Consider the following 45,614-nt stretch of genomic DNA (forward strand, 5'->3'; position numbering starts at 1 on the left):
GGTACTTTATAATTAATTTATAGCGCTCTTTTATGAGCGCTTATTACATATGAATACCACATTGTATTGTATAGAGATCCATCTAATATAATGTGGTATTGATTTTCTTGTGGATAAACTAAAAACGCCTGAACATTTGTCCAAGCGTCATGTATGTACCTCTTATACAATTTTGATTCTTATAATCTTAACGGGTTGCCCTACAATAGCGGCAGCTTCTTTCTTGGCTTGCTCTTCGATCTCAGTTTCGTCATTAAGCTCTGTCTGGAAACCAATAGACTTTCTTTTCTCGCGCGGCCCATCAAAATACATATATTCAGCAACAACACTGTTCATCCTCTCACCTCCAAATTAAGTATAACAAAAAAGAGCCCCGAAGGGCTCAAGCAGATTTTTTCGCATTCGCATTGTAATCTTGTACAGCCTTTTCGATTACGGCCCGTATCTCCTGTTCTGTCACATTGATACCCATCACTCTTAGTTTTCCGATCACATAGTCAATAGCCTCTCGCAATTTTTTGTCACCCTCAGAACCCTTGAAGACAGATTCAGCATAGGCAACAGCCTCAACACCAACCTTATGAAATAATTCCCGGTCCTTTACTGACGTGTTAGCCATATAGTATTGTTCAGCTTTCTTCTGTGCTTTCTTTATTGCACCTGTGGCGATGGAAGCTAAAAGCGAAAAAAACGCCATTACAATAATGGTCACATACGGTTGAGCCGCTTCTATTAATTGTTCCTTCATTATATGTCACTCCTCTTATTTTATAGTTTAGGGAAAATATCTACCCGTTTCGGATTAGTCTTGTCCCAGAAAATACGTGCTCCAAGCGCTGTAGTTAGCGCACGAGCTGGCACATGACCAATACCGTTGATGTTTACCGTCTCTACTGCGTCGCCGTTAATAGTTACTTTACCGCCTGCATAGCCGATCTTACCGCCAAGCATCTCGCCAATTGGTCTGGATGGCACAAAGGTTACATTTTTTATGCTGTAACCCACAAAGTCCTGACCACTTACAATGACCTCCATTGTCGGGTATGGCGCTGTCTCTGCTGGTTTAGGAGTTACTGGCGTAGGCGTAGGTGTTGGCTTTGTATCTGGTCCTGTAAATGGCACGCCTACGTGAGCACACAAGCCTTTTGCGATGGCCAGAGCAACATTGTTTTGAAAGTCGTTGTCAAAGAGCGTTGCTTCTTCCACTGCGTTGCTGATAAAGCCTACTTCAACCAGTACAGCATCCATTGTGGTAGAGCGTATTACCTGAAAGTTACCATAAGCTACGCCGCGGTCTCTAAGCCCTGTAGCTGCTGCCATATGCTTGTGTACAGTGTTAGCAAGGTTCTTGCTGGTAGGACGCATATAGTACGTCTCTGTGCCTGTTGCATCTGGATTGCTGCTGCTATTCGCATGGATGGATACGAAGGCATCCGCACCAGCTTTGTTAGCGATGGATACACGCTCTTTAAGCTCCAGAAATACGTCTGTACCACGTGTGAGAATCACCTTTAGCTCAGGATTATCTTTTAAAAATGCTTCCACCTTAATAGCCATAGTCAGGTTAAAATCCTTTTCCTTCTTACCTGTTGGCCCGAGTGCTCCCGGGTCCTTCGCTCCGTGTCCTGCGTCAATTACGATCGTCTTTTTCCCCATCTCGTTGTCCCTCCAGTTGTTGGATTTGTCGGCATCTTGGGCATAAGTAAACGTCACCCAGGATAATAAAAAGGGCCGTCTTGGCCCCTTCAGAAAGTTTGGCAAATCTTCGTTTGGCGTGTTCGCATCCCATTCAATCCCGGCCTCCTGCATGATTAAATCTATCTTGGATTCCATCCGCATCATTCGTATATCTTGTTCCTCGGTCAGCAGCCAAGGAAGCCACTTCCGAAGTAATCTTTTCACTTTCTTTTGCTTCAGGATCAAAAATATTATTCCGGCTGCCGTCGACAGCGAAAGCCCATTCTTGATGATCTGTTCTGCTGCTGAAATTATGAAGTCGTACATTGCTGTCCACCGCCGGGTATAGAAACTTGTCTCGTGCTGTCGGGCCGAGCAACCATAAAACCATATTCAAAAACTCTGGAGATACCGCACACTCGCGGCTATCATCATCCAGCTCTATATACTCCATAATGACCTCCATAAAGAAAAGGACCGCCAGATAACCCGGGGTCCTTAATAAGGTGTGTAGTTAGTAATCATTACCACCAGTTTCCATATTGTAAACGATTATTTAGGAAACCCTTGCATGGTTGTTCTAGCAATTTGATTTCTCTCTGACAATAGCGGTTCAATCTGTCTTCGTTTTTCAGCAGAACTCATTGTCTTGTCAGCTTCAATATCCCGGATACTTGCATTGATCTTGCTGATTTTTTTCGTTGCTTTCTCCAATACCTTGAGATCACGGTTTCGCGTAAAGGCTTCTTCGTTGAGATTGGCTGAAGCTTTTTGGCTAGAAAGCTTTTCTTTTGTATCGTACATTTTTTCTATTGATTTGGTACTTTGTAACGGATCGACTGTAAATGCTTTTACGAATGGCAATTGTTCCATTCTTTTTTCTGGTGGATTAGGACGATCTACTAACCCAGTCTTCTTGAGAATAGCATCTGTAGCAGTTGTCGCATAATTACCAAGACCAGCAGTAAGCCCCTGAATCGTGCTATCCATAATACGTGGGGATGAGAAGTTTTTGAAAGCTCCTTTTCCATCAGTCGCTTTATTTACTACCCCAGCGAGAAACCTTGCTGTTTCAGTAGTTCTTACTGGATCGTACTGATCTTTATATTCTAATCCTTGTTCACGTTGTGGAATAATTGGACCTTGTCGGAAGAAAGAGTAATTGGACATGCCCTCTATAAATGGCCACAAACCCGTAATTTGTGCAGGTAGTGCAGCATCACCAAGCATGCGATTAACAAAACCATCAAATGCATCAGGGTCATTTTCTTTCGTGAATTCCAATGCGCGCTCTGGCAGATTAGCGAATAATGGTGCTATATCAAATGGCTTGGGAATCCGGGCTACTGTATCAGTGCCAGGAATAGCAACAAGCCAAAAGGTGTCGCGCATCCAGTCAGGAGATTCACTTATAGTTTCTTTTTGCTTCTCGTTTGCGAATCGACTATTCAATGCATATATTCCTAAAGTTGGTAGCGTAGTAGACACAATCATACGGGTGGTTGTACCGATAGGATCTTCTTTAATTGCACGAACCAATTTTGATTTACCTTGAATGTTCGCATTAAGAAAAGCGACAATTCTATTAGCTTGACGAATACCTGAACCTGCACGCGCGAAGTCCATTAAATCACGTGAACGATATGCCGCTTCTTGAGGGCTTACACCCTTCCGCAATGCAGCCCGATACTCACCTACTTTTGTTGCAGATTCCGTTACATCTGTAATTGTTCTTAGCATGTTTATGAAGGCTTTACCAGTAAAAATGTTTACGATCTTCTTGCTCGGCTTCTCCTTCAACACCGATTCCAACGCTTTGCGGTGAATGTTTCTATCCATAGATAGCACGTTACCGTATGCTCCAAGATTATCAATCCACTCTTGATACAGTTTACCCTTTGAAATGGACTGGATTAAACCTGCGCCAAAGTCAGTAATCGGATTAAATCCACTTTTGCTCACTACATAAGCTTGCAGAATGTCACGCATTGGATTCCGCAAGCTAAATTCAGGAGTGAGTGTGGCACCAGCACGTAATAAAGAAGCAGGCTTAGATAAAATATTCATCAACATATTTCCTGATTCTTTATCCAAGTTCATCAAAGCTCGGTACACTTCCGGTTCTACCTCATACTTGACGCTCTCACCGTTTTCTTTTACATTAATCACGTTCTTCCGTCCAACTTGTTCGTCTGGACCTAAACGACGGATAAAGTTTTCATCCACGTCTTTTTTGGCGAGCTTCGAAATCTCCATAGCAACTTTGTTCCGTTCAGATGCGTTCACCGTTTGAAAGATATTACGGACCATATTTTCAAGTGGATCGACTACTTTCTTTTCAGATCCTTTTAATGCCTTGATTGGACTAGCAACGTTGGCAAGAGATTTTGATAACCCACCAGCAAACGCCTCGGGGGTATCTTCGAATGCACGGAATAAAGGTATATAATTCTTCCACCGATTATCCAGTACATCAGCTAGTTCTTTACTGATTACACCACTATCAACAAGCTCTTTCATCATATCCTTACCGACTTGTACCAACTCTTTACGTGCTGCTTCCATCTCTTCTGAACCATACTTTTGAATAACTGCTGCAATCTCTTTATCCGTAAAACCTGATTTGTAACCAGCGGCGTTAACGTCCTTAGCGTGTACAGCAAGTGCGTACTTTCCGATATCGTCAGCTGTATATCCCGCCTTTTCTGCCGCTGTTACAACTGGCGCAAGACGTTGTTTAACGATCTGGTTTGCTTTTTCTGGCGCACCTTTAAATAACCTAGCTTTCTTATACAAACTATTCTCTGCACTTGCTACGCGTCCTGTTACGCGCTTCTCCAAGCCAGCCAAAGACTGAACATCATCCTCAAATTGCGTTCTTATTCTTTCAATCTTCTGTGAAAACGATGTCCTGCGTTTGTTGACATCCTTACTAATTTTCGCGCTAAATGTGTCAGCGTCACCGATATCCTGACTATTGAACCTTACGGCATCATCGCCTTCTTTTGTCGCTAGACGCTCCTGTTTTCGAAGCTCCTCTTTTGAAGCACGGTAGGTACTTTCTGCATGAGGACGAAACTTTTCGCCAAACTCTTTTACCATTTCTTCTGTCCAGTCAGCAAACTTTATAGTCCCTTTACCCATCTTGGCAGCCCCAATAATGGTGCGATCACCCCATTCTGGAAGGGGGTTGGAGTTAAGATTGTTTTTTCGCTTATTAATACGTTCTCTAGCAGCTTTTTCTGCTTGGTCCAAGTAGTTGTATACCCGGTCCCTGACTCGCGGTTGTTGGATGGTTCTGACGATTTCCTCTGCTTCTATTTCTGGTGTTATTCGTTGTAATTCAGCATTACTAGCTTTGGCATTAGCCGCTTCTAGCCTCTGTTGCCGTACACGTAGATACTTGGGTACAGCAGGATCATTTATATCAAATGTTTGCTGACGATTAATGGACGATTCACTCACCCGTTGGACAGGTTCACGACTTGATCCAGGCCGAGAACCTACACGCTGGACAGGCAATGACGACTCACCGACAAATGTAGAATTGCGACCAGCCGGAAGGCCCAATGGTTCTGGTGCCCAGTCTGTAGGGTTTACAATAGCATCATCTCCACGCGCCAAGCTTGAGCGCTGTCCAGCTTGCGCCATGCGTTGGTCACCACGACCAAGAGGTAGAGCGAGTGTATCCTCTGTTGGAGTTGCCCCTCTGGTTCTTCCTCTGCCAATGCCAGCTCCAACACCTCTTATGAGCAAGTCGCCGCCTGCTCCAAAAGCCGCCCCTAAACCTGCGTTATGCAGCATTTCCTGTCCGGACGTTTGATCCTGATTAATACCCATGGCAGTATTTCCTACAGCACCAGCAGCTGCACCACTGAGAGCGCCACGGGTAAAGCGGTCCGCTGTCCCGGCACTTACTCCCGGGATTCTAGCGGCTTGTCTGCTAATTGTATTTGTAAGAGCGTTCCCGGCACGTGTGGCAAGTACGCCTTCAGCAGCTTCTAGCGGGGCAGTTATTAGATTCTGTCCTTGGATACCAGGAGCAGCAGGATTGATTGCTAATGCAGCGATACCACCAATACCCCCAGTGATATCGGCTACTTTATCCGCTGTCGCATTACCTGTTGTAACGTCATAGTAAGGTTTATCGCCTGTTACAGCGCTACCTATTTGTCCAAACGTACGTGTAGTAAATTGCCCTGGCTTATTGTCCAATACAAGACCAGCAATACCCTGTGCTAGTGGTTTCACTGGTGCGATTGCAGGGAATCTTTCTACATCTTTATCTATGCCTTCCATCCATTGTTCATATGCACTCAATGGCTTGATTGTCTTGCCAGTTGCCGCTCTATATGTGCCTATAGCGTCCCGATTTCCCTGAGTGGCTTGGGCAAAAGTAGAATTCTCAATAAATCCAGGTCCTACAATGAGTGAAGGTGGCAACTTAATACGGTTATTTTCACGATTAGCTGCTTTACGTTGCATCTCTTGCCCTGCATAGTTCAAACCTTTATTTACAAAGTCTTTTGTTACATCCGAAGTCGCAACATTTTTTATCACACTTGGTAGGGAAGCGCGTGTATCTTCTATCATGCCTAGTTCCATTTTACGTTTCTGTATAAAACTTAAGTTGGAATTGGAGTTTGAATTACTCGCAGGAGCGGAATCAGCAACCATTCCTAACTCGCGCTTTCTCTTCTGTATAAATGATTCAGCCATGTTTCACCCTCCTATCTCAACATACCCAATGCGTCATTCACTTCTGATTTAAACCGCTTCACAACTCCACTACGTACAGATGGGGAAGAACTAGGGAAATACTTCATACCGTTGTTCGCTGCCCTCTCTGTATAAATGCGTCTGATAATTTCAGCGTCTGACATATTAGGAGATATACCAGCGTTCTTGAAAACTTTATTAGCGCCCCCAACACCGTGTTGAGTAGCTGTAGACCAAAGTACACTCTGCAAGGCTTCAGATCGTTTGGAAACGTCTAAGCCCGTAGATTTAACAATTTTTGAAACAGCAGGAGCAAAAGTGCCTTGTCTCATATATTCATGTTGCATAGCATTGAACTGTTTCGGATTAGATGCCGCTATTTTCTTCCAAGCAGAATCGAAAGCAGCCGTTCCTGGTTTCTTACCAGCCAGTTGCTGATACATGCTTGGGGATACATTTTTCAGGTAATTCACAAACGAATTCACACTGCCTGTATTTGTGGCAAGCTGATATGTGCCGTAGGAAGCGCCCCCAATGTCCCCGGGTGTATGTGCTACAGTTCCGGGGTTGCCACTGGATTCATATTTACTTGAGAGCGTCCCAATCCCTCCTACGGCTGTTGTTTTGGGGGCTGCCCATTCCAAGCAAGTCCATACCGTTGATATAATTTAAATTGCTCATATTCAGTCAAAGGAGCTGCAAGTATGGACCTTTCCAGATCCGGTTTATTTGAAATGAATTCATTGCCATCAGCATCCTTAGATTTAATTACTTGACTATCCAAGTAATCTTTCGCATAGCTTTCAGCCGTCATACCTTTACTTGCAGCAGTCCGATCTTTTTCTACTCCATATTCGAATTGACGCGCATCTAGCGTTCTTATTCCCTGTGGAATGCCTGTTAAAGATGACAATTCGCTTGTTACATAACCAAGCTGGTCAGAAGCCGACCATGCATTTTGTAGAGCCTGCTGATCCACTGTATTACCAAACTGAGCTGTAGAGAAATCATTTTCCCAACTTTGCTGTCCTTCATTAAATTCTTGTTGTCTTGCAGCAAGACCGTTATTAAAATTCTGCTGTTGGGCTTGCAACGTAAGCGGCGTATTTGGATTATTGGCTTGTCGGTTAAGCCCTTGCCAGTCCTCTTGAGGCGTTACAGCGCGTCCGGTCATTTGGCTAATAGTATTGGCTGCATTAAGATTGGACTCTTTCCGCTGTTGGTCTACTTGCTGTCCTTGTAGTGTCCGTGTACCTACACCGACGTTCTTGGCAGCCTGACCAGCATTAACATTGGCACCATAAAGACTTGGATCAATTCCCATTGCTTGCAATTGCATCCGTAGTTGATCGGCTTGCGAACTATATCCGCTCCTTTGCTCCGCTGTCACACCTTTAGCCTCAGCTTGATTCTTCAGAGCAATTATATTGTTCATCGCTGTTCGTGCCTCTCCAGACAGATAATTACCTGTAGTCTGTGCCTCGGCCAAAGGCTTAGTAACATCCTGTTGATATTGGCTAGAATACAGATTAACTAGATTGTTGATTTGACTTTGTCGTGCGTCTCTATCGTAATTAGCCTTGTCGATGTGTCTGGTGTATGCCTGCTGCATGAGTTGCGGCAATGTTGTATTAGCGATACTCTCCATACTTCGGTTGGCTAGTTGATTGGCTACAGTATCAGACCAACTTGATCTACCTTGACCAGTAGCCCGTAACCTAGCATTAGTATTACGCTGCTCTGTTGCTAAGTTAGCCCGTGCTTCAGCAAGCGCAGATTGATACGCTGGATCTGATTGAGCGTCATATTTAAACTCTGCAAGTGGAGCAGCTTGCGTACTAGCTAAACCTGACAAAGCACTTAATGTCTGCTCTGTCCGCGGCGTAGGCGGCGTATACGCTGTTGTAGTGGTGTTATTACGTACATTGTTTGCAGCTTGCACCATAGGTGAAGCCTTAGCTACAGTTGGCACAGCTACAGGCTTAGTAGGTGTCATACCCTGCCAGGCGTTGTTAAAGTTTTGTTGCGTTGACATTGCGGAACCATTTGTAACAGAACCCGGCTTAAGAAAGTTTCTACCGTTCACCGTTACGAAACCATCTTTGTAGCCTATTTGATTGTTTTTAACACCCTTGTTGTTTAGTGCCTGTCGCACACCGTAATTATTGGTGGTTGCCATATTGAACCTCCATTCTAATGCAATAAAAAAGGACTCTCGTATGAGAATCCCAAAGTTTTCCTATTCATATTTTTCAATCTCTACTAAAATTATATATTTAGAGAGGAGGTGAAGATATTGAAAAAGATAAAATTAAAAATCGTACCAGAACCACAAGATGGAAAAGTCACCGTATTTGTTAAACCAAACAATGACGACAAACGCCCATTCGTCGTTGGATCAGGAAGCTACAAGTTTGCTTGCGGTTTCTGTGACCATATCTTAGCTCGAGGAGTTGAGTTCAAGCAAGTTCAAAATCTTGCATTTAAGTGTCCGCGTTGCTCTAAATATAACATTTCCAACAATCCTACTCCAAGAGAGCATTCTTAATTAAAATAGGTTTCTTTAATTCATAGAATTGCTTCCTTAAGGAAACATCAATGTTCATGATTACTGGCTGGTCTCCAACAAGTTTGAAGATCAGCCATTCTCTTACGGATTTCATTTTGATTCCTCCTAATAGAAAAGGACCCTCGTATGAGAATCCTTTTGCTCATTATTTTATTGTTGTGGTTCTTCAACTGTTTGAAGCTTTGCTAAGTTGGCTTCAATATCTTTAACGGTATTTTCATAATCAGCAAGTTGCTGCTCATATCTACTTATGATTTCCGAATAATCGGCCTTTTCCTTATCGGTTGTAGCTTTATCTGCTTTGTCTTTTTTATCAGCAATAAAATCCTTTAATTCTTGAACTTTCTTATTGTTTTCAGCTAATGCAGTTTTATAGCTTTCTATTTTTTCTAATCTATATTTTTCTTTTACCTCTGCGGTGTTCAATTTTGCAGCACCATCCTTTTTAGTGCCATCTTTCAACACTACATTTTTACCTTCAACTGTGACTGTATATCCAGCCGCTTCACCAATAGAGCGAACAGGAGCATAACTCTTTCCTTCTACTACAATTGCCTTATCAAGTTCTTTTCCATTAACTGAAACGGACGTTTCGCTCTGAACTTTTTTCCCTATCAAACTTTCAATTTCATCCGCAAACGATGTTGCTCCTATTGTAAATAGCGCTCCAGCTAAAAAACCAGCGACAATTTTCTTCATGATGTGTCTCCTTCGATCCATTTTTCACCAATATAACACATCATTGCTGGATTATGAACCTTCTAATGCTTCAAGTCTATCAAAAATTTCTGATAAATCTTGTTGTAGAGTCCTGCTAGTGCTCCTATTATACAATCTGTTCCAGTTTTCAAAGTTTACTTTTTCAGAGACCGCCATGTCTAAATCTCCACCAGTCACATTGATAACTAAACCGCCTACTCCAAATAACTCCATCGTACCAGACACGTCATTCAAACCGCCTCTTGGAGTTCCGTTAAATATCCATTTTAAAGCAGGTGTTCCAGCATAGTTAGGATCAATAGCAATGTAATGATCGGCACTAGAAAAAGCTGCTAATATATTTCCTTCACTACCCATTTCAATTTTAGGATAAGCTCCATCTGTTGAACTAAGCAAAAACTTAGTCAACGTAACTAAGCCACTCTCAAACACCTTAAACGCTGCCTTGGCTCGGTCCGGGTCACCAGCCCATATACGTAGGTCATCTTCATCCGTTCGTGCGCTAGATAAGCCTACAGCACCGTCTTTGGATTGTAGCTCGGTTTTATTGACGTTGTAGCCGCCAATCTCACGGACGTTTTTACTATCTATAGCGCCGTTGACGATGAACTCTAATTCTTTAACAACTCTCGCAAACAAATCCAACAATTGGTCATGACTGGTCTGCGCTACTACCTGTGGAGCCTGAAACATTGCCATGAATATACCTCCTAATAGAGCGGCAACTCACGTTGTTGTCGCGTAAGTTCGTGCAGCTTAAAATAGCCTGTACCCTCAAATTTGATGCGTATATAATTTTCATTCGCCATCTTCGCGGTAGGTATGATTACCCGATGCTTAATAAGGTCAGCAGCTGGTGCAATCTCACCAACCTGTACCCAATCGTTGCCGTTAATAGATGGTGACAGCGATATCTTTACTGAGCTGTTAGATAGCAAATCCACGACAGCCCATAGCTTGTACATCCTCAGCTTTTGGGCGATTGAGCTATTGTTAAACGGCTTCGTAATAAGTGACCATTTAACGTCCTGTGTGCCATCTTTAGAACTTGAGAATAGTTGTAGCACTCTGCCCTTGCTATCACCTACATAGAGGTTGCCGCTCATCTCTGCAAAGCACAGTGGGTCGATATCATTAAACATCGTCCAAGCTTGGATGCGTGGGTCATAATTTAGTATGTCGTTTTGGTGAGTGGAAAAGAATAATGTTTTACCGTCTGTCCCTGCACAGCTTGTGCTGTTGACACCGTTTATAAAGCCCTTAACGACCTCGCTAAACGATTTATCAGGTAAGATACCACCAGTATATTGATAGACACCATTTAAGTTGGCAAAGTAAATAACACCGTCCTGCGTGATTACGCTTTGATTGTTACGCACGCCGATACGGTCAGCCACCATCTTAGTGGTAAAGTCCGATGGGACACCGCCGTACATCTCATGGAGACTGTTAGGCATGCCGATTGTAAGCTTGGTTAAGCTACCGGACAGCATATTCACGGTTTCCCCTGCCATGGATTCCATTTCCTTGCCGTAGCTATCCTCGTCATCACCGTTGTATAGCTCCCACTTTTCTGGTTGATCCAATGCACATGATTTAATCTCCTTGCCTACAGCACACCACAACCTATTTTGGTAGGTGGTAATATAGTTACCTTTGGCTGGTGCTCCGGTTAAATCAGCTACTGCAGTACCGTCATAATGCTTGATTGGATCTACTCCGTTGGCTCCTACTAAATGGATTTCTGACCAGTTGCCTTGGAAGTTCGTAAATGACCATCGGGCCGAGGTATCCAGTCCGGAAGCTAGCGTTTGCCAAGTATTATTGTTAAACACTCGCCATGTACCGTCCCCGAATACCGCATGCAGCTGCTGGTTTTTCCAGACTCCCAGACCGAGCACTGACGTACTTATCGTACTGCCAAGTACGCTGTAACCGCGCCTGGTTGCTATGACTGGGTATTCGTCCAATACAAAGTTGCTGATGCTGGTGAACAGGTTATCTGCAATAGAGAGAGGGTCGAAACTGCTCAACCCTTTCCACTCTCGTACTGTAATTGCTTGCTGTATACCGGGTAGCGGTTGGTAATTGGCTTGTTGATATTGGATTGCCATCAAGTCACCACCGCTTTCTGGTAGTTCTGTGATGCTACATTCCACGCCGCTTTGTATTGATTCTCGTAATTTGAAGCCTTAACGGAATCATCCATACTATGAGCGATGTATGCAGCAAGAGCCGGGATATACGTCCAGTGATACTCTGCTGGCGCATCCGGCTCTATGGTTAAGTTGCTGCTTGTATAGGTTGTGGTGCCAATCCTACTGTACCTCACCAGACCTCCTAAACCTACTGTATACGGTGGAGGCGATAGGGTTAATACTTTCGTTCCATCGTCGAATCTAAACGTATTCTGTAAAGGATTAGGTGCGTCTGATGATAGTACGTGATACTTGACCACACCGCACATCACGTAATCTATATTTTTAAAGCGGACATTAGCAGATAAAGTATACTGGCTTTGATCCAGGACTGATGTAAACGAATCAAAGACTGGTATCTTCACCACGTTGAAAAAGTCCTGATTAATTGCATTAAGCCAGATCAACTTATCTGCTGTGTCGACTGCATTGGGTACCAGTAAATCTACTTCTTGGATAATCTCATTTATTTTCATGTTATCACCCTACGATTTTGCGACTTCGACTGTGACTTCAAATGCATTATTAGTGTTAACCACGTTGATTAAAGTAAGAGAGATCTTAGCGCCTTCGCTGCTCACACCCCAACGGGAAATGTTGAGCTTGGCTGCTGGTCCGATGTTGGATGTGCCGATCACATCGGTAATATTGCCCTGTTGAAAATGAGCATCAGCAAAGTCCCTAATAACCACCAAAAACACACGACTGACAGAAATGATATCTGTTGAGGTGTCTTTCATGGTGATTGTGAAGGTGTGTGTCTTCTTGCTGTTGTCAATTAGCGAGTCTGTCCAAAAATCAAAAGTGTGCTCTACACCATACGTAAGTGTGGCCTTTTGGCGCTTGTACGTCCCAAGGTTATTGACTACCGAAATGTCTGATGCTCCAGTCAATAACGATCCAAATGAAGCCTTATCCAGGTTACACCCGGTAAAGTTAATGTTTTTACTACCTGATCCCGTCACAAGGTGCGTAGGTTTCGCATTACCCTCCCAGTAATCCATCGTAAACACGTTGCCACTGAATACGATATCTTCACAATTTATCATCCGTAAGTGTGTTTGTTGCCAGTCGTTTACATTGGAATAACCGGAAGCCATCATTACATTTCCGACAAAGGCTAAATCCCTTGTGTTATTCATGTAGATGCCTTCGTTCTCGCCTCGGTCAAAAACATTGCCCACAAACGTAGAACGCTGTGTGCCAGTCAGCGATATGTGCATGTCATTGTACTCTATTTTGTTGTTTACAATGTTGCACGCCGACCCGTTGTATACCATTCCTATCTTGCAAGTGTAGATAAAATTATCAAACACTTTGGAGTCATAGAGCAGGTTAATCCCAACATTGGCGTTAAAGATAGCGTTGCTATTGATCTGCCACTGCTGCCCCTGTGTACCGCCAAGGTCAAAACCTATTGCAGTGTTAAATCCTGCCCATTGGCAATTGGTTACCTGGAGCAGTCTTACCGATCCGTCGATACCGTTAGTCACCCGGCTTTGACCTACAAGAGTAAGATTGTGTATCCCGATGTGACTGGCACCATTAGCCCTAAATAAAAACTCGTCGCCAATCTTAGCGATAATACGTGATGGTCCCAGGTCATACTCGTAGTCCCACGTCTGGTTAACGCCCATCAGAGATATACCGTTGTATAGGGTGAGCTCACCAGCGTAGTAACGCCCGGCCGGGAAAAATATATATCCGCCTACCAGTTTCAGCGCATCTATCGCAGCCTGAATCGCCGCGGTGTCGTTAGTGACACCATCACCCTTGGCCCCATAGTCCTTAACGTTAAGCGAGTATGTGCCTTTTTTGACAAAAGTGTTTTTGTTTGCGACCCAATCATTCAAGTCTGATACCTGTTGCGGACTCATCAGGCCGCTCACAGTCAGCGTTGAATTTGGTATAGGGTCAGCTCCATCGCTCAAATGAGACGATCCATGCAAGCCGGGGATTGCTTCTCCGGTAGCCGTGAAGATTAATTTGTCTTCCTCTGGATTCGTTGTAATGGCTATACCTGTGCGGGCCTCAAGGGTTAATGTATCTTCCTTATCATCAGCCACTACCGGGAGCTTCCCAGGTACTTCTATCGTTTTAAATGCATTCTTAGCAAAATTGTCGTCAGCATATTTCTTCGCGTTTTCTTCGGCTTTATCTGCCTTCTCCTGCGCACCCATTGGGGTTTCGTACCTTGGATTAAGCTGTGAACCAATATCCTGTGTTGTGTTAGGACGCCATGGTAGCACCAATATCATTCACCCCTTTACGGCCTACGTCCTAGCCGTGTAAGTCTTATATGCACGTTGTACAAGCTGTATGTTCCTGCACCTGACTGCGATGCTTTAAACGTAATTACATCCGTTGCAGCCAAGTATCGTTGTTCTTCAAATCCCAGAAACGTAACTGCGCCAGCTCCAAACCCAACTACTTGGCGGCTCGTCAGCATCGTGCCATTTTGATTTATTGTCAGATCTAAGCGGTTCGTCGCTGGCAAATCCTGCACAGTAGCAAGTAGGTTAATGCTATACCAGCCATCTAACGGGATTACTACGGTGCTACCGCTGCGCATGCTGTAGCTATCCTCTACCACTGAGGTTATTGGCACATCCAGTACGGTCGGACTCGCTGGCAAGGTTAGTAGACCGCTACGAAGGTACGTAAACGGGAAATCAGCCCACGTTAGATAGCCTTGTTGCTTTACATAACCCGTTGTTGCTACCTGAGTATTGTTGGTTGCCGCCGCAGCTGTAGGAGCCGTTGGTGTACCTGTAAGTGCTGGACTGGTAAACATGGTAGCCTTGCTCTCATTGGTTACGTTGCTTAGTCCTACATCAGCCTTAGTTAGCGTCACGACGCCAGTTTTCCCGGCTACACTCTGCACAGGTGACATAGGAGTAAGCAACTCCTGCCAGTTGGCTAATAACGTAGGGTCAGTACCCTTGAGAATATAAGACTTGCTAAGGTCAGTCCTGACAGCCACATCACCCGTTTCGGCTACAAGAGCCAACATATCGGCTTGAGTAGCTACCAAAAACGTATCGGTGACCGCTATAGCTGGCACAACAACAGCATCTAGCTTGCCGTTTTCATCGAGCACAGGTACGTTTCCGGCTGCTGTGCCAGCGTCCAAGTAAGCAGAGTTACCAGCATCGTATACCTTGCTTAATGGGATAGGGTCAATATCTACTGGCCCAGTTGCCGTTACGGTGATTGCTCTGTCGTCCGGATCTTGTGTTACCCGTATGCCGATGCCCTGTAGTATCTTGAATTCAGTCATCTTTGCATTAGCTGGGATTCCATTTATAACGGTAAAGGCGTTTTGGTTGACCTCTGCACCCCACTCAATGCCGTCTAGCTTGTTATGGTCTGTCTGAGTAACATGGACTGTCTGATCGGCAGCATGATCCTTAAAACGATCATCTAGGGCATCGGTGTACGTCTTAGCGTTCTGCTCGGCTTTGTCTGCTTTTTCCTGGGCGCCAAGCGGTGTTTCATAGCGCGGGTCCAGTTCTGCCGCTGTATTTTCACTTGTATTCCCGTGTTTCCATGGATAAGGATTAGCCACGTTACCACCTCTCCTCTATTACATAACGCTCATAACCACTTGTGGCCGTGCGATAGTCGGCAAGTAGCTGCTGATAGCGCACATCAAAGTTGTTGTTTTCTGGCATTATATCGCGCAGCACGCCGTAAACCAGCAACATGTCCCAATCTGGATCGAAGCCTGTTGTTGATTGCAGATCAGCCACCGTGATTTCCGGGTACACGGGCGTGTAAAATATCTTAATGCCATAGGCCTTCGCATACTTAGGTGGTGGAAATATACCAATCTGACCAGCTACAAAGTAGTAATAGGTATGTTTCATGCGTTCGTTAAACTGCCTGAGCGGTATCCTGTGCCAATCCCGGCTATCGTCGTGACCTTCGCTATTATCGTAGATTGCACGGCGTATATCGACGTCTGTGACGTTTCCTGGTGGGCATGGCAGATCATATAAGCCCTCGCCCACAACGGTGTCTATGGCTTCTTCGATTACCTCTGATTGCTGCTGTGCTGCGGTTGGTGTACGCAACAGCATATCTCTTACGTTAGTCAGCTTCCGCAAGATAGACACGACTGGGATTTTGTTCTCCGGTAGCTTCTCGACTATTTCCTCTACTACATCCTGTACGCGCATAGTGGCACCTCTCTTAGTACAGCGCTAAAATATTGGTTGCTGTCGTCCCAGTCGCTTTGATCTTTTTAGCAGGCAAAAATAACGGTACGCCTGCTGGTACAGCCTTAATCGTTACCTCATTACCTGACGGGCTTACAACAGCCACATCGCCACCTACACCGCAGTAAATACCTACACACTTACCATCAGGCAAGTCCGCTGTATCGATTGGCGTGACAGACACGTAATCACTTGCTTGTTTTACGGGTAGCGGATCTAGTCGGCTTGACATTCTCGTGCTCATCATCTTCACCTCTCGTTTGCTTTACTATGATTTCAAGCAGCTCATTCGTTCGCTGCTGCTCCTTAACCAGCGCGTTTAAAGCGTCAATCTCCATCCTGTACGACATCACAAGTACCTCCTATACATAAAAAAAGGGAGCAATTAGCTCCCCTTCTTGGTTTCCATTCCACCGTTCTTATCAATCCAATCACGCATGGAATTATATGTTTCAACCATTTGCTTTTGTGAGTCGTTGAAGTCGTCGGATACCTTCAGGCGAGGAACATACTTGTGCTTGGGCGTTACACCCTTGCCGCCTCCGCTCACGGTCCATTCAACATCTTTTCTCACGGTGCCACCACCTTTACTTTCCAACTACCGGATGCCAAGTCGATAGTAGCACCAGTTGGGTTGAACAAGGAAAATTTAATGGCATTAGCAGCAGATACATAAGCCTGCACCTGCACGCCTTGCAGATCGTATGGAGGATATACCTCTACACGTCTGCCAAGGACAGCGCCAGTTACGGTAATTGCGCTCGACACCGCTCCGGTCATCGTGGCCAAGGAAGGAGGATCAAACGTTACTGTCGCTGCAATAACATTCGAACCTCCTACGGGTTGGCCCGCTACTGTCAGGCTGTTAGTCTCAATAGCATCAAAATGTGTTTTAGACAATTTAACCCCTCCTTATACTGGGAAGTGACCGAAGCCCCATGTCCAGTCAATGCAACCAGAAGACTTACGCATAATCACGCTGTACTTTGCAATCTCTGTATCAAAATCAACCATACTGTTTTCTTCCGGTTTCCGACGATCAAACCATTTCATAGAGCGTTTCATACGACGACCGTCGGCAACAATCCAAGCCTTTTTATTACCTTTACTAAAGAACGGATTGACAATTACCTTGATGTCGCCTTCATAGATATTGATGTTGTGGTCAGCAGATCCTGGCTCATAGCCTTCACCTTTACCGCTGATTCCTGCAATTTGAAAGGCTGCACGTTTGTTATACGGCGCAACAATAAGTGTGTCTGCCATTACCGGAATTAGATTCCCTCTGTCGTTCGTCCATTCTTGCATAGCTACTACAGTGTCGTCGAATGAATCAATTGTCAGAGCATCAGTGCCTTTGTTAGATTGCCCTGGGCCTGTGTCTCCAGGTGCCAAAGGATGGTCGGTGGCAAACAAAGCCTTTCCATCAGGCAAAGAAGCATCATATGTCCGACCACGGTAATCAACTGCTCCTGTCGTCTTATCGCCGTTAACAAACCATTGTGCCGCCATGGTTTGACGCGTATAGTAAACCGACTGTGCCAGTGATTTAATACGATCTTTAATAGCGGTCAATTTCAAATCGTCGATGAAATCACGGTCAATTTGACGACCGTCTGAAAATTTATCATGGCGGAAATACTTCTGCCAGAGTTCATTGATATCAGAGTAGTAGACTTGTTTGTTAGAATGACCCCATTCCTCCATTAATCCCTCTCCGCCAATCATTTCGATACTCTCTACTGCCTTGTCTGAGTTTTGAACATCGAACATTTCAGGAATATAGTCTTTCATTCCCTTTACCTCTTGTGAGTACAACTCCCTAAACACAGGTTCCAGAACTTTTTGATCCCAACTCAATGCACTTTGTACCATAATTTTATATCCCCCTTATATTAAAGCTGCCGATTTTTAACTTTTACGCGGCAAGTTTTTGTATTTGTATTGATCTCTTCGACAGCAAAAGCACCGCCTGTAATGTCACTGGAAAGGATGGATAGCCCATCTGTAGAAACATCAGCCGTTCCTACTCCAACAACAAAACCAGCGTCTGGTGTGCCAGTGTAAGGAGCATCGTACCAGTCTCCTTCACGCGCTAAGGCTACTTCAAGAACCTTGTCTGTGCCAGCATCTAGTTTCTGAGTTGCAAAACCAGCTACAGCATCACCATTACCAGCCTTAGTCCATCGACCACTAGCAAGCTTTACAGCTTCACCTTTTACAAAAGCTTCGCTATTCGTTGCAAGAATGTGACTCACACGCCGTTGTGGCGCTCCAAAATCGTTGTATACCCAACTGAATGCCATATGTTTTTACCTCACTTTTTTACGTATTTTTTTGCTGCTTTTGGATCAAGGTTGAAGGCCGCAAAAGCACTCGCCAAGTCCTGCGGCACTTCCGGTTCCATTTCTGCTGATGCTTGCGTTACCACTTGAGACCGCTTATTTAACCGTTGCTTCTTGATAACATCCTGCTCAGTGCGTTTACGTTCGGCAGCCAAGAATTTATCCCGGTTGGTCACCTCATAAGCATGTACTGGCTTGTAACCCTGCTTAATGAGTGCGTCCATTTCCGCAGTAAGCCACTCCGGTTTTTCTCCTTCGGCTGGCGCGTTCTCGACCAACTCAGGGTGCTGATTGAACAGTTCTTCCCAGCCTTTAAGTAGCTGTTCCTGCTGTTCTTCCTGCTTGCGTGTCTCCTGTGACTTGGATTCACGCTCAACCACTTCACGAGCTTGTTGTAACAAAGGGTGAGCGTCTAGGTACCGATCAAGGTAATCGGGGTCAATCCCAGCGCTTTCGGCATCCTCACGCAATTGCTGTTTAAGTAGATCAAAATCATCCTGCTTTTTTTGTATTGCCTGTTGCTCGATTTTGTCCAAGTTGGCGAGGTATTCGTCTGCCGTTTCAAACCCGGCGAGTTTGGCTGCTCGCTGCAAGGCTTGTTCAGCTTCGGTTCTACGTTGGCGCTCCTTGTCCAGGCCGAAACCCTTCTGTACTAGCTCAGGGATTTGGTCATCATCGACTTCAATCTCTTCTTTGTTAACTTTGACTCTGAGCTTCTTGGGTTCGTCCGCTATGGCTGGCGGCTCGTCCTCTGGCTCAAGTTCTTCGTCTTGCTCCGGTTCGTCTTGATCTTCGCCCATTGGTTCATCCTTAATGATGCCGAATTCCCTCAAAGCTGCGTTGATATCGACGTCCGGTGTATCTGGTGTTTCCGTGGTTTGAACGTCCTCACTATGGCTGGTGATTTGTTCATGTTCATTTCCTTCCATTTGTGTTGCCTCCTATCGGATAAGCTGCTATGGCTGGCAGCAGAGATAAGCAATATAAAAGGCCGCCCCACGACTGGGAACGGCCTGCATTATTCGTTTGTTTCTTCAATATAACGACCCATGATCATCATCTTGGCAAATTCGATCATGCCCAAAGCTTCTATATAAGTTAGTTGGTCTGGATTCTTATAGTCCACATCACCTGTAAGTACATCAAACTCAATAATGATTTGTTTGGTCATTGTAGGGGCATTCACGCTACACCCCCGCCCATCTGATTCATCAGCCCACCAGCTACCTTACTGGCTTCAATGTCCAGTTTCTGTTGCTGTAGGTTCTGGTTGAACTCCCGGTCTTGCTGCTCCTGCATCTGCTTTTGTCCAGTCAACTCACCAAGCTGTTGCTGCATTTGCTGGTTCTGCTGCTGCAACTGACCAAACTGTTCTTGCATTTGTTGTATCTGCTGTTGCATACCGGATTCTTCTTGCACACGACGATTAATTACATCCATTGACTCCATGCGACCATTATCAATGGTGTAACGAACAGCCTCACCATCAATCATCGGAAGTTGTGTGACTGGGTCTACCATTTGCAGCATATTAAACGCCATTTGGATGTAATATTCTCTATCCTGTGGTTTATCAGCACTGATATTAACCAGTATGTCGAATGCAGGTACATACTCCTCGGCTACATCATGAATTTCAGGCACTTCCTCGCCTGTCGTTGGATCAATAGCAGTGTTGCCTGTGTCATACTGTGACGGCGCCTGAGATACAAGAGAATCCCTACTAACGCTGACTGAACGCCCCGTTACACGCGCTACACGCTCCGTGGTGTAGAACTGCGCCATAAGCTCAATGTACTGCTCAAACACGTCTTGCAAGGCTTCCTCTATCGTGTCAGTCACCGTGTTAAGACGTGTACTTGCAGCAGCCATGAGTGACTTGGCTTGCTCACCACTGGTTACATTACTACTTGCCTGACCGTTCGCACTGTCAAACTGTCCGGGCAGCTTCTGGAGCATCTCCAGATAATATTGCTGCATATTAAGGACTGTTGATGGAACATTAACGCCTTGCAGTTCTCTAATCTTGTTACCAGAGATCGCGCCAGGAGCTGTTGGAAGCATGGCACCCTCAGTTGATCTCTGTTCCTTCCAAGTGTTTGGCTTAGTAATAGCGCCTTCCTCGTACATCATGCCGCTGCCGCCCTGCTTAGCCATAGTAGAAACTGCGAGTTCAGCAAACTTATTAAGCATGATTTGAGGTTTGATCATATCCCGGACAAAACCTTTGCCCCATGCATCTTGCTCAGAAGGGTAAAGGGTACGGGCTGTAAATGGATATTTGCCATGATCGTAAAAATAGGACTTATGCTCAAGGAATACACCATTTGAGCTAATGTAGATGCAATGTACACCCTCCATATTTCCTTCTGCTTTGGCATAATCCTCTGAAGGGTCTTTGCCCTCGCTTAGTTTCGTTTCTGCCTGTTCACGGAATAACTCTTTATCATCGTTACTCATCATCTTAGGTAGACCACGATACCAGTATTCCAACAGTCCAGCGGTTTGGGATTTTTTCACTCCAGTTCCGTAACTGGCTCCATTGTCTCGATTAAATCCCTCACTACTCACACCTGTGTGGTTGAATATTTCAATATCATCTGTGTTTTCGTCAGATTCAACCTTTCCCCCCTGTAAAGGGAACCGTTCTTTGAAATATTCCAGCGGCTTTCTAGACTTGATAATAATGGCGCCCATTTCCTGCAAATTGATAAAATCTTTTATGCGCGGATCAGGAAAAAACGTAGCCAGATCAACAGGAATAATATCGTTCTGACCTACAAATCTGTTTTGCCCTCTTCCACCCTCTACTGTCGGATCAAAGATGGTTTTAAATATAAGTGGACCGTGAATGACCATGCGTCGAATCGCCCGGATATACTTCTGTTTGAACTTAATCTGCCTTAGTTCATAAGGCATGTAGTCGTTCAAGTCAGATGCTTTCTGCTCGTCACCTTCCTCCTGTGCTTGGAAATCAGGATAAGGTGCCCAACCAGTAAGTTTGCCGACAATAGACTCAACTTGGCTGTAGATGATGTTGTCTACGCTATTAGGACGTTTGCGCGAGACAGCTTCAGATCGTAACCCGCGCCAGTGATCTCCCATGTAGAAACGCTGTTCTTCTTCCCAATGTCCCTCGACACTCTGTCTTGCAGAACGAGCCTCATCAAAATCCCTCTGCACCATTGCCACAATCTGTTGTTGCTGTGGTGTATTGATAGGCTCTACAGAGGGCTTATCGTCTTCAACACCGAATATCCCAGCGAATTTATTCTTCGCTTTTTCTAGTACAGTTGACACTGTGTATCACCCCTTTCACGCAAAATAAAAAGCCGCTAGTGGCGACTTGTGTCTTCATCATCTTCATCTATGTCAGGATCATCATGGTAGCTTAGTGGTTTGCGCTTTGGCTTGTCATCAACTACTACAGGCTGCTGATACGCCTTATATTCCCCGTAGTCCTTAGCCATCAGCTTATTGGTCAAGTCCTGTATAGTCTGTTGCTGAATCATCGTAATTCGGTATATAAGCACTGCGGATATGCCCGCGCCTATTGTTCCAACTGTAAATACACCAGCTATAAACTGTATGTCTGTCATCGTCTCACCTCACCAGAATGTTTCTACGCTTGATCCGTCTCTATCATCGTCATCAGCATCAAAGTTTCCTGCACCTTTACCCTCTGGTATAGCAGCCCAAGGTGTATCGTTGTACACCATCGTATGCACCAGTTCCCCAGCAATGGATATCGTGTCCACCTGATCGTCATGTTTACCACGTGGGAAACTCAATAGCTCATCCTCAAAGTCAGTTAACCATGGCGCATCCTCGCGGTGATAAACCTTGCCTACCTCATAACGTGCTGCAATTGGTAAGCTACGAGTAACCTTGTCCTTATCCACTTTGATCGGCATCACACTCATGCCCTCGCGGGTCATCTCCTGTATCAAGTTGGTGCCAAAGGTCTTATCTTCAATCGCCTGAAATGCTGGCTTATAGCGGTAGTTCTGCTCCTTCATCAGCGGCTTTTGGTCAGGACCTGTGATATGCGTCCGGTACACGTCATAAATCAATATGTCGTTGTCTGGAGTAACATAAAAAGTCGTGACGACAAAGTAATCATTGATGGTCTTTTCACTGTTTGCAGTGTCAACCGTCTGGAATACTTTGCATCGCGACTTTTCGTATCGTTTCTCACCAACGATAAAATATTTGGTTATGACGTGCTCTGTTTCCTCTTTAAAGTAACGGAAGTGCTTCCGTTTGAAGATTGTACCGCCTGCTGCGCTTGGCCTTTGCTGATATAAGGCATTGAATACATATGAGCCAACGTCCGATTTGATCTGATCGAGACGCGGAACATCAAAGCCAAATTCAGGCCAAAGCGCCTCTCCAGGTTCTCGGCCTAAGTAATCATTATCCTCAGCTAATGCCGGGAAGTTGATTACCGTCCAACGCTCGCCCTTATGTGTTCCTTCACGTATCTCGTCAGCTTCTTTCTTGAGTAATCGCCCAACTAGGTCGTCTTCATGCCATCGTGTCATAACGACTATAATGCGCCCGTCAGGTGTTAAACGTGTGTAGAGTGTTGATGTGTACCAACTCCATAATCCCTCTCGTATAACCTCACTGTTGGCTTCCTCAGCGTTTTTTAACGGGTCATCAATAATAGCTATGCGCGCGCCTTTACCAGTGATAGGACCACCTACACCAGCAGCATTCACACCACCACGATATCCGTCTATGCCCCACGATTCAGCAGATTGCCGGGCAGATGATATCTTAACGCCAAATACAGATTCCCTATCAACAAAGGTGTCTCGTGCAATCCGGTTGTTGTCCCGGCTCAGTGACAGCGCGTAGGATGCCAAGATGATTTCATCGTTCGGGTTTCTGCCAATGTGCCATGCAGGGAACTTCTTGGACACCCTCTCTGATTTACCATGACGCGGTGGCATCGTTACAATCAATCGTTTGATCTTGCCGGCAGACACATCCATAAGTGCCTTATCAAGCACATCTAAATGCTTACCCTCTGCATCTCTGCCCTCACTGTCGTAGTCAATGAAGAAGCCAAAATCATGCTTGGCTAGTATCTCCCATTGCCTACTGAGTGGTACTGGCTTGCCGTTTCCATAGCTGTTTAAGAAGCTCTGCACTGTCTGGGTCTGTTGTGATGGTTTGTTCGACAGTGTACTCATGATTGTGATTCACCTCGCCCTGCACATCTGCAACCATTTTATCTACTGGTTTGTACCCAGCTCTATCAAGCAAATCCCTTGCCGCAACCAATCTATCTTTATGCTGAGCAGTCTTATCATTCATGATCTCTAACATAACTTCTCGCGCCTTAACAGCATCATCAGCAAACATCATTCGCAAGTCCTTGTTAAGGTTCTGTTCAGTTTTGTTAAGATATTGTTGAACTTCAACAGACTTTAACAATCTGCTTCCCTGACTTGATGCTGTTTTCTCACTATACCCAGCAGCTATTGCAGCATGAGTCGCATTGTTACCGTTCTTCAAATACTCGTTCACAAATAGCATAATTTGCGGTCTCAGCTCTGCCATGTGTCTACCTCCTCTCTCCAAACCAACTGTAACACTGTAACGCCATCATCAACGCTATACATCCCGGTAACCAGCCTATCCTAATGGCTATCCTCATGTACCATGGGAACTCCTTTAGCTCAAACATAAAGCTTACTGCGATGTAACAGATACCTATACATAGTAATAGAATCATGTTGCCTACTTTCTTTCCTGAACGGCTATTGCCAATGCTAACAAAGCTGTTGATCTTGCTTGCATCAGTGTTGCTTTAGCTTCCTCAGATATGTGTTTACTCAAACGTGTTCCGATGCTGTTTATTTGACCTTCGCACATTTCAATGACTTTGTCTTTATTCATTTCTTCTGCGTTATATGCCAACTGTATCCCTCCTTATAGGAAAACCCTCTATACGGCCTCCATTTCATTAAGCTATTCGGTCGACTCGATGGCCTTCGGCAAAACACAAAACCTCTACAGCAGATGTTTTAATTTCTCGTATGCCGTTGTACCTTCTTGAACTGTAATATCAAGGTGTTCCAAAATTAGTTTAATATCCTCAATTGTTTGCACCTTATCCATGTTAATTTTATGAAACACACTCAGAGTAAATAAATTCCTATTGTCGTTGCTCAATAGAAACGGATGTTGCGCCTTCTTTGGCTCTTCATTGTCCATTTTATTCTCCTTTCCAACACAAAAAAGCCACTCAAAAAAGTGACTTATCCCGTTAAATATATATTGACGTACGTAAATATGTTTGGTATAATTAAACATGTAAGGAGGTGAACAATATGCGTAAAACGAGAAAAGAAGAACGACGCGCTGATAGAACTGCTAAAGTCGTGCTAGTGACTGCAATCATTAGCCTGACAACTTCTATCATCACCCTCATCACCGCTCTGGTTCGCTAATCAGACGACCCGAAAGGGGAGCCGCGCAAGCGGCTTTCCCAATGGGTTGGTGAAATATACGAGGTTCGTTCTTCTTGACTCATTATAACACAAAGGGGCTGAATGTATGAATGCATCCAACATGAACAAGGCTACAATGATAATGTGTGTAGCATCCATGATTATCAACTTAGCCGCCATAACCATAATCATCGTAAAGTGGTGAAAACGAATGTACAGCTTTAAGGATAAAGATGAATTACTTGCTTGGATACAGTCTGAGATAGTCAGCACCAATGAAGCTATGGAACTGCTCAATTGTAGTCGGCAGAACCTTCACAGTTTTGTGAAGCGCGGTAAGCTGGTCCCTGTTAAAGAGACTAACCGCGAACGGCTATTCCTGCGCTCTGATGTTCTGGAGCGTAAGGAAGAAGCCAGCATATACAACCGTAAGAAATGAGTCCACCGAAAGGTGGGCTTTCTTTTTTAAACAAAAAGAGCAACGGTTACCCGTTACCCTCTCTGTACAGATATCATTTTTGATGTGGACAAGGATTTGCACCTTGCACGTCCGTCTAAGCCCTGAGCTTGACCACCATCTATCCCTGCAAAGGGGGCGACACCTGATGGCATGTGTTTTGCAGTCAGCCACTCTTACCCCTAGGCGCGTCTACCTATTCCGCCACCACATCAGTTTATTTAAGCCTCAGATACATGTATATCGATTATTCGCATGCACCCTTTCATGCATCTTTTCCGATGGCTAATCCGATGAGCCCCTTATGCATGTGGCTATCAAAAGAAACAGCGTGGACAGCGACTGCGCAAATAGCTACCGTTGCCCATCGCATATTTCCTATACTACTATTATACCCGTTCCCGTGCGGGTTTTGGGGGAATAATTTGCGGGTTTTATGCTGGATTTATGCGGGATATCGAAACAGTCCGTCCCTATCAAACATGTGGTCAAAGTTCTCGATATGTTCAATTTCATCGTCCAGTGGTTTTAACGCATTTATCAGTTGTTTTAATGCTGATGTGTGCCATGCAGCCACTGTCCCACGATCACGATGCACTTCATGCGCTATTTCCTTGATAGACTTTTTGTTTTGGTCCAAATATTTACGTGTTATTACTATTCGTTCGTTATCAGATAATACTTCATCAACTGCGCCTTTAATCATTTTAACAATCAATGAGTACCGTCTATAATCCCAATCACCTGCCCTCATTAGCCTGTGATTTTTCATGTTTATTGGCATCAATGGTCCTGATGAACCGATACCTAAATCCATATTCCTCACAGCGAATTCATAAGACCTGTAGTCTGTAAGCATTTTAATAACTTTTTCCTTGTCCATCACATTCCCTCCTTCAGTTCTACTAATGGCACAAAAGCAACCTCTCTGTACCCTTCATATACCCTATATTCCTCTATCAAATGAAATGATGGCTTGGTCCATCGGTTTATACTCCATCCATGCCGTTCAAAGTCGAAGTAGACCAGCAACGTCCCTGTTGCCTCTTCGTCCTTCAAATCAATGGCTATGCTATATGGGTGCTCTATCCCAGGATGATTAAGCCGATAATGCTGCATCACGCTTTTATCACGTTTAAGCATGTTTACCCTTCTTTTAGGAAAAGGCAGCCGTTAGGCTACCTCTTCTGGTCTTTTCACCATTTTTTCCACAATAACTACGCGTCTTTTGAGTTCTTCAAACTCTTCCCGCGTAACTGTCTGTCCTGCCACCGACTCACTAACGTTCCCTTTAGCCACTCCGTCGGCTGTGTCTTCTTCGGTTTGAAACTGCGTAGGCAGTTCTACAACGTCTGCCTTTTCCACACCGCCAGGTTGTGCCAGATCCTCATTAGCACGTTTTGATTCTTCGGCTGCTCTTCGAAACTGATCCGCTTCTTCAGCGGTCACCTCCCGGTATTTACCTTTTTCCAGCCATGTAAATGTGATTGGTTCATCCGTTTCAGCCAGCTTAGCAGTAAACTGCGAGCCCTTGTTATCCGTTTGATGTACATCATAGATCGCTGGTCGAGCCTGTTTAAATTTCTCCATCTCTTCAGCGAGATTTGTTTCCAGATTGGTATCAACAACCCGTGTCGCCGCTTTAGCTCCAATAGCAATTTCAGTACGCAGATCCTGCACGTGATCGTTTAACCGTTCAATCTCAGCCTTAGCACCAGTCAATTCAGCAGCAGCCGCATCACGTTTAGATGAAATGTCCTCAATCTCCAGCTTGGCATTGCTCAATTCCGTTTTAGCTTGAGCCAGTTTGTCCGACATTTCGTTATTCTCAGTAATAAGCTTTGCAATTTGCTCTTCATATTCCTTTTGAAGCTCATCAATCCGCTCTTTATAACCATTAGTCATAGTCCCAACTTTAGCCTCAACAGCCATACGAATAAGGTTAAATGCTTGTTCCGAAGCAAAGAAACTTTCTACATTTACACCTTTAGTATCGATAATATCCAGCAGATATTTAGTAGGCTGTTGTTCTTCTTGCGTTTCAATAATTTGGTCTGTTATTTGGTCTGTCATGCTACTACACACCTCAATCCGATTATTTTCATCTCTATACTATGATTATACCACATGTAGTGCCGTTATAGTACATTTTTCGCACTATTACACAACATTTCGTATGTGATTGTCACTTGACTATCTCAAATATTTACGAATGGCTACCATCACAATTGCATATATCAATAACGCTGCTATTAAATCCATGTTAGGCTCCTATTTGTTTATCCGGTGGTTTGCCTATGAATCTATGACCATCCATTTTAAACCACGTAGCAGGCTCGTAGAGACCTTTTAACTTTCTCCCTAGTATTCGGTTATCCATCACCTTTATTACGCCTATACGACTCCCTGAATCGTCCATAAGGGTATATCCGTCTTTGTGGTTGATCCAACATGCTATCATGCTGCTTCTACCTCCCATACTTTTATTACGATTCGTGGTCGTTCGGAATAATACTTACGTGTGATAAGAGCGACAACTCGGTTATCATCTTGCCAAGCTATTTTATTTAGAGCGTCAAAAATTCCTTTGACACAATTATCAATATCAGGCTTGACTATAGGGAATATTTTTCCTTTCAGCGCCTCATCTCTTTTCTTCTTACTCCAGCTTTGCGGTACCGGATAATAGAATGCGATCTCTGTTCCTACAGGTCCTGATAATGGCTTATCAAACTTCTTTCTCGCCAAGTAACCAATCTTAGTTTTGTAGGTGAGGTAATTTTGTGCTGACGGGTTTTTCCACTTGCTCCGTTGCGTCATACGAACTGCACCCATTGGCGTAATGTTTACCTCAAACGTTATCATGCTACGCCTCCCTGGTTTTCTCTGTTTAGCCTGTCTAATTCATGTACCACTCTCGCTTTTGATATACCAACATTTTTAGCGATCTCTGAGCGCCGTACGCCTGCCTTTGCTTGCTGGCTAATATATTTGCTTATCTCTGATGAAAGTGGTTCATACAGGCTTGCTATGAGCTTGTCGGCGGTCTGTGGTAGCTTCTGGCTTTTAACTGGCCGTGCCTGCTCCCGTATAGATCCACCTGTACGATAATGCTTTTTCATCATGCTGCCTCATCCTCCTGTGCTTTCTCCCACTCTAACTCTGCTAATCCTTTACGTATGAATTCGTCCCAGTCTTTGTCCATTAGCTCGTAGGGGTCTATTGGATTCATGGGGTATCCTCCAGTGGGGTTTCATAGATGTTGCCGATCACTTCAAACTCACGTTTTGCCGACAAGGATAAATGACCAACCGTATACTTTAATTCCACAAGATCAAATTTCACTGTTGCTTTTGCAGTGAAACTATCATCAGCCGTAGACCATAAATGCTTGTGATCCTGCCACGCCAATATATCTCCCTCGTATATCTCTTTACCGTTACGGTCTTTTAGTCCGGTATATTGCATGATCACTTTTTCGTCGTCCGAGAAGCCACGTACATATTGCCCGTCAAGCGGGTTGAATGCCGCCACCTTGCCGTCTGGATCAATAGTCACCTCATAGTCCATTTCCTTTGCGAATACGTCCCACGCTCTAAATTTGATGGTTCTACTCACTTGTATCTTCTTATCCATGGTTTAGACCTCCTTGTTAGCCAAAGAATCGAATTTATCTCGATCAATGTAAAGTAGTATCCCAACGTCCGATTTACCGCCTCTCATCAGCCTTGCCGCATCTTCATCAGTTACAGCTATCTTCAAAAATCCTGATTTCTTTCTGCTGGCCTTGCTTACTTCCATAAGTCCTTTATTTACAGACTGTGCTCTAACAGCACCTTCATTCAGAGCTTCAATTATTAAATCTTTTAGTGTCATATCCCTTATTCCTCTCCTTTGATATGCTAGTAATCCCTAATCTCTAATCATCCGGCGCAAAAAGTCTGTGCATTCCGCTTTGTCATACAATTCGATCCAGTCAATTTCGTTAATTTTTCCGATACACTTATGCACGTCATCGTTGTTGTTGATTACCATGACAAGATTAAGTGCGTAAGGATTACCACCAGCTAAAAATCCCCAACCTGATCCCTGTATTGAGTGCCTGCCGTAATTATGGATGTACACGAAACCTTTCAATCCTGTTTTGATCTCAAGTGTGGTAACGTTCATATGTTTCGAGATGTTTGCAGTCATGTCTTATTCCTCTCCTTGCCCTTTAGGGGCTGTGATTTTATTCGGCTGCCGCTTCGCTAGGCTGTTCGGTCGCTTCGGGGGCCTACGGCGTATTAATTCTTGAGTAGTGCGTTACATTGAACACTCGGTGGTTAGTACGATCAATCCATCCATATAAACCAGACCCAAGGTTTGCGCGTTGTGCTATCTGCGGCGTGTGTCCGTCTGTCACCAAGTAGTTAACATGGCTTTCGATTGATCTATCTTTCGGGTCGTATTTAGTCCACTGGATCATTCCTCTATCCCCTCTCCTTCAACAGATACCGACCAACCGCATTTACAAGCCCGGAAAAATGTGTCCTCTTCGATTCTCAGAACACCTTCTCCGTTTCCCACATTTTCATTTCCGCACTTTGGACAGATGGCGTATTCCCTTGTTAACTCCAGCGATTTTAAAATATTCATCCGTATCTTCTTCCCTTCTTATTGGAGTCTATAGTCAAAATCCTTGAATTTACCGTATTGCTTTAGGTTCATCATTTCCGCAGTCCCTACCGATCCCTCACGATTCTTGGCTACAATGATTTCGATAATGTTCTTTTTCTCGGTATCTCGGTTGTAATAGTCGTCCCGGTACAAAAAGGATATGGTGTCTGCATCTTGTTCGATGTTTCCAGACTCGCGCAAGTCCGACATCATTGGGCGCTTGTCCTGGCGTTGCTCCACACCACGGCTGAGCTGAGCAAGCGATATAACCGGACAATCATTTTCACGCGACATCTGCTTAAGACTGGAACTGATGTAACCCACCTCTTCATTGCGGCTGCTGAACTTCTTGCCACCTTTTATGAGTTGCAGGTAGTCGATATATACAATCAAATCAGGATGCCTCTTCTTCAGCTTTCTGACAGCTGCACGTATTTCTTGGACACTCAGTCCTGGACGATCATCTATAAACACATTCATTTCTGTCAGCACTGATAAGCCAAGAGTATATGTCTCCCATTCGTCGTCTCGCAGCTGTCCGGTTCGGATGCGCTCACCATCTATATAGCACTCTGCAGCTATCATCCGGTCATACAATTGCATCTCAGGCTGCTCTAGGCTGAATATAGCGACTGTAAGGCCCTCCTTACCGTTTCTAACGGCGTTGTTTAGGAGGAAGGCTGTTTTACCCATAGAAGGTCTTGCAGCCACTATATTGAGCGTCTGCTTCTGCCATTTGCCTGTTATCCTGTCTAACTCCGTGCCAACTGTACTGACTCCTAATGCTTGTCCGTTGTACTTCTTGTCATTCAAAAGCTCGAAGTGATTCATGAGTCCATCTTTAATATGCGAGAAGCCTTCTTTATCCCGTGACTGGTCACCGATTTTCTCGGCAATGCTCATTAGCTCTGCCGCAAACTCTACAGGGTCTTCATGACCGCCACTATATACTTCTTTGACAGCAATCAATCCGGTTCGCATTAAATATTTTTCCTTCACAATACGTTCATGTGAAGCGAAGTCCGAAACGGATGGAACCGACTTGCTCAGGTCAACCAAATAGCTCATACCGCCGACATCCTGCAAAGCCTGTCCCATACGGGAAGTTATAGATACAACATCTATCTTTTTATTTTCTTCTCGTAATGAGAGCATGTTTTCAAATATGACCCTATGACCCTCGTGATAAAATGCATCTGGCATTAGTAGAGACTCGTATATTAAATCTGGAGCTAACAGAATGGATCCAAGTACAGATTGTTCTGCCTCTAAGCTGAAGTAGCTCATTGAGCCTCAGCCCGTTTCTCTGCCAATAACCTCTGCATCCAAGCTTGTCTGCTTATACCTTCCCTGACCCATGGCGGATCTTTCGGTATGTCTTTGCGTTCTTCATCCTGCCTACGGATCATTTCTCGAGTCCTCTCGATTTCTCGTTTTGCCTCAATTCTTTCGTTAGGTCGAATAATCTCAGCTAAAGATGGAGCAAACTTGCTTGTTCGAATATGTTCCGATACATTAGCCCAACAGTTTTCTGCATCTGCCGTTTCTAGCTCTTCGATCCAACTTTCAGCAATGTCTTTATCTACCTTCCAGCTTGGATAACTGGCGGCCAGCTTCTTAAATATTTTTTTAGCCTCTTCTCTGTCCATGGCTACCTCCTATAGATTATCTACAAAGTCCAAACGGCCCTGTCCGCTAGGAACCACCTTCAGTGTGTTTAAAGATTCCTTAGTCGTTTTACCTTCTCGTTTAAACCTGTCTAAAATACTCATGGCATATGAAACACTCTTTTTCTCTGACTGTTTAATAGCCGCTTCGATAACTTCAATTTCTACCACCTTGAGATAGGATGTTATTTCATCCAGTTGAAACGTACCCTTGCAAGACAACTCATATTTATTAATCCAATTTAAAATCTGTTGAGCATCAGACACATATCCTTCTGTTCCCTTCCCTTCTGTTCCCTTCTGTTCAGTTCTGTTCAGTTCAGGAGGAAATTCCGGGAAGTTCCGGGAATCTTCCGGAATTGATGTGTTTTCTATTGGAGGTTCCGGGAATTTAGACTTTGTTCTCTTGTGCAATCCTTGCTGATGGTTATCAAAATTAATCACTTGAATGTACTTATCCGTATTGATTTGGTACCAGATAATCAAACCAGCGTCGTGCAAGGACTTTATAGACCTCTCAACATCTTTCATGGACTTGTCCAACATAGGAACAACGAGCGCTTTTACCTTCGCTGGAGATCCAGTCAACCGACCAAAATCATCAGTGTGAGGAATAATCCAAGTGAATAAAAGCATATCGAATACGTCAGGCAGCATATTTACTTTCTCTGATATGCTGATACTCTTACTTATCATCCTTTTCTCAGCCACAGCTTACACCGCCTTGCTCTGACGTTCTTCAAACCAACGTCTGACCTCGTCTGGATCAAAGCGTAGTATCCGTTCCGAAATACGAATGTGAGGCATACCCTCTTTGACCAGTTCGTAGACGGTAGGTCGGCTGATCATATACCTTTTTTGCAGTTCTTTTACGTCTACTAACATTGTTATCACCTCTTTGTCTCTATTTTACTATAATACGTACAATTTGTACATCATAATGTACATTTTAGGCGTAATAGTTTACTTATCACTCAATATGACTATGATAAGAATTAGTTATTATCTAAAAAGTTGGTGTTATGATGATTCAAAATAAGTTGAATATTCTAATGTCTGAAAAGAAAATTAGAAACATATCAGAATTGGCAAGGGAGACTGATTTAGACCGCCGTACCCTTACCAACATTTATGATGAAAAGAATAAGGGAATTGATTATGTGACTCTCAATAAACTTTGTGCCTACTTTAATTGCACAGTTGCCGATCTACTGGAGTACGTACCAGACGAGGACTAAGCCCCTCTCTTCTCCATACGGTCCATCTTTTGCTTGATGCGGTCTATCTGCCATTCGTAGTGCATGACATCCGCATAATTACCGTATCTGTCGGCCTCGTCTCGCTTCTCTACAGCATAGGCGAGGTCAATCTTCAGTAGTGTGTAATCGTTGTTTACTGCCATCTTTACTTTCCTCCGAGTCTTTTATGAGACGATCAAGGTAATATCTCGCCTTCTTTAAATCTTCCAATCCATTCTTATGCTCATAGCGAGAAATATATTTAATTACGTTGCCTGCTAGAAAGCCTCTGTAAGCCACAGGAGACATTTTCGCATGCATGAAGTCAATTGGTTCAATGCCACCGAAAGAGTAGTGAGACGGGCGTATAGCGTCACTCATGGGCAACTCTCCCTATACTCAATGTGTTCGGTTCAATCGACGTGATGATCATATACCTATCTACTTGCACTACACCTATAAACAACAGTACAGCAGCTAATATAGAGGTATAAGCGTAGGTCATCAGCGTTTCCCCCAATAGGTAGATGCGATGCAAAGGAATATCCACATCCAAAATGCCATCCAAGGGTGAGCCATCATCCAATCAGCTATGGTCATAGCTTGTCTCCTTTATCTCGCAGGAAAGACGTATGTTCAGGTTGCACGCGCGTTGACCTTTCTATTTTGGTGATCAGCCGCAGACCTTCTATAGACTTCTTGAGTCTAGATATCTCTGCATTTAGGCGTTCTTCCGTTTCATCTCCATGCGTAGTAGCATCGCTATATTGCGATTCCCAAAATTCAGCCAGGCGTTTTAATTCGGCTATCTCTGCATCCTTTTGTTGTATAAGGGATTCAGCATCTTCCAATTTCTTATATACAGCGTCTCTATCTCGTGAAGCAGCCGCATGCCGTTCTCTAGCTTGGTCTGCCCGTTCCTTCTCCTTCTGAGATTGTTTTATCCAATAAGGAAGGGCTTCACGTGCCTCTATCATAAAAATTGCATCTTCTTCTTTTTCAAAATCAGCTACTCGCTGATCTTCAAATCCACATTGTGTAAACACCTGTTTTTCTCCACGAATCATATCTAACTCGCCCGTAGCCTTCTGACACAGTTTCATATCCTCTTGCCAGTTACGTGGTTTATCTGTCATTGTTGTTCCTCCCCATACGCATTCCGGATAACATGCCTAGTAAGTAAGCCATAGTCACTCGTTCATTCCCACTGGCGCACTCAATCTCCTGGTATTCTCCGTAACCCATATCAGCGTATAGGTTGTAGATAGTTTCTGGTTTCTTCCACAAACCTCTCTTTACTGTTTCACACTCTACTATTAACTTATTTTCACGTTGTTCATTGACTTCATTCAGATATCCGCTCAATTCGCTTTTGGGATCTATGTTCGTTTCAAAATGTCCATAAGTGAACACTGGCATCTATATATCCTCCCTTAGTGGGTGACTGGATAATGTCATATAAGCAGCCTCTGCGCGTTCTCGTGGGCTAGCATTGCACAATTGCGCTACCACGCGGTTGCTCACCTTCCATCCGGTCGATTGCCCCCATTTAATTTTTTCCAAGTTACGGATATATGTGTTTGGATGAACCTCGCATGCTGCTGCCTGTACCTCCAGAGAGGCGGCAGGATCGTTGCAGTAGTTAGGGGCATGATCCCACGCCTCATCAATCGTCACCAACGACTCCTGTGCCGTATCCCCATTGGGAGCAATGAGCCATCCAAAGTTGTTAGTGTAGATCGTTACGCTGTACCCCATAAACTCAGCCAGCGCCCTATTAAGCTGCTGGTCTGTCATATCCAACATATCTATCATCCTTCCAACGCTCAGAGCGTATTGTATTGGTGGTTACTCCCCTAATGCTGATACTTCACCTTTTGCCCACCTTGCAAAGCCTACTAGGGTCATAAGGTACCAGCCGCGAACGTGTTCTTTCTTGTAATCAACTCACCGTCTTTACCAACACGATTGCCAATCAAGATTACCGTTCTTTTTTCACCTTTACCGTTGTGGTATGTCTGACCTTCCTTGACTGCGCTGGGGCTCATGACTGCTCTTCCTCCAACTCTTTAATAGGTGGCTTTATTGCCGCATAGTGGGTTACATTATTAATCCTGTAACCACCAATGCCGTACCAAACATACCCTTCACTAACCAGTGACTTAGCATGTTGTGCAATACTGCAATCCCCTGAACTTGTTATAACCAAGTGGTCTACGTGACTTTTGATTGATCTATCTGTTGGATCATACTTGATCCATTCACTCGCTGCGTTCATTGCTCTATCATCTCCTTAGGGGTATAGGGTAAGAGGCTGTTATGCCTCATCCCTCTAAATCGCTTCGAATTGTCCTATTCGTACTCGGGGTTGCTGAATTCTGTTTCGTAATCATCAATGATCAGTGTTGCTTTTTGAGACCACATTTTGAACAGAGTCGCATCCAAACCGTACATACCACCCATAATCACACGGTTATCGAATTTCTTATCTGAAACCTCGGCTCTTGATACGGTCATATCTTTTTCAAGCGATATCATGTATTTGCATTGGTACCACTCAACATCTTCTTTCGGGTCCATATATACGTACTTGGTTCCGTATTTTTCCTCTACAATAACCGTGATTTGCTCAACCTCTTCATAAGACAGTTCTTCAAGTTTAAGTTCATCCTCAACCATTTCTTTTACTAATTCTGACAATCTATATTCATTCTTCCCTGTTCCTAGCAACTCTTGTAACTGCTCTTGTATTCTCGCTGCGCCTTCTTCATGAATCGAACGCTCTATCTCACCTTTAATAACGTTCAGAATAACTTGGTTGTACGAAGGGATGTCCAACTTATCAAGATTGATTTGCAGTTGCCCTTTTACCGTTTCTTTCAACCCTTTTCCGAAGTCACTCCAACTACGCAAGGAATCTTCGACAACATCCTTAATAGTTTCTTCTAGTTGCTTCCTAATGATTTTTTCTACGTAGCCTTCTTCGTTTAATGCTGCCAATTGGTTATTAATGATTAAGTTCATATCCATTTCTTATCTCTCCTTTAGTATAGGTAGTAGGGGGTGTATCCCCCTTAAAATAGTGTTAATTGCTCACATTCTTTAAGTTTGGAAAGCACATCTTCCAAGGCTTGAAGATAGCCAGAACTATATCGACCTTCCCGACTCCCGTGTGATTCAAGAAACGCCCAAAGTCGGTATTTTTTAATTTCAGCTTTTAAATGCTCTTCAAGGTTAATGTGTCTCTCCCCCTTATGGAGGGCTAAGCCTCCTAAATTAAGCTGTTTGAAAATACTTTTTAATTGCCTGGCCAACCCATCTGCCCATTGGTACAGCAACAGCATTACCTATCTGACGGTAAGCGTCATTGTCTGTCCCTGCGAACTGGAACCAATCGGGGAAGCCTTGTAATCTCGCATACTCGCGAACAGTATAGGGTCGTATTGATACGCCATCATTCACCAGTCGCGTTGATCTATCCTTGGCGTAATGGGCAACACATGTAGGCGCTCTGCCTTCCAAGTCGGTGATAATGGGCAAATCCCTGTATCCGCCGTTTAAACGCTTCTGCACATACTCAGGCGTGTATACCTCAGCTCCGACATCTATGATGTCTTTCATGGATATTGGGTTCTCGTCTGGATAGGGCAATTGGTTAAGAGGTTTCTTAGTGCCTATTACAATCAACCGTTTCCGCTCCTGCGGTAGCCACATGTTTGCATTCACCGGGCATTCAACCCTGACATAATAGTTTGGCAGTCTGGTCAAGCATTCCATTACCACTTGGAACTTCTTCATCCCTGGAACATTTTCCACCACATAAACCTCTGGCTGTGCCAGCGCCACATGCCGGAAAAAGTGAAGGAATAAGTCGTCTCCCGTCCGTGTGCCATGGATGTCTGCGATGGTACTGTATTTAGTGCAAGGAAAAGTACCGATATACACATCTGCGTCATGCTGGTCCAGAACAGTGATTTTGGTTATGTCTGCCTCATTCACTTGGTGATCAAAGTTCTGTTTCAAAGTCTCACAAGCAATTCTGTCTATCTCATAGGACTCTATGACATTTATCCCGGCCTCTATCATTCCAAGGTCCAAACCTCCAGCTCCGCTAAAGTAACTCTTCGCTGTAATCACTCTGCTGTTGCCCCTCCTTCTTATCCCCTATGGGGCTAATTTCTGGCCCACTTAACTGCAATTTCCGCTATTTCACACGCTTTTTTCACGCCTTCGCGGTAAGCTGATTGCACATCAGGTGCAGCTTGGTATGGTAGTGCCGCCCTATATGCTTCCAGCAGTTTTTCTTCCACCGTTTGTTCCACTTCATATCCAACGTAGAGAGCACGAATCAAGGTATCGTGATCTATTGAATTGATACCTCCTTTTACGTGTGCTGTACTTCCCGGATCGTTTATAGCGATCGCCACAATATCGCGTTTACTATGATGTTCTCTCAAGTTCTCCAAATGCCACGCCTGTGCCTTCGTCAATTTCACTTTATCCATGTGTTATGTCCTCTCTGCCCTTGGGGGCTATATATTCCTTGCTTGATATATTGGAGTCATATCAATTGCATATTTCATACATTTGATATGGTCTAGTAATATGGGCTGCCATACTCGCTTATTGCTGTGGATTAGATCATGACAGTTATGACAGACCAGCACACAGTTATCCACCACATACTGACCTCCACCGCCGCCCATGCCGCCGTATATGATGCGGTGAAGGTGTAATCCTGGTCCCGGCTTACCGCACAACAGACAGCAATTGTGTGCGCCTACGGATGTGTCACGCTCAGACACAGCAGAGCGTACCTTGTCCTTGCTAATGGCTTCTGGATCGATATAACGTTTCTTCTTAGGTCTTTCTTTACGATTATGGTGAGCTAGGATATTTTTACGATGTTCAGGTATAGGTTTCTTGCGTTTCGCGAGTGCCATAGCTACCTCCTAAAATGGTCCGTCAATGGGATCGGGTAAGGGGCCACCGTTGTCGTAAAATGGGTCTTTATCGCGATCATATTTGTTCATATCTTCACGCTCCTGCAGGATAGTCGTTGAGTTGATTAATCAAGGTACTGGCTTCTTTTTTGGTTAGCTCTTTGATGCTCTCTTTGCCTGAGCTCACTTGTCTGATCATCAGCCTGAAATCTTCCTCTGATATCTTTTTTTCATCTTTAATACGGTGACTGTATTTAACTTGAGCTTCACTAATAAGCATGCTTGTAGGTGTTTTATTTTCGTTGTTAGGTGATGAAGTATTAGATTCAGGTTTAGTTTCCTGTGGTTCCTCTGGTGGCTTTGTATTCTTGTTAACGGATTTAGTTCTGTAAGAAAATCCTTCTGGTAGTGCCCAGTCAGGTAATTGCGGTTCCTCTGCAAGCTTGTACGATTTACCAGCAGGATTGATCTTAACCCAGACGTTTTCCAACTTATAAAGGTATCTGCCAATCCCCCATTGGTATGCAGCCCGTTTCATGGCGTCAGATAAGCCGCCTTTGACAGCCTCCATATTGCTGTCATCGGCTCCATCCCATTTAGTTATCCATTCACCGTCAATCTTCACGCTGATTCCGCATAATTGACTGCTGCCTTTCCATTCGCGGTATTCATTTTTCCAACCAAATACCCCAAATACATCATCAAGCCTATTTTGTATGGCACGATTAGTTACATAAGCTAAGGCAATACCTTTGGATTTATCACCATTCGTTGAACCGACGCGCCATTCGATCTCGTCTGGTAGAAATGGAGCTTGTAAAGACTTCATTATCTCCTTCGGGTCCATCTGGTCCCACCCCCGGTTCATAGGTTATTTGTATAGGAAATGCTCGGAAGTTCTGCGGATCATCTGGACCATATCTGCCAGTGAGGAAGAATGCCAGTTCATCTTCATCATGAAACTTCGCGGCTTTCATAAAGTCTGCTACGGGCTCCGCGTATATGTTTATGAAATGTCCATTTTTGTGTTTCGGTACATAACGGTATATAGTTACCATTGCTAACCCTCCATTCTAATGCTATAATTTCCGTAATTGTTTTTATAAGCGTAGCTGCCGTTGCCTCGGCGGCTTTTTCTCTTTTATAGGCTATTACCATGTTCTTTAGATACACCCTCAACAATGTGGGTGTCAGCATCCCTCTTTCCTTTGCGATCTTTGCCAGCTCCAGAAACACCCTGCGATCCGTCATCCTTCTTCACCTCCACAAGTTTGACCTCACCTCCCCAACCGTAATGCTTTAAAATATCGTCTACGTTGCGAAACTCATGCTGTCCGTTTGCCCTCCCGATCTTCTGGATGAAACATCTTGTCCAATTCAACAGCGCGCTTGGCATATGCAGCCAAATTCGCTTCGTATTCCTCTATTGTTTCTATTAATTCTGGCTTGTAATTACGCTCTTTCAGCCGTCGCCGCAGGCTTTCGATATCAAAATCGTATTCAGCAAGATTGCGGCCGCATTCAGTTAACACATGGTATTCCGTCATAACGTCCACACTGCTTCTTAATCCTTTAGCTGGCATCATCAAAACCTCCATTCCAACGTTTCACCATCACAAACTTCTTATTGTCGATTGCTTCTAACATGCATGACTTGCAGTGAGGTTGACCGTATACTTCATAATCTGGATCAGCTCCACATCCGCATTTGCCTACATTCACAGTAGGTTCAGTATCTGGACGTTTAAACGGGAACGGGGTAACTACGCGATTTTCTATCTCTCTTGGATGTTTAGCCACTTTTCTTCTCTCCCTCCAGGTTCGTAACTCGATGTCCGTACTTTTGGTTAAGCAATATAATTTTGCGGGTGAACTCTAGTCGTGTGCGTTCACTCAGTTCTGGCGTGTTTTGCTTTAATTCACCATGGGTAGAATTACCTTTCATTCCGACGCCTCCTAGATGTACAATGGGTTGTGGTTGTTCTTACATATGCGTCAAGATGTTGATTTCAAAGTGTCAGTTAAAGCAACGGCGTGAAAGCGTTGGAACTTATTAATGAAGTATTCCTGACCGCGTCCAGTGACTTTAGGTGTCTTTCTAACCTTGATGTCCTCACCATTGCCGTACATAGTCGTTTTAACTTCGAATAACTTAAGTTCCATAGAACGTTGAGTCGGTAGGTTGTATCTCTCTCCAGACTTGCAAAGGTAGCCTTCTTCTCTGAGCCAGGAGAACAATCGTTTCTCACCGATATTCACGCCGTTCTGTTTAAGTTGTGTTGCTAACTGACCAACTAATATGGCGTCTTTAGAGGTCTGTAGGGCTTTAGCGAAGAATACTTTATCGCTGTCATCCAAAATCTGTTGTTCAAGCGATGCTCTCTTTTCCTGTTCCTTTTTCAACTCTGTGGCAAGGGTGATTATGAAATCAGGATTTGAAAGCGTCTTTTCTATGGCTTCTGGTGACATGTACACGCCATGTTTTCTAATGGAAGGAATGACTTCGTCAAAAATCCAACTTTCAAATTTCTGAGCCTTTGACTTGATTAATTCATTTTTGCTTTGGTCTGCAGCTTTCATTATTAAGCGGTAAATATCTCCTTCTGGAATTAGATTTGTTTCTTGTTCTCCTCCAGCAGAGGGTATCCCCAACTTACGGATACCTTTGCAATGGTCAATTACCGCTTGGCTTGGTTTTGCGTATGCTAAGTTTTTAGCTACATCTATTCCAACTGCAAATGGTTTACCTTCAATATCAATTATTCTTACTGGCTTAAAATCGGGATGATTAAATATTTGTGGGAATGCGTTCATTATTCGATTCGCTCCTTTAAGCTGTTTTTTTAACAATAAGCGTTTCGCTTAGTTTTGGATTAAAAAGAACCATCGGTTCCTCTTCCAAAGCTTCTGCAATTAACAGTACATCATCAAGGTAAACACCACGTCGGCCCTTTGCGATATCTTTATACCAAGTTATTGTTTTACCGCAATGCTTTGCTACATGTGTTTTTGTCATTCTTTTGTTAGTACGAATGGCTTCCATGTTTTTGACTACATAATTCACGTTTTTCACCTCCTTGACTAAGCGTTTCGCTTACCTTGTGATCTAAATATATACTAAGCATTTCGCTTAGTCAAGAAGTTTTTAGAGCGTTTCGCTTATTTTGTTATGCGGATCGCTTAATATTGTTATATTTGTATATTAGGAAGGAGGTTTTGAGATCTGTGGATAGTTTGGGATCTAGATTAAAGAAGGCCCGAGAAAAGAAAGGTTTTACTCAGCAAGACGTAGCTAAAAAACTTGATGTCACTAACGGAGCTATATCAGGATATGAAAGAAATTATAGAGATCCCGATTCCGAAACATTAAAGAAACTTGCTGATCTTTATGAAGTATCTATTAACTGGATTTATGGTAGAGACGAAAAAGAGAGCGTGTACACGCTCCCAGAGGAAGTTATATCAAAAGTCATTAAGGAAGCTGAGGCACATTATGGAGTTAGCCTGAGGGATGATCCTGTTGTAGAGTCGGCAGTTCGTGATTTGATAAACAATCTTGCAAAGATGAAGCAATCAACTCAGAAAAATGATTAATTAGCGATTTGTTTGTTTCTTTAATACAAGTCCTAGAAATTATTACACTTGCCGACATCAACAACTGTTCATCCATGTTAGCAGCTCCTTTGTGTCTATTTCAGCCGTTTTTAACATAATACCACATAATCATAGTATTCAGGAACGTATGTTCTGTTTTTGGTTAAAAAAAGAGAACAAGGTGGCAGTGAGATGGAGTTAGTACCCGTCCGCTGTCGTATTCCCGAGTTACTCAAAAGGATCAATAAGAACCAACAATGGTTAGCTGATAAGACTGGACTGCCCAAACAACGTATATCGAATATTGTACACCTCAGAATGGATAATATATCGATAAAAAGAGCAGCTTTATTAGCTTATCACCTTAATTGCAAAATTGACGATCTTTTTGTGTGGGAATTGCGGTAGCAGAGTAGCATCAGCTACTCTCGGGGAAAAGTAACAATTTTCTGTTACTTGCTTTATAAAAAAATTAACTGCAACCGCAGCCATTCCCTGCTCACCTTTATTAACACTATATCAGATAATAATTGTCATATGCTGTCGAATTTCGCCGTGAATCAGTCGACGAATAGGGTTAGAGGGGCTTGACAAATCAAATATTCTTTCTAATTACTACATAACTACCATCTGTGAAAATTATTCTTGTACCGTTTTTAACTGGCACGACATCTTCTATCTTATTCTCATTAACCACTGTGGACTGATCGTAACTCCTAAAACCAAAAGAATAATAAGCTTGTGAGATATCTTTAAGTGTATGAAGAGATAAGTACGAACCGTGTTGTGTGTGATGGCAAGGTACCTTAGCAGAAAATTTAGTAGGCTGCCATAAGTCGATATAGTTGACTTCCTCTAAGCCGAACTCAACAAAATCCGTATCATCTCCTGCTCTATTAAGCAATTTAACTCCAATCATGATGCCAACTCCTGATGTATGGTATTTTTCACAATACATCATAAATCATAGTTGACTACTGGGTCATGGGTAAATGCTACCAAAGGAAATTGTGGGAAATGACGATAATATAGAAGAATAGATAAAGAAGCGAGATGAAATTAATGAAACCAATAATAACTGTTATAATGGCAGCGCTATTACTTTCAGGATGTTTCGACAGTTCATTTGACACATATATGAGAAAGAGTAAAGACGCACTGATAAATAACGACTACAATGAAGCCATTGAAAACCTTGATAATGCACTTATTGAAGAACCAACTAACAAAGATGCAATTGCGTTAATGAAAAAGGCAAAAGAAAAGAAAGAAAAAAGTGAGAACCATAAAGTTATTGATGACTTTACAAAAGATACAGAAGAAATGTATAAAAAACTAAAGTCGCTTGGAGATGGCATCAACACAATGGTTGATAATGTAACCTATGAAGAAGCATTATCCAAGGTGGAAATTCTTAAACCGATGAATGAAAAATTAGTAGAACTAACTCCGAAGTGGCAAGATGATAAAGTAGTTGGTAGTGCTTTTAGTGACTTGAAGTCTGCATATAACAATCTAAATTATACTTATAGCCTTATCATTGAAAATACAGAACAGCCAGAATCAGAAATTGAGGACACTGATGGTGACGGAAAAATCAGTAGATACGAAGCGATCCGCGGGAGAAGAGTTCAACCTAGCTTAGTATTCGTTGATTTCAGACAAAATATGGAGTCATATAAAAATACATTAACTAAGCTGGAAGAAAACAACCAGTAACTAAGGAGTTGACGTTTTGATTACTACTATTATCTACATCGTAATTGGATTAACATCCATCTTCATTATTTTAGGACTCATTGGTACTGCTTCATTAATTTTTTCAAAAGAAAAAGACAAGAGTTTAGCAGTAATAGCAATAAAGGATGTTTTCAAATACGCGTTTATACTGATGATTTTACTATTTATATTTTACTATGTTTATCCAACACCATATTTATATACACACTCAAAAGAAACTTTGGTCAAAATAAACAGGATCACAGGAGAAACAACTTATTTCAGATTTAACGAGGGATGGGTAAAGCCTGAAAACAATGATTTGTCTGAATGATTCATATTCGGTAAAATAAATAAGAAGTGACCCGCACTGGTGGCAACCTTTGAGCAGGTCACTTTCGTTTATCAATGTAAGTAAGCAAAAATCCCCAACAGAGGCATGCACCAGCCTTAAGGTTGGGGATTTTGATTTTTATGTATTCAAAATGGAAATTGAATTGCAATGAATAAAAAATATGTGTTACCATAAGAATAGAAAAAGGGACCGGGTGCAACCGATCCCCTGTACAACATGTCCGCTATAAGAGCGGTCGGCTCGGGTTTGCGATCAGGAAATAGACCGGTACCTTGTCCAGGGCGGTCTATTTCCGTTTATGGAAAGAAAGTATCAGAATCACCAATGTTGCAAATTGAATCATCAACATCAGCGTGTCTTTAACTTCCATGGCTTCACCCCCTTTACAGGAGATTAGCCGACCGCCCTTGATAGCCGTTATGTCGTACAATCCAGATTATACCACATTAGTCCTCTGTTAAGAGGGCTTTTTATTTTGCCATATTAACCTTACAATCAAAGATAAGACAGTTAGGAGGCACACTATGAGAGTAGCAGTATACATCCGGGTAAGTACCGACATGCAAGTAGAAGATGGCTTCTCTATTGAAGGACAACGTACAAGGCTCACAAGCTATGCAGCGTCTCAAGACTGGGAAATCCACGACTTTTACATAGATGAAGGACAGTCAGCGAAAGATTTAAAGCGGCCTGAAATGGAGCGCATGCTTTCGGACATGGAAGAACATAAATTTGACGTGGTACTCGTTTATAAGCTTGACCGTCTCACGCGCTCTGTAAGCGATCTGCACGACCTTCTAAAGCGTTTTGATAAGCATAGCGTAAAGTTCAAATCAGCGACAGAAATATTCGATACTACGACTGCTATGGGACGTCTCTTTATCACAATCGTTGCTGCGATGGCAGAATGGGAACGCGGCACCATCTCTGAGCGTGTACGCTTCGGTATTGAGCAAATGATATTAGAAGGCAAACGTCCTGGAGGTGTCCTGCCCTATGGATACACACAGGAAAGTGAGCTTATAGAAGAAGAAGCAGAAATCATCCGCTATGCCCGTAAACTATATATGAGTGGTCTTGGCTACCAGTCAGTAGCAGTAAGGCTTAACCGTGAAGGTAAGCTTCGTCGTGGAAAGCTGTGGACGGCCGCAACGGTAACTTACACCTTAGAAAACCCTTTTTATGCTGGTATCCTACGCTTGGGTTCCAAACTACCAGGAGGAAACTACGTTAACCATGGCCGCGATGACAGAGTAAAATGTCTGTACGGTGATGGGGAACATCCCGTTATCTTTACGCGCCTAGAATATGAAGAAACAAAAGAATATATGAAACGTAGAACTAGCGGAGGATTCTCGAGAGTACAGACCTACTGGTTTTCTGGCGTGCTGCGTTGTGGACGCTGTGGAGCAGCTATGTTCGGCAGAATGACAAACAAGCGAAAAAGAACCGATGGAAGCCTTGTTCGTACGCCTTATTATATCTGCTCTAATAAACACGCCAATAAAAGCTGTGACATGCCTACATTTAGACAGATACATGTAGAGCATCTATTTATGGAGTATATTAAGCAAGTCACCACGGATCAGGAAACCGTAAAGCAAGTTGCTGCTACTATGCAGAATGATGAGATTAAAATAGTAGATGAAATTGCTTTGGCAAAGAAAGAGTTAAAAAAAATAGCTGACAGACGCGAGAAGTGGCAATACATGTTCGTCGAAGGTCTTATAACTAAAGATCAAATCCGTAAACGAATCACTGAAGAAGATGCGGCCGAAGAAGAAATCAAAAAACATTTGGCAGAAAATAAAAATATGATGTCTGCTGTTCCCAAATCCGATGATTTAAAAGAGCTTGATCAGTTATGGCCTGAAATGAATGATGAAGAAAAGAAAGATATGATTTTCACATTGTGTTCTAAAATAGTGTTGCATACAGATGAAACGAATGTTAAAGGCGTAAAGAACAAATTTTTCGATGCTTATATTGGTGAGGTACTTTATAATTAATTTATAGCGCTCTTTTATGAGCGCTTATTACATATGAATACCACATTGTATTGTATAGAGA

At 43.5% G+C, this 45,614-nt stretch carries 72 protein-coding genes; 8 read left to right on the top strand and 64 right to left on the bottom strand.

The genetic code is table 11. From position 1 onward, the window contains the following. Positions 1–162 precede the first annotated feature (162 nt). From ACL9RM_RS24830 to ACL9RM_RS24860, 7 genes are all read right to left on the bottom strand, one after another. Positions 163–336, bottom strand: a complete 174-nt coding sequence (locus tag ACL9RM_RS24830) for a hypothetical protein (protein ID WP_235307802.1) — start codon at positions 334–336, stop codon at positions 163–165. A 46-nt stretch (positions 337–382) separates the two neighbouring features. Beyond that, positions 383–748 (bottom strand): phage holin, LLH family, encoded by a 366-nt coding sequence (locus ACL9RM_RS24835; protein WP_414126595.1) that lies wholly within the window; start codon positions 746–748, stop codon positions 383–385. Positions 749–768: 20 nt separating this feature from the next. After that, positions 769–1,833 carry an N-acetylmuramoyl-L-alanine amidase gene (locus ACL9RM_RS24840; protein ID WP_422759414.1) on the bottom strand — a complete coding sequence of 355 codons (1,065 nt, stop codon included), beginning with the start codon at positions 1,831–1,833 and terminating at the stop codon, positions 769–771. Further along, the gene (locus ACL9RM_RS24845) at positions 1,790–2,131 is read right to left on the bottom strand and encodes a hypothetical protein (RefSeq protein WP_414126597.1); all 342 of its coding nucleotides are present in this window, start codon (positions 2,129–2,131) and stop codon (positions 1,790–1,792) included. Before ACL9RM_RS24845 ends, ACL9RM_RS24840 begins: the two co-directional genes overlap by 44 nt. Positions 2,132–2,229: 98 nt before the next feature. Next, positions 2,230–6,396, bottom strand: a complete 4,167-nt coding sequence (locus ACL9RM_RS24850) for an LPD38 domain-containing protein (protein WP_414126598.1) — start codon at positions 6,394–6,396, stop codon at positions 2,230–2,232. Positions 6,397–6,407: 11 nt separating this feature from the next. Beyond that, on the bottom strand, positions 6,408–7,040 hold the full coding sequence (locus ACL9RM_RS24855; RefSeq protein WP_235307798.1) for a hypothetical protein: 633 nt from the start codon (positions 7,038–7,040) through the stop codon (positions 6,408–6,410). Beyond that, entirely contained in the window at positions 7,007–8,431 is a 1,425-nt protein-coding gene (locus ACL9RM_RS24860) for a hypothetical protein (RefSeq protein ID WP_414126599.1), read from the bottom strand. Before ACL9RM_RS24860 ends, ACL9RM_RS24855 begins: the two co-directional genes overlap by 34 nt. A gap of 261 nt (positions 8,432–8,692) precedes the next feature. Between ACL9RM_RS24860 and ACL9RM_RS24865 the strand changes: the two genes are divergently transcribed. Beyond that, the gene (locus ACL9RM_RS24865) at positions 8,693–8,944 is read left to right on the top strand and encodes a hypothetical protein (RefSeq protein WP_414126600.1); all 252 of its coding nucleotides are present in this window, start codon (positions 8,693–8,695) and stop codon (positions 8,942–8,944) included. Positions 8,945–9,115: 171 nt separating this feature from the next. Here ACL9RM_RS24865 and ACL9RM_RS24870 read toward each other — a convergent pair whose 3' ends face one another. From ACL9RM_RS24870 to ACL9RM_RS24970, 21 genes are all read right to left on the bottom strand, one after another. After that, positions 9,116–9,664: a hypothetical protein gene (locus tag ACL9RM_RS24870; RefSeq protein ID WP_414126601.1), complete on the bottom strand. Its 549-nt coding sequence runs from the start codon at positions 9,662–9,664 to the stop codon at positions 9,116–9,118. A 51-nt stretch (positions 9,665–9,715) separates the two neighbouring features. Beyond that, a complete protein-coding gene (locus ACL9RM_RS24875; RefSeq protein WP_414126602.1) occupies positions 9,716–10,384 on the bottom strand; it encodes a hypothetical protein in 669 nt (222 codons plus the stop codon). An 11-nt stretch (positions 10,385–10,395) separates the two neighbouring features. Then, complete coding sequence (locus ACL9RM_RS24880; protein WP_414126603.1) at positions 10,396–11,799, bottom strand: hypothetical protein; 1,404 nt, start codon at positions 11,797–11,799, stop codon at positions 10,396–10,398. Continuing rightward, positions 11,799–12,248 (bottom strand): hypothetical protein, encoded by a 450-nt coding sequence (locus ACL9RM_RS24885; RefSeq protein ID WP_422759415.1) that lies wholly within the window; start codon positions 12,246–12,248, stop codon positions 11,799–11,801. The genes ACL9RM_RS24880 and ACL9RM_RS24885 overlap by 1 nt, the downstream gene beginning before the upstream one ends. 120 nt (positions 12,249–12,368) lie before the next feature. After that, positions 12,369–14,132 (bottom strand): glycosyl hydrolase family 28-related protein, encoded by a 1,764-nt coding sequence (locus tag ACL9RM_RS24890; protein WP_414126653.1) that lies wholly within the window; start codon positions 14,130–14,132, stop codon positions 12,369–12,371. A 17-nt stretch (positions 14,133–14,149) separates the two neighbouring features. Further along, positions 14,150–15,451, bottom strand: coding sequence for a hypothetical protein (locus tag ACL9RM_RS24895; protein WP_414126605.1), 1,302 nt, complete (start codon positions 15,449–15,451; stop codon positions 14,150–14,152). 1 nt (position 15,452) lies between these two features. Beyond that, positions 15,453–16,064 (bottom strand): hypothetical protein, encoded by a 612-nt coding sequence (locus ACL9RM_RS24900; protein WP_414126606.1) that lies wholly within the window; start codon positions 16,062–16,064, stop codon positions 15,453–15,455. Positions 16,065–16,077: 13 nt separating this feature from the next. Continuing rightward, positions 16,078–16,335 carry a spike base protein, RCAP_Rcc01079 family gene (locus tag ACL9RM_RS24905; RefSeq protein ID WP_414126607.1) on the bottom strand — a complete coding sequence of 86 codons (258 nt, stop codon included), beginning with the start codon at positions 16,333–16,335 and terminating at the stop codon, positions 16,078–16,080. Continuing rightward, positions 16,292–16,453, bottom strand: coding sequence for a hypothetical protein (locus ACL9RM_RS24910; protein ID WP_414126608.1), 162 nt, complete (start codon positions 16,451–16,453; stop codon positions 16,292–16,294). Before ACL9RM_RS24910 ends, ACL9RM_RS24905 begins: the two co-directional genes overlap by 44 nt. A gap of 35 nt (positions 16,454–16,488) precedes the next feature. Beyond that, positions 16,489–16,677 (bottom strand): hypothetical protein, encoded by a 189-nt coding sequence (locus ACL9RM_RS24915; protein ID WP_414126609.1) that lies wholly within the window; start codon positions 16,675–16,677, stop codon positions 16,489–16,491. Then, entirely contained in the window at positions 16,674–17,003 is a 330-nt protein-coding gene (locus ACL9RM_RS24920) for a hypothetical protein (protein WP_007428663.1), read from the bottom strand. The genes ACL9RM_RS24915 and ACL9RM_RS24920 overlap by 4 nt, the downstream gene beginning before the upstream one ends. A gap of 12 nt (positions 17,004–17,015) precedes the next feature. Next, positions 17,016–17,978: a phage head protein gene (locus tag ACL9RM_RS24925; protein WP_414126610.1), complete on the bottom strand. Its 963-nt coding sequence runs from the start codon at positions 17,976–17,978 to the stop codon at positions 17,016–17,018. Between the two features lie 20 nt (positions 17,979–17,998). Continuing rightward, positions 17,999–18,409, bottom strand: a complete 411-nt coding sequence (locus ACL9RM_RS24930) for a hypothetical protein (RefSeq protein ID WP_414126611.1) — start codon at positions 18,407–18,409, stop codon at positions 17,999–18,001. 11 nt (positions 18,410–18,420) lie between these two features. Next, positions 18,421–19,377, bottom strand: coding sequence for a hypothetical protein (locus tag ACL9RM_RS24935; RefSeq protein WP_414126612.1), 957 nt, complete (start codon positions 19,375–19,377; stop codon positions 18,421–18,423). Between the two features lie 89 nt (positions 19,378–19,466). Beyond that, the gene (locus ACL9RM_RS24940; RefSeq protein WP_422759416.1) at positions 19,467–19,619 is read right to left on the bottom strand and encodes a hypothetical protein; all 153 of its coding nucleotides are present in this window, start codon (positions 19,617–19,619) and stop codon (positions 19,467–19,469) included. A gap of 11 nt (positions 19,620–19,630) precedes the next feature. After that, positions 19,631–21,748: a hypothetical protein gene (locus tag ACL9RM_RS24945; protein ID WP_414126613.1), complete on the bottom strand. Its 2,118-nt coding sequence runs from the start codon at positions 21,746–21,748 to the stop codon at positions 19,631–19,633. Positions 21,749–21,783: 35 nt separating this feature from the next. Further along, positions 21,784–22,047 (bottom strand): hypothetical protein, encoded by a 264-nt coding sequence (locus tag ACL9RM_RS24950; protein ID WP_414126614.1) that lies wholly within the window; start codon positions 22,045–22,047, stop codon positions 21,784–21,786. 9 nt (positions 22,048–22,056) lie between these two features. After that, complete coding sequence (gene terL, locus ACL9RM_RS24955) at positions 22,057–23,649, bottom strand: phage terminase large subunit (protein WP_414126615.1); 1,593 nt, start codon at positions 23,647–23,649, stop codon at positions 22,057–22,059. Next, on the bottom strand, positions 23,555–24,019 hold the full coding sequence (locus ACL9RM_RS24960) for a terminase small subunit (protein WP_081396540.1): 465 nt from the start codon (positions 24,017–24,019) through the stop codon (positions 23,555–23,557). Before ACL9RM_RS24960 ends, terL begins: the two co-directional genes overlap by 95 nt. 180 nt (positions 24,020–24,199) lie before the next feature. Continuing rightward, positions 24,200–24,379, bottom strand: a complete 180-nt coding sequence (locus tag ACL9RM_RS24965) for a hypothetical protein (RefSeq protein ID WP_414126616.1) — start codon at positions 24,377–24,379, stop codon at positions 24,200–24,202. A 93-nt stretch (positions 24,380–24,472) separates the two neighbouring features. Beyond that, positions 24,473–24,676 carry a hypothetical protein gene (locus tag ACL9RM_RS24970; RefSeq protein ID WP_414126617.1) on the bottom strand — a complete coding sequence of 68 codons (204 nt, stop codon included), beginning with the start codon at positions 24,674–24,676 and terminating at the stop codon, positions 24,473–24,475. Between the two features lie 447 nt (positions 24,677–25,123). On the opposite strand from ACL9RM_RS24970, the gene ACL9RM_RS24975 reads away from it, so the two are divergent. After that, entirely contained in the window at positions 25,124–25,351 is a 228-nt protein-coding gene (locus tag ACL9RM_RS24975) for a helix-turn-helix domain-containing protein (protein ID WP_414126618.1), read from the top strand. Between the two features lie 463 nt (positions 25,352–25,814). Here the strand turns inward: ACL9RM_RS24975 and ACL9RM_RS24980 are convergent, their stop codons facing one another. The 14 genes from ACL9RM_RS24980 to ACL9RM_RS25045 all read right to left on the bottom strand — a co-directional run bounded on the left by ACL9RM_RS24980 (position 25,815) and on the right by ACL9RM_RS25045 (position 32,580). Next, positions 25,815–26,252 (bottom strand): hypothetical protein, encoded by a 438-nt coding sequence (locus tag ACL9RM_RS24980; RefSeq protein WP_414126619.1) that lies wholly within the window; start codon positions 26,250–26,252, stop codon positions 25,815–25,817. Further along, positions 26,252–26,512, bottom strand: coding sequence for a hypothetical protein (locus tag ACL9RM_RS24985; protein WP_414126620.1), 261 nt, complete (start codon positions 26,510–26,512; stop codon positions 26,252–26,254). The genes ACL9RM_RS24980 and ACL9RM_RS24985 overlap by 1 nt, the downstream gene beginning before the upstream one ends. 30 nt (positions 26,513–26,542) lie before the next feature. Further along, positions 26,543–27,442 carry a hypothetical protein gene (locus tag ACL9RM_RS24990; RefSeq protein ID WP_414126621.1) on the bottom strand — a complete coding sequence of 300 codons (900 nt, stop codon included), beginning with the start codon at positions 27,440–27,442 and terminating at the stop codon, positions 26,543–26,545. 190 nt (positions 27,443–27,632) lie between these two features. After that, entirely contained in the window at positions 27,633–27,830 is a 198-nt protein-coding gene (locus ACL9RM_RS24995) for a hypothetical protein (RefSeq protein ID WP_076293211.1), read from the bottom strand. Then, on the bottom strand, positions 27,827–28,234 hold the full coding sequence (locus ACL9RM_RS25000; protein ID WP_414126622.1) for a RusA family crossover junction endodeoxyribonuclease: 408 nt from the start codon (positions 28,232–28,234) through the stop codon (positions 27,827–27,829). The genes ACL9RM_RS24995 and ACL9RM_RS25000 overlap by 4 nt, the downstream gene beginning before the upstream one ends. Continuing rightward, positions 28,231–28,494 (bottom strand): hypothetical protein, encoded by a 264-nt coding sequence (locus tag ACL9RM_RS25005; RefSeq protein WP_414126623.1) that lies wholly within the window; start codon positions 28,492–28,494, stop codon positions 28,231–28,233. Before ACL9RM_RS25005 ends, ACL9RM_RS25000 begins: the two co-directional genes overlap by 4 nt. A gap of 103 nt (positions 28,495–28,597) precedes the next feature. Then, on the bottom strand, positions 28,598–29,005 hold the full coding sequence (locus tag ACL9RM_RS25010) for a YopX family protein (RefSeq protein WP_414126624.1): 408 nt from the start codon (positions 29,003–29,005) through the stop codon (positions 28,598–28,600). A gap of 3 nt (positions 29,006–29,008) precedes the next feature. Next, complete coding sequence (locus ACL9RM_RS25015) at positions 29,009–29,245, bottom strand: hypothetical protein (protein ID WP_322159968.1); 237 nt, start codon at positions 29,243–29,245, stop codon at positions 29,009–29,011. Between the two features lie 36 nt (positions 29,246–29,281). Beyond that, positions 29,282–29,563: a hypothetical protein gene (locus ACL9RM_RS25020; protein ID WP_414126625.1), complete on the bottom strand. Its 282-nt coding sequence runs from the start codon at positions 29,561–29,563 to the stop codon at positions 29,282–29,284. Between the two features lie 270 nt (positions 29,564–29,833). Continuing rightward, on the bottom strand, positions 29,834–30,007 hold the full coding sequence (locus ACL9RM_RS25025) for a DUF3797 domain-containing protein (RefSeq protein ID WP_414126626.1): 174 nt from the start codon (positions 30,005–30,007) through the stop codon (positions 29,834–29,836). Between the two features lie 18 nt (positions 30,008–30,025). After that, complete coding sequence (gene dnaB / locus ACL9RM_RS25030) at positions 30,026–31,315, bottom strand: replicative DNA helicase (RefSeq protein ID WP_414126627.1); 1,290 nt, start codon at positions 31,313–31,315, stop codon at positions 30,026–30,028. Further along, positions 31,312–31,677, bottom strand: a complete 366-nt coding sequence (locus ACL9RM_RS25035) for a hypothetical protein (RefSeq protein WP_414126628.1) — start codon at positions 31,675–31,677, stop codon at positions 31,312–31,314. Before ACL9RM_RS25035 ends, dnaB begins: the two co-directional genes overlap by 4 nt. A 9-nt stretch (positions 31,678–31,686) precedes the next feature. Next, entirely contained in the window at positions 31,687–32,406 is a 720-nt protein-coding gene (locus ACL9RM_RS25040; RefSeq protein WP_414126629.1) for a DNA replication protein DnaD, read from the bottom strand. Positions 32,407–32,409: 3 nt separating this feature from the next. After that, a complete protein-coding gene (locus tag ACL9RM_RS25045; protein WP_080658591.1) occupies positions 32,410–32,580 on the bottom strand; it encodes a helix-turn-helix transcriptional regulator in 171 nt (56 codons plus the stop codon). A gap of 140 nt (positions 32,581–32,720) precedes the next feature. On the opposite strand from ACL9RM_RS25045, the gene ACL9RM_RS25050 reads away from it, so the two are divergent. After that, a complete protein-coding gene (locus tag ACL9RM_RS25050; protein ID WP_069010964.1) occupies positions 32,721–32,933 on the top strand; it encodes a helix-turn-helix domain-containing protein in 213 nt (70 codons plus the stop codon). On the opposite strand, the gene ACL9RM_RS25055 is transcribed toward ACL9RM_RS25050, so the two are convergent. From ACL9RM_RS25055 to ACL9RM_RS25150, 20 genes are all read right to left on the bottom strand, one after another. Then, a complete protein-coding gene (locus ACL9RM_RS25055; protein WP_414126630.1) occupies positions 32,930–33,097 on the bottom strand; it encodes a hypothetical protein in 168 nt (55 codons plus the stop codon). The two genes, ACL9RM_RS25050 and ACL9RM_RS25055, sit on opposite strands and share 4 nt — an antisense overlap. Continuing rightward, positions 33,060–33,314 (bottom strand): DUF3310 domain-containing protein, encoded by a 255-nt coding sequence (locus ACL9RM_RS25060; protein WP_274483842.1) that lies wholly within the window; start codon positions 33,312–33,314, stop codon positions 33,060–33,062. The genes ACL9RM_RS25055 and ACL9RM_RS25060 overlap by 38 nt, the downstream gene beginning before the upstream one ends. Further along, complete coding sequence (locus ACL9RM_RS25065) at positions 33,307–33,519, bottom strand: hypothetical protein (RefSeq protein ID WP_422759418.1); 213 nt, start codon at positions 33,517–33,519, stop codon at positions 33,307–33,309. The genes ACL9RM_RS25060 and ACL9RM_RS25065 overlap by 8 nt, the downstream gene beginning before the upstream one ends. Positions 33,520–33,529: 10 nt before the next feature. Next, entirely contained in the window at positions 33,530–34,069 is a 540-nt protein-coding gene (locus tag ACL9RM_RS25070; RefSeq protein ID WP_414126632.1) for a hypothetical protein, read from the bottom strand. Then, on the bottom strand, positions 34,059–34,352 hold the full coding sequence (locus ACL9RM_RS25075) for a hypothetical protein (protein WP_414126633.1): 294 nt from the start codon (positions 34,350–34,352) through the stop codon (positions 34,059–34,061). The genes ACL9RM_RS25070 and ACL9RM_RS25075 overlap by 11 nt, the downstream gene beginning before the upstream one ends. Next, complete coding sequence (locus ACL9RM_RS25080; RefSeq protein ID WP_414126634.1) at positions 34,353–34,739, bottom strand: hypothetical protein; 387 nt, start codon at positions 34,737–34,739, stop codon at positions 34,353–34,355. It lies immediately after the preceding gene. Between the two features lie 98 nt (positions 34,740–34,837). Further along, entirely contained in the window at positions 34,838–34,981 is a 144-nt protein-coding gene (locus ACL9RM_RS25085) for a hypothetical protein (RefSeq protein ID WP_414126635.1), read from the bottom strand. After that, a complete protein-coding gene (locus ACL9RM_RS25090) occupies positions 34,978–35,211 on the bottom strand; it encodes a hypothetical protein (RefSeq protein WP_414126636.1) in 234 nt (77 codons plus the stop codon). The genes ACL9RM_RS25085 and ACL9RM_RS25090 overlap by 4 nt, the downstream gene beginning before the upstream one ends. Positions 35,212–35,285: 74 nt before the next feature. Continuing rightward, complete coding sequence (locus tag ACL9RM_RS25095; RefSeq protein WP_414126637.1) at positions 35,286–35,963, bottom strand: hypothetical protein; 678 nt, start codon at positions 35,961–35,963, stop codon at positions 35,286–35,288. A gap of 44 nt (positions 35,964–36,007) precedes the next feature. Then, positions 36,008–36,277: a hypothetical protein gene (locus tag ACL9RM_RS25100; RefSeq protein WP_422759421.1), complete on the bottom strand. Its 270-nt coding sequence runs from the start codon at positions 36,275–36,277 to the stop codon at positions 36,008–36,010. Then, positions 36,210–37,070 (bottom strand): DNA cytosine methyltransferase, encoded by an 861-nt coding sequence (locus ACL9RM_RS25105; protein WP_414126638.1) that lies wholly within the window; start codon positions 37,068–37,070, stop codon positions 36,210–36,212. The genes ACL9RM_RS25100 and ACL9RM_RS25105 overlap by 68 nt, the downstream gene beginning before the upstream one ends. Before the next feature lie 35 nt (positions 37,071–37,105). Continuing rightward, positions 37,106–37,438, bottom strand: coding sequence for a hypothetical protein (locus ACL9RM_RS25110; RefSeq protein WP_414126639.1), 333 nt, complete (start codon positions 37,436–37,438; stop codon positions 37,106–37,108). 27 nt (positions 37,439–37,465) lie between these two features. Further along, positions 37,466–37,876: an HNH endonuclease gene (locus tag ACL9RM_RS25115; protein WP_414126640.1), complete on the bottom strand. Its 411-nt coding sequence runs from the start codon at positions 37,874–37,876 to the stop codon at positions 37,466–37,468. A 94-nt stretch (positions 37,877–37,970) separates the two neighbouring features. Continuing rightward, a complete protein-coding gene (locus tag ACL9RM_RS25120; protein ID WP_414126641.1) occupies positions 37,971–38,723 on the bottom strand; it encodes a Rad52/Rad22 family DNA repair protein in 753 nt (250 codons plus the stop codon). 107 nt (positions 38,724–38,830) lie between these two features. Beyond that, positions 38,831–39,127 (bottom strand): hypothetical protein, encoded by a 297-nt coding sequence (locus ACL9RM_RS25125; protein WP_414126642.1) that lies wholly within the window; start codon positions 39,125–39,127, stop codon positions 38,831–38,833. A gap of 74 nt (positions 39,128–39,201) precedes the next feature. Next, entirely contained in the window at positions 39,202–39,459 is a 258-nt protein-coding gene (locus ACL9RM_RS25130; RefSeq protein WP_235307749.1) for a hypothetical protein, read from the bottom strand. Next, positions 39,449–39,676, bottom strand: coding sequence for a hypothetical protein (locus ACL9RM_RS25135; protein WP_414126643.1), 228 nt, complete (start codon positions 39,674–39,676; stop codon positions 39,449–39,451). The genes ACL9RM_RS25130 and ACL9RM_RS25135 overlap by 11 nt, the downstream gene beginning before the upstream one ends. Further along, positions 39,669–39,821 carry a hypothetical protein gene (locus ACL9RM_RS25140; protein WP_414126644.1) on the bottom strand — a complete coding sequence of 51 codons (153 nt, stop codon included), beginning with the start codon at positions 39,819–39,821 and terminating at the stop codon, positions 39,669–39,671. The genes ACL9RM_RS25135 and ACL9RM_RS25140 overlap by 8 nt, the downstream gene beginning before the upstream one ends. A gap of 50 nt (positions 39,822–39,871) precedes the next feature. Then, a complete protein-coding gene (locus ACL9RM_RS25145) occupies positions 39,872–40,690 on the bottom strand; it encodes a phage antirepressor KilAC domain-containing protein (protein WP_414126645.1) in 819 nt (272 codons plus the stop codon). Positions 40,691–40,706: 16 nt separating this feature from the next. Next, entirely contained in the window at positions 40,707–40,940 is a 234-nt protein-coding gene (locus ACL9RM_RS25150; protein ID WP_414126646.1) for a hypothetical protein, read from the bottom strand. 161 nt (positions 40,941–41,101) lie between these two features. Here ACL9RM_RS25150 and ACL9RM_RS25155 point away from each other — a divergent pair, with 161 nt between their 5' ends. Then, positions 41,102–41,470 carry a helix-turn-helix domain-containing protein gene (locus ACL9RM_RS25155; protein WP_414126647.1) on the top strand — a complete coding sequence of 123 codons (369 nt, stop codon included), beginning with the start codon at positions 41,102–41,104 and terminating at the stop codon, positions 41,468–41,470. A 192-nt stretch (positions 41,471–41,662) separates the two neighbouring features. Then, positions 41,663–41,878 carry a helix-turn-helix domain-containing protein gene (locus ACL9RM_RS25160; protein WP_414126648.1) on the top strand — a complete coding sequence of 72 codons (216 nt, stop codon included), beginning with the start codon at positions 41,663–41,665 and terminating at the stop codon, positions 41,876–41,878. Between the two features lie 187 nt (positions 41,879–42,065). On the opposite strand, the gene ACL9RM_RS25165 is transcribed toward ACL9RM_RS25160, so the two are convergent. Further along, a complete protein-coding gene (locus ACL9RM_RS25165; protein ID WP_414126649.1) occupies positions 42,066–42,389 on the bottom strand; it encodes a LytTR family transcriptional regulator DNA-binding domain-containing protein in 324 nt (107 codons plus the stop codon). A gap of 167 nt (positions 42,390–42,556) precedes the next feature. On the opposite strand from ACL9RM_RS25165, the gene ACL9RM_RS25170 reads away from it, so the two are divergent. After that, a complete protein-coding gene (locus tag ACL9RM_RS25170) occupies positions 42,557–43,189 on the top strand; it encodes a hypothetical protein (RefSeq protein WP_422759419.1) in 633 nt (210 codons plus the stop codon). Positions 43,190–43,205: 16 nt separating this feature from the next. After that, entirely contained in the window at positions 43,206–43,523 is a 318-nt protein-coding gene (locus tag ACL9RM_RS25175; RefSeq protein ID WP_414126651.1) for a hypothetical protein, read from the top strand. Positions 43,524–43,830: 307 nt separating this feature from the next. On the opposite strand, the gene ACL9RM_RS25180 is transcribed toward ACL9RM_RS25175, so the two are convergent. Continuing rightward, complete coding sequence (locus ACL9RM_RS25180) at positions 43,831–43,914, bottom strand: putative holin-like toxin (protein WP_223822117.1); 84 nt, start codon at positions 43,912–43,914, stop codon at positions 43,831–43,833. Between the two features lie 154 nt (positions 43,915–44,068). On the opposite strand from ACL9RM_RS25180, the gene ACL9RM_RS25185 reads away from it, so the two are divergent. Then, positions 44,069–45,553 carry a recombinase family protein gene (locus ACL9RM_RS25185; RefSeq protein ID WP_414126652.1) on the top strand — a complete coding sequence of 495 codons (1,485 nt, stop codon included), beginning with the start codon at positions 44,069–44,071 and terminating at the stop codon, positions 45,551–45,553. The last annotated feature ends 61 nt before the right edge of the window (positions 45,554–45,614 follow it).

The sequence above is a fragment of the Paenibacillus sp. S29 genome, assembly GCF_049319765.1.
Lineage (GTDB): Bacteria > Bacillota > Bacilli > Paenibacillales > Paenibacillaceae > Paenibacillus > Paenibacillus polymyxa_B.

Excerpts from the sequence above, each read along its gene's own strand:
- ACL9RM_RS24950 (WP_414126614.1), bottom strand. The coding sequence starts at position 22,047 with ATGACAGACATACAGTTTATAGCTGGTGTATTTACAGTTGGAACAATA.
- ACL9RM_RS25180 (WP_223822117.1), bottom strand. The coding sequence starts at position 43,914 with ATGGAAGTTAAAGACACGCTGATGTTGATGATTCAATTTGCAACATTG.
- ACL9RM_RS25060 (WP_274483842.1), bottom strand. The coding sequence starts at position 33,314 with ATGAGTGACGCTATACGCCCGTCTCACTACTCTTTCGGTGGCATTGAA.
- ACL9RM_RS24880 (WP_414126603.1), bottom strand. The coding sequence starts at position 11,799 with ATGGCAATCCAATATCAACAAGCCAATTACCAACCGCTACCCGGTATA.
- ACL9RM_RS24930 (WP_414126611.1), bottom strand. The coding sequence starts at position 18,409 with ATGGCATTCAGTTGGGTATACAACGATTTTGGAGCGCCACAACGGCGT.
- ACL9RM_RS25025 (WP_414126626.1), bottom strand. The coding sequence starts at position 30,007 with ATGAATATTTTAAAATCGCTGGAGTTAACAAGGGAATACGCCATCTGT.
- ACL9RM_RS25125 (WP_414126642.1), bottom strand. The coding sequence starts at position 39,127 with ATGACGGATCGCAGGGTGTTTCTGGAGCTGGCAAAGATCGCAAAGGAA.
- ACL9RM_RS25185 (WP_414126652.1), top strand. The coding sequence starts at position 44,069 with ATGAGAGTAGCAGTATACATCCGGGTAAGTACCGACATGCAAGTAGAA.
- ACL9RM_RS24860 (WP_414126599.1), bottom strand. The coding sequence starts at position 8,431 with ATGTCAACGCAACAAAACTTTAACAACGCCTGGCAGGGTATGACACCT.
- ACL9RM_RS24840 (WP_422759414.1), bottom strand. The coding sequence starts at position 1,833 with ATGGAATCCAAGATAGATTTAATCATGCAGGAGGCCGGGATTGAATGG.
- ACL9RM_RS24910 (WP_414126608.1), bottom strand. The coding sequence starts at position 16,453 with ATGTCGTACAGGATGGAGATTGACGCTTTAAACGCGCTGGTTAAGGAG.
- ACL9RM_RS25160 (WP_414126648.1), top strand. The coding sequence starts at position 41,663 with ATGGAGTTAGTACCCGTCCGCTGTCGTATTCCCGAGTTACTCAAAAGG.
- ACL9RM_RS25045 (WP_080658591.1), bottom strand. The coding sequence starts at position 32,580 with ATGTTAGTAGACGTAAAAGAACTGCAAAAAAGGTATATGATCAGCCGA.
- ACL9RM_RS24850 (WP_414126598.1), bottom strand. The coding sequence starts at position 6,396 with ATGGCTGAATCATTTATACAGAAGAGAAAGCGCGAGTTAGGAATGGTT.
- terL (WP_414126615.1), bottom strand. The coding sequence starts at position 23,649 with ATGAGTACACTGTCGAACAAACCATCACAACAGACCCAGACAGTGCAG.
- ACL9RM_RS24935 (WP_414126612.1), bottom strand. The coding sequence starts at position 19,377 with ATGGAAGGAAATGAACATGAACAAATCACCAGCCATAGTGAGGACGTT.
- ACL9RM_RS24900 (WP_414126606.1), bottom strand. The coding sequence starts at position 16,064 with ATGCGCGTACAGGATGTAGTAGAGGAAATAGTCGAGAAGCTACCGGAG.
- ACL9RM_RS24905 (WP_414126607.1), bottom strand. The coding sequence starts at position 16,335 with ATGTCAAGCCGACTAGATCCGCTACCCGTAAAACAAGCAAGTGATTAC.
- ACL9RM_RS24925 (WP_414126610.1), bottom strand. The coding sequence starts at position 17,978 with ATGGTACAAAGTGCATTGAGTTGGGATCAAAAAGTTCTGGAACCTGTG.
- ACL9RM_RS25090 (WP_414126636.1), bottom strand. The coding sequence starts at position 35,211 with ATGAACGCAGCGAGTGAATGGATCAAGTATGATCCAACAGATAGATCA.
- ACL9RM_RS25020 (WP_414126625.1), bottom strand. The coding sequence starts at position 29,563 with ATGACTGCAAACATCTCGAAACATATGAACGTTACCACACTTGAGATC.
- ACL9RM_RS25100 (WP_422759421.1), bottom strand. The coding sequence starts at position 36,277 with ATGCTGTTGCTGTACCAATGGGCAGATGGGTTGGCCAGGCAATTAAAA.
- ACL9RM_RS24830 (WP_235307802.1), bottom strand. The coding sequence starts at position 336 with ATGAACAGTGTTGTTGCTGAATATATGTATTTTGATGGGCCGCGCGAG.
- ACL9RM_RS24990 (WP_414126621.1), bottom strand. The coding sequence starts at position 27,442 with ATGACAGACCAAATAACAGACCAAATTATTGAAACGCAAGAAGAACAA.
- ACL9RM_RS25130 (WP_235307749.1), bottom strand. The coding sequence starts at position 39,459 with ATGCCAGCTAAAGGATTAAGAAGCAGTGTGGACGTTATGACGGAATAC.
- ACL9RM_RS25055 (WP_414126630.1), bottom strand. The coding sequence starts at position 33,097 with ATGGCAGTAAACAACGATTACACACTACTGAAGATTGACCTCGCCTAT.
- ACL9RM_RS24845 (WP_414126597.1), bottom strand. The coding sequence starts at position 2,131 with ATGGAGTATATAGAGCTGGATGATGATAGCCGCGAGTGTGCGGTATCT.
- ACL9RM_RS24970 (WP_414126617.1), bottom strand. The coding sequence starts at position 24,676 with ATGGACAATGAAGAGCCAAAGAAGGCGCAACATCCGTTTCTATTGAGC.
- dnaB (WP_414126627.1), bottom strand. The coding sequence starts at position 31,315 with ATGAGCTACTTCAGCTTAGAGGCAGAACAATCTGTACTTGGATCCATT.
- ACL9RM_RS25115 (WP_414126640.1), bottom strand. The coding sequence starts at position 37,876 with ATGGCACTCGCGAAACGCAAGAAACCTATACCTGAACATCGTAAAAAT.
- ACL9RM_RS25120 (WP_414126641.1), bottom strand. The coding sequence starts at position 38,723 with ATGGACCCGAAGGAGATAATGAAGTCTTTACAAGCTCCATTTCTACCA.
- ACL9RM_RS24870 (WP_414126601.1), bottom strand. The coding sequence starts at position 9,664 with ATGAAGAAAATTGTCGCTGGTTTTTTAGCTGGAGCGCTATTTACAATA.
- ACL9RM_RS24875 (WP_414126602.1), bottom strand. The coding sequence starts at position 10,384 with ATGGCAATGTTTCAGGCTCCACAGGTAGTAGCGCAGACCAGTCATGAC.
- ACL9RM_RS24980 (WP_414126619.1), bottom strand. The coding sequence starts at position 26,252 with ATGGACAAGGAAAAAGTTATTAAAATGCTTACAGACTACAGGTCTTAT.
- ACL9RM_RS24960 (WP_081396540.1), bottom strand. The coding sequence starts at position 24,019 with ATGGCAGAGCTGAGACCGCAAATTATGCTATTTGTGAACGAGTATTTG.
- ACL9RM_RS25050 (WP_069010964.1), top strand. The coding sequence starts at position 32,721 with ATGATTCAAAATAAGTTGAATATTCTAATGTCTGAAAAGAAAATTAGA.
- ACL9RM_RS25010 (WP_414126624.1), bottom strand. The coding sequence starts at position 29,005 with ATGGATAAGAAGATACAAGTGAGTAGAACCATCAAATTTAGAGCGTGG.
- ACL9RM_RS25085 (WP_414126635.1), bottom strand. The coding sequence starts at position 34,981 with ATGAGCCCCAGCGCAGTCAAGGAAGGTCAGACATACCACAACGGTAAA.
- ACL9RM_RS25140 (WP_414126644.1), bottom strand. The coding sequence starts at position 39,821 with ATGAAAGGTAATTCTACCCATGGTGAATTAAAGCAAAACACGCCAGAA.
- ACL9RM_RS25035 (WP_414126628.1), bottom strand. The coding sequence starts at position 31,677 with ATGGACAGAGAAGAGGCTAAAAAAATATTTAAGAAGCTGGCCGCCAGT.
- ACL9RM_RS25075 (WP_414126633.1), bottom strand. The coding sequence starts at position 34,352 with ATGCCAGTGTTCACTTATGGACATTTTGAAACGAACATAGATCCCAAA.
- ACL9RM_RS24985 (WP_414126620.1), bottom strand. The coding sequence starts at position 26,512 with ATGCTTAAACGTGATAAAAGCGTGATGCAGCATTATCGGCTTAATCAT.
- ACL9RM_RS24940 (WP_422759416.1), bottom strand. The coding sequence starts at position 19,619 with ATGACCAAACAAATCATTATTGAGTTTGATGTACTTACAGGTGATGTG.
- ACL9RM_RS24995 (WP_076293211.1), bottom strand. The coding sequence starts at position 27,830 with ATGATAGCATGTTGGATCAACCACAAAGACGGATATACCCTTATGGAC.
- ACL9RM_RS25070 (WP_414126632.1), bottom strand. The coding sequence starts at position 34,069 with ATGACAGATAAACCACGTAACTGGCAAGAGGATATGAAACTGTGTCAG.
- ACL9RM_RS25095 (WP_414126637.1), bottom strand. The coding sequence starts at position 35,963 with ATGGATATGAACTTAATCATTAATAACCAATTGGCAGCATTAAACGAA.
- ACL9RM_RS25165 (WP_414126649.1), bottom strand. The coding sequence starts at position 42,389 with ATGATTGGAGTTAAATTGCTTAATAGAGCAGGAGATGATACGGATTTT.
- ACL9RM_RS25170 (WP_422759419.1), top strand. The coding sequence starts at position 42,557 with ATGGCAGCGCTATTACTTTCAGGATGTTTCGACAGTTCATTTGACACA.
- ACL9RM_RS25000 (WP_414126622.1), bottom strand. The coding sequence starts at position 28,234 with ATGATAACGTTTGAGGTAAACATTACGCCAATGGGTGCAGTTCGTATG.
- ACL9RM_RS25005 (WP_414126623.1), bottom strand. The coding sequence starts at position 28,494 with ATGATGAAAAAGCATTATCGTACAGGTGGATCTATACGGGAGCAGGCA.
- ACL9RM_RS25110 (WP_414126639.1), bottom strand. The coding sequence starts at position 37,438 with ATGGATAAAGTGAAATTGACGAAGGCACAGGCGTGGCATTTGGAGAAC.
- ACL9RM_RS24835 (WP_414126595.1), bottom strand. The coding sequence starts at position 748 with ATGAAGGAACAATTAATAGAAGCGGCTCAACCGTATGTGACCATTATT.
- ACL9RM_RS24975 (WP_414126618.1), top strand. The coding sequence starts at position 25,124 with ATGTACAGCTTTAAGGATAAAGATGAATTACTTGCTTGGATACAGTCT.
- ACL9RM_RS25015 (WP_322159968.1), bottom strand. The coding sequence starts at position 29,245 with ATGACACTAAAAGATTTAATAATTGAAGCTCTGAATGAAGGTGCTGTT.
- ACL9RM_RS25145 (WP_414126645.1), bottom strand. The coding sequence starts at position 40,690 with ATGAACGCATTCCCACAAATATTTAATCATCCCGATTTTAAGCCAGTA.
- ACL9RM_RS25080 (WP_414126634.1), bottom strand. The coding sequence starts at position 34,739 with ATGTTGGATATGACAGACCAGCAGCTTAATAGGGCGCTGGCTGAGTTT.